The sequence below is a fragment of the Mangrovibacterium diazotrophicum genome (assembly GCF_003610535.1).
Classification (GTDB): Bacteria; Bacteroidota; Bacteroidia; order Bacteroidales; family Prolixibacteraceae; genus Mangrovibacterium; species Mangrovibacterium diazotrophicum.
In genome coordinates, this window is record NZ_RAPN01000001.1 from 3,575,627 (window position 1) to 3,633,297 (window position 57,671).

The window sequence follows — 57,671 nt, forward strand, 5'->3', positions numbered from 1 at the left end:
ACCTGAACCTTTCCGTCGGGTTTTACCCGAAGACGAATGCGGCTGGAGCGTGGGTTTTTCCGGATATGTATCGCACCGATCGGTTCTAAGTGAAAGTAATTGTCAGTTGCCATCATTGGATATCTGTGACGAAGATAAGCAATCCCGTAAAAATTGAGATATGGAACCAAAAAATGCAATTGAAGTTTTCGGCACGATTCGCAAGCAGGAAACTGTGATGACGATCGACGATAAAGTTCAGACCGGGACACTGGTTTTCGAGGCCTTGGAACCATTCCCCGGTTATTATCATGAAACCCCTTTTGGTGCAAATCCGATTTACATGTATTTGGCTTTACAGGAACAGTATCCGTTGATGGATATTATTCGTGCGACACAGAAAGTCGAAAAAGTGTTTAACGAAAAATTCGATGCCGGAAAAGGGTTTGTTCAGTTGGTCGATACAACCTACAACGTGTTGCGTGTTCGCCACCTGAACCGCTACGATCTGATTGGCGATTTGCAAAAAGCATACAACGACCAGGGAATTTATTTTATGGTGAAAAGCAAACGCGGACTGGAAGCAGTGGCGCAAATCAAGGTGGTGAAGTTTTTCAACCTGACGCAGATTGACGATGGTATTTATCTGGATAACAAGGAAGAGTATCATGCGTACATTGAGCTTCCGAAAGAACAGTCATGGGAAGACTTTAATGCTTTGACCAACAGAGTGAAATACAACTGGGAGGAAAGTAAGTTTGATGCTGCAGTTGGTGCATTTTGGCACGAAGGCAAAATACACGAGTTTGTGCGTATCTATTCCCAAAAGCTGAGTTTGGAGTATTTGCAGGGGCTGCGAAAACTCTACATCGAAAAAATGAAGTAGTTTTTATTTGACATAGTGGAAAAAAAGATGTCAGTCCCTTTTGCAAGGAGCTGGCATCTTTTATTTTGTAGCACTGCCTGAAGGCAGTTTATTTTATTGTAGCAACAGCCTTTTCAATTCGGCTGATGGTTTCTTCTTTTCCAATGATTTCAAAAATATCGAACAGGTCGGCTCCCTGGCTGCTGCCCACCAAAGCCAAACGGATCGGTACCATGATCACGCCAAATCCCCAGCCTTTGGCATTCATGAAATTCGAGAATTCCTCTTTTACTGCCGTCGCGTTCCAGTCGTTCAAACCTTTAAAAAGCTCCACGATTTCGTTCAGCATGGCAGGAGTTTCTTCTTTCCATTTCTTCTTCACGGTCTTGTCGTCGTAACTCTCAGGCGCCTGGAAGAAATAATTTCCTTGTTCCCATAAGTCGGTAACAAACTCGCAACGTTCCTTGATGATGGCGATGATTCGGGTAACCATTTCATCGGCGATGGAAACACCTTTTGCAGCTAAAACGGGTTTGAAAAGCTTGGTCAGCTCTTCGTTCGATTTTTCCTGCAGGTAGTGGCGGTTGAACCATTTTGCTTTTTCGGGGTCGAAACGGGCTCCTGATTTCACCACGCGGTCGAGGCTAAAGTTTTCGATCAGCTCTTCCATGCTGAAGAATTCCTGCTCGGTACCGGCATTCCAGCCCAACAGTGCCAGCAGGTTAATAAATGCTTCCGGGAAATAACCATCTTCGCGGTATCCACGCGAGATTTCGCCACTGGTTGGGTCAGTCCACAACAACGGGAAAACGGGGAAGCCCATTTTATCGCCGTCGCGCTTGCTGAGCTTGCCTTTTCCGGTTGGCTTCAAAATCAATGGTAAGTGTGCGAACTGAGGACGTTCCTCCCAGCCCAAGGCTTTGTATAACAACACGTGCAGCGGCATAGATGGTAACCATTCTTCACCTCGGATCACATGGGTGATTTTCATCAGGTGGTCGTCAACCACGTTAGCCAGGTGGTAAGTTGGCATACCGTCGGCTTTGAAAAGCACTTTATCATCCAATTGGTTGGTATTGAATTTTACCTCGCCGCGGATCAAATCCTTCTCGATAACGTCGGTATTTTCGGGCATCTTGAAGCGGATAACCCAAGGGTCACCGGCTGCGATTTTCTTTTCAACTTCTTCAGCAGAAAGTGTCAGTGAGTTTTGCAGTTTGTTGCGCGTGTGCAAATCGTAAGAGAAAACGGTTTTGTTTTCTTCAGCTTCTTTACGAAGGGCGTCAAGGTCTTCCGGCGTATCGAAAGCGTAGTAAGCATTGCCGCCTTCAACCAGTTGGTCGGCATACTGGCGGTACATAGCTTTGCGCTCGCTTTGACGATAGGGACCGTATTCCCCTCCAAAGCCAACACCTTCGTCCGGCACCAAACCACACCATTTCAACGATTCGATAATGTAGTCTTCGGCTCCCGGCACATATCTTGTTTGATCGGTATCTTCAATCCTTAGCAAAAAATCGCCGCCTAACTTTTTGGCGAAAAGGTAATTGAACAGAGCAGTGCGAACACCACCCATGTGTAATGGTCCGGTTGGACTCGGCGCAAAACGTACCCTCACTTTAGCTTCCATGTCTGTAATATTCTATTTTGCCCGCAAAGATAGATATTTTTAAAACGGGCTAAAACTGAATTTTTTATATCGGCTTATAAAGAGCGATAATTCGGGCAAATACCGGTATTTAAGATAAAAGCTGCCGGGATGGAATAAAATTTTGAGCTGCCGTGTAATGATTTCGTAATTCGCATACTAAATAAGGTGATGATTTAAAAGCATTCTATGTTTTTAAACTCGGCGAAAAAGGTTAATCCAATTAACTTTGCAATTTTTTGAAAGCTAAATAAATAACATAAGTACAAAGGATGAAGAAATTATTTCTTGTTGTAGTCACTCTCGGATTGTTGTGGCAGGGAACTGCCCGTGCGGATGAAGGAATGTGGCTGCCTGCGCTGATTCAAAAGCTGAATATCGGCGATATGCAAAAGATGGGATTAGAATTGAGTGCAGACGATATCTACAATATCAATCAGTCCAGTTTGAAAGATGCGGTTGTGGCGTTGGATCACGGCTCATGTACGGCGGAGCTGGTTTCGCCAAAAGGTTTGTTATTGACCAACCACCACTGTGGTTTTGGAGAAATTCAGGCACACAGCTCGGTTGAGCATGACTATTTGCGCGATGGTTTTTGGGCAAAATCAATGGAAGAAGAATTGCCGAATCCGGGCAAAACGGTTTCTTTCCTGGTTCGCGTTGAGGATGTAACCGACCGCGTGTTGGATGGCGTTGAGTTTAACGCTCCTGAAGACGAACGAAAAGAAAAAATTCAGAAAGCGTCATTCGAAATTCAGAAAGAGGCAACTGCGGACAACGATTACGAAGCACGTGTGCAAACCATGTTCGAAGGCAACAAATATTACCTGTTTGTTTACGAAACATACCGCGATGTACGCTTGGTAGGTGCGCCTCCGGCATCAATCGGGAAATTTGGTGGTGACACCGACAACTGGATGTGGCCTCGTCACACCGGTGACTTCTCGATCTTCCGTGTTTATTGCAGCCCGGATGGAAAACCGGCTGACTACTCACCGGACAACGTTCCGTTGGAACCGAAACATTTCCTGCCAATTTCGTTGGATGGTTATGAAGATGGCGATTTTGCCATGGTGATGGGATATCCTGGTCGCACCAACCGTTACAAAACATCGTTTGGCGTTGAATACACCATGGACGTAACCAACACGGTTCGTATCAATGCCCGTGGTGTTAAGTTGGCGATCCTGAAAGATTACATGAACTCGAGCCAAAAAGCGAACATTCAGTATGCATCAAAATATGCCCGCAGTTCAAACTACTACAAATACAGCATTGGCCAAAACAAAGGCTTGGAAGCTTTGGATGTGGTAGAAAAGAAAAAGGCGCTCGAAGCTAAATTTACCGAATGGGTGGATGCAGACGCTGAACGTACGGAGAAATATGGCAAAGCATTGGAAATGATCGAAGATTCGTACCGCGAACAGCGCGATGATGTTGCATCGGAATACCTGATGGAAACCATGTTCCGTGGGCCTGAGCTTTTTGCATTCTGCATGAACATGAAAGGATTGCATGAAGCCTTGAAATCAGCCAACAACGAAGATCGTGTTCAGGCAAATGTTGAACGTATCCGTTCGCGTGTTGATGAGTTCTTCAAAGATTACGATGCTGCAACCGACGAAAAAGTTGCTGCTGCTTTGGTCGATGTTTACAAAAAGAATGTTGATCCGGCGTTCTACCCAACCTTCTTTGCCGATATCAATAAAAAATACAAAGGAAACGCAGCTGATTTTATGGCTTATGTTTTCGGTAAAACCGTTTTTGCTGATCAAGAGAAACTGGAAGCGTTCCTGAGCGATCCGAGTTTGAAAGTGATGGACAAAGATCCTGCCTTTCAGGTAGCAGAAAGCATTTTCCGTCAAGCTACTATTTTGGGTGAAATCGTCAACAGAACGTCTGGTGGATTACAGGAAGGTCGTCGTTTGTTTGTGGCTGGCCTGATGGAGATGGAAAAAGATCGCAAGTTCTACCCGGATGCCAACAGCACCATGCGTTTGACATACGGAACAGTGGGTGACTATGTGCCGCGCGATGGCGTGAAGTACGATTACTACACGACTCTGAAAGGTTATATCGAGAAAGAAATTCCGGGTGACGACGAGTTTGATGTACCTGCCCGTTTGAAGGATCTGTTCTACGCCAAAGATTTCGGTGATTATGCAGACGAAAACGGTGAATTGCGCACTTGTTTCACTACCAACAACGATATTACCGGTGGTAACTCGGGTAGTCCGGTTATCAATGGCAAAGGCCAGTTGACGGGTATTGCTTTCGATGGTAACTGGGAAGCCATGAGCGGCGATATCGCTTTCGAACCGGAACTTCAAAAGTGTATTTGTGTTGACATTCGTTTTGTGCTGTGGACAATCGACAAGTTTGCCGGAGCAAAGAACCTGATCGACGAAATGACGCTTGTGAAGTCGGATAAAAAAGTTGAAAAGGATGTAGCTTCTTCTGAAAAGTAAGCAAGAAGTTTAAATGATATTGATGAAGGCTGTTCCTGTTTGAGGGGACAGCCTTCTTTTTTTGCCTGCCGATTCTTCTCAATTTGCCGGATACCTTTATATTTATTCGCGAAATAGTCGGTCTGACGTTAGACCCCTTTCAACTTCAAAACGGATTCAAATGAAAAAAAGAATAGTACTGATTGTACTGCTTGCTGTTTTGGGCGGCGGAGCATTTTATCTCAACCTGTTGATGCCGGTGATAACCGGTTATGCCGCAAAAAATCTGGCTTCCGGTGTCTTCCTTGCCGGTCGCTCGCAGCAGTCACTTGAAGCGGAGGATCTGAACTTTTCGGTGATTAAATTCACAAGTAATAAGGTTGACACCGTTAAAAAAGAAGTGGTGTCGCGGTTTCTGTGGGGAAAGTCGAAAGCAGTTTATCTGGATGGTTACGGCTGCACCCTGGTAAAAGAATACAGCGACGAGGAAATCCGTAGCCGAGCCTACCCAGGAACAATCATTTTGCCCGAAAATCCGGATACAATTCCCTGGCCCATGGGCGACATGATGCCTGATAGTCTTCCGGAAGGAATTGACATGGCCAAGCTCGACCGCGCTGTGAAGTTGGTGATGTCGGACACCATTCCCTTTAAAGGCACTTTCGCCTTGACGGTCGTTTACAAAGGCCAGCCGGTTGTCGAAGCGTACCGCGCCGACATGAATGCCCGCACCCGTTTTTTGAGCTGGTCGATGGCTAAAAGTTTTACAAACGCGCTGGTCGGTATCCGGGTAAAACAGGGCCTGATGGACATCAATAAACCGTTGGATTTTTCGAATTGGACGATGGGGAAACCCAAGCAGATTACCATGAACAACTTGATGCATATGAACTCGGGCCTGGAGTGGAACGAGGAATACGGAAATCTATCCGATGTGACAATAATGCTGCATAAAGTAGGTGATATGGGCTCCTATGCGCTGGAGAAAGAGGCAGTTTACCGGCCCGATTCGGCTTGGTACTATTCGTCTGGCACAACCAACATTGCCTGCCTGGCTTTGCGCGAAACCTTCGCTTCGGATCCCGATTACTGGCGTTTTCCGCGCGAGGAACTGTTCAATAAAATTGGGATGCGCAGTGCTGTCTTCGAGCTGGATGCCTCAGGGACTTTTGTTGGCTCGTCCTATTTGTATGCGACCATGCGCGACTATGCCCGTTTCGGTTTGCTCTACCTGCACAATGGAAACTGGTTGGGAGAGCAAATTTTACCGACCGATTGGGTTGATTATACAACGACACCGGCCAACGGCTCAAACGGTAAATACGGGGCTTTTTTCTGGCTTAACGAATCGGGTGATCAACCTGATGCGCCTGCCGATACCTTTATGTGTAAAGGGCACGACGGGCAGTTCATTTTTATCATCCCGTCGAAAGATTTGGTGGTTGTTCGCACTGGTTATTCTAAAAAGGGTGAATTCAGCACCAACGAAATGATGAAAGAGATTCTGAAAGCCATCGAATAGTGAGCTGGATTTCAGCCTGATCTTTATGAGCCGATTGTTGGATAGTTGGATGACCGGATATTCAGACTAAAGACAGTTTTTTCAGATAAATACGGAGTCTAACTATCAGAAAATCTGAGCATCCAGTAATCTATTTTACACAAACTTATTGCCTTTTTCCAGGCGAATGTCGTTTACAATTAGGCGAATTTGCTGTTCGTCATCTTTTTTACAGACAAGCAGAATGTCGTCTGATTCAACTACAATGTAACCATCGAGACCTTGCAAAACTGCAATTTTGCCGTCGGGAACGTGAATGATACTGTTCTCGGAGGCATAGGTAAATACACTGTCGCCACTGATAACATTGTTTTTTTCGTCTTTGGGTTGCTGTGCATACAGCGCGCCCCAGGTTCCAACATCGCTCCAGCCAAAATCGGCACAAAGCACAAAAACGTTATCGGCATTTTCCATCACGGCATAATCGATGGATGTATTCTGACACTCGGAGTAAGCTTTATTAATGAAGTAAATTTCGTCGGGTGTGCCGTACATCTTTTCACCCTTTGTGAAGAAACGTTCGTACATATCGGGCAAATGCTTTTCAAAAGCTTTGCTGATCGAATTGACTGACCAAATAAAAATGCCCGAATTCCAGTAGAACTCACCGCTGTCCACGAAGATTTTCGCCATATCCAGATTTGGCTTCTCGGTGAACGTTTTTACTTCATACAGGTGTACCGACTCTTCGTTTTCAATTTTGTTGGCAATTTGAATATAACCAAAGCCTGTTTCCGGTCGGTTGGGAGGAATACCCAAGGTCAACAGCGCATTGTGCTCAGCGGCAAAGGAAATGCCTGTTTTCAGCTGAAATACAAATTCCTCTTCATTTAAAATTAAATGGTCCGACGGTGCCACGACAATTGTTGCATTCGGATTCATCGACTTCACCCGGTTACTGGCGTAGGCAATACAGGGTGCCGTATTACGACGCAGGGGCTCGAGCAAAATCTGCTTTTCCGAAATTTCAGGTAATTGTTGAATAACGAGGTCTTTATAATCGAAATTAGTGACAACAATGAAATTTTCGACCGGGCAAATACGCTTGAAGCGGTCGAAAGTCATCTGAATAAATGTGCGACCCGTACCGAGGATGTCCAGAAACTGTTTTGGCATAGAACTTTTACTTAAAGGCCAGAAACGGCTACCAACTCCACCTGCCATAATCACACAATACGTATTTTTCATTCGCAAATCATTTGAGCGTTACGGGTGCAAAGATACCTATTTTAAAAAAGGATTCTTTGATCAAACAGAGGTATTAAAGAACATGCCGGGAGGCGATTGGTAGTTGAATTTTAAGGAAAGGCGCTATCTTTTAGGATAATTTGTACCTTAGCAAGCACGACCAACAGCATAATGCGCGGCCTGAAAATGGTTTTTGAGAAAGATGTGACTGCGGTTATCGATTGGAAATTGAAATAAATTGAATACTGTAACATGAAGTTCTTTTATCACGCCGGAAGATACTTTTCACTGCTTGCGAAGGTTTTTTCGAAGCCCGAAAGACATCGCATCTATCTGAAGCGCTTGTTTACAGAAATTGAAGCGTTAGGCCTCGACTCTGTCGGCATTGTTGTGGTTATCTCCGTTTTCATGGGGGGGATCATTACGCTTCAGCTGGCGTACAATATGGTGAGTCCGCTTTTGCCAACCTATCTTGTTGGCCTGGGCAACCGCGATACGCAGATACTGGAGTTCTCCTCAACCATTATGGCGCTTATTATGGCCGGTAAAATCGGGTCGAATATTACTTCCGAGATCGGGAGTATGCGCGTTACCGAGCAGATTGATTCGCTGGAGATCATGGGGGTCAACCCCGCTAGCTATCTGATTTTACCGAAGATCATCGCGGTGGTTTTCATTTTCCCGTTCCTTTACGTGTTAAGCGTATTCTTTGGGCTAATCGGTGGTTTTATTGTGGGCCCGTTGGTGGGTGCGATCACTGCTGCTGAATACCTGAACGGTGTTCAATATGCGTTCGTTCCCTATTACGTCACTTTTTCGATCATCAAATCACTGATATTTGGTTTTTTGGTTGCATCGGTACCGGCCTATTTTGGCTACTATGTTGAGGGTGGCGCATTCGAAGTTGGAGCAGCCAGCACCCGTGCTGTGGTGAGTACCAATATCCTGATTTTGGTGTGGGACTTAATATTAACTCAATTGTTGTTGTAATGATCCGTGTTGACAGTATCTATAAATCATTTGAAGGGAAGTCAGTTCTGCGAAATATTTCCACTGAATTTTTGAAAGGACAAACCAACCTGATTATCGGTCGAAGCGGGTCGGGAAAGACGGTTTTGCTGAAATCGATCGTTGGCTTGCACGAAATTGATAAAGGAAATATTTTCTACGATGATCGGAACTTTACGCGCATGAAGCACAAAGAGCGTAAAAAACTTCGCCAGGAAATGGGGATGGTTTTCCAGGGGGGAGCGCTTTTCGATTCATTGACGGTGGAAGAAAATGTTCGTTTCCCGCTCGACATGTTTACCACTCAGAGTTTCGCTGAAAAGAACAAGCGGGTCGCTTATTGCCTGGAGCGGGTAAACATTAAACCCGAGGCATTTCGTTTGTCGCCGGCCGAAATTTCCGGTGGGATGCAGAAGCGGGTTGCCATTGCCCGGGCGATTTCGCTCAACCCCAAATACCTGTTTTGCGACGAACCGAACTCGGGTCTGGACCCCGAAACTTCGATTGTGATTGACAGCCTGATTCACGATATCACTACTGATTTGAATATCACCACCATCATCAACACGCACGATATGAACTCGGTGATGGAGATCGGTGATAAAATTCTTTTCATCAGCGAGGGCGAAACCTGCTGGGAAGGAAACAAGACCGAGATTCTGCATGCCGAAAATCAAAAACTGCAGGAGTTTGTTTTTGCCAATCGCCAGTACCGCGAAATTCGTGATGCACGAATCGGAAACGGTGCTTAACCCTTCGGCGAAAGCGTAATAATCGGAACGATCATTTCTTCCATCGAAACACCGCCATGCTGGAAAGTGTCGCGGTAATACTGCACGTAATAATTGAAGTTATTCGGGTATGCCAGGAAGTCGTCGTTACAGGCGAAAATGAAACGTGAGCTTACATTTCGTCCCGGCAGAAAAGCCTTTTCCGGTTGTGTAATTTCAAATACTTCTTTCGGATTGTAGTTGAGGTTTCGGCCCAGTTTGTAGCGCAGGTTGGTCACTGTTTCCCGGTCGCCAATTACCTTCAAGGCATTGTTTACCCGAACAGTGCCATGGTCGGTTGTCACCACTACTTTGATGTTATTTTCTGCCAGGTTTTTGATGAGTTCAAGCAGGAAGGAATGGTTGAACCAGCTGAGCGTTAGCGAGCGGTATGCTTTTTCGTCGCTGGCAAGTTCTTTCATTACTTCCATTTCGGTACGGGCATGCGAAATCATATCAACAAAATTGAAAACCATGACCGAGAGATCGTTCTGCAAAATATTTGTCAGCGTTTCCTGCGATTTTTTCACCGATTTCAGGCTGCTCACTTTCTCAAAGTACAATTTTTCTGTGCGTCCCAAACGGCTCATTTGGGTTTGCAACAGCTCTTTTTCATGGACGTTCTTGTGCCCCTCGTTATCATCGTCTTCCCAATAATTGGGGTAGATTCGTGCAATTTCGGAAGGCATAAGGCCGGCAAAAATTGCGTTGCGGGCGTACATGGTTGCCGTTGGCAAAATGCTGTAGTAAAGCTCTTCTTCTTCAGTAACAAAATATTGGTTAACCACTTTGCTTAATACGCGATACTGGTCGTAGCGAAGGTTGTCGACAACCAGTACAAATACCTTTTCGTTCTTGTCGAGCAACGGGAAGACTTTTTTACGGAAAAGGTCGGGCGACAAAAGCGGCCTGTCTTCCTGATCCTTGCGAAACCAGTCGAGGTAGTTGACTTTGATGTACCTGGCGAAGTTGTTGTTGGCTTCCGATTTTTGCATTTTCAGCACTTCGTCCATGGTCGAATCCTTCGATTCGCTCAGTTCCAGCTCCCAGAAAACCAGTTTCCGGTAAACTTCTTTCCATTCTTCGTGGCCGAGCCGCTCATTTAGAAGCATCCCGATTTTGCCAAATTCGCTTTGGTAAGCCGAGGTGGTTTTGCGGGTAACCAGTTCGTGCTGGTCCACATTCTTTTTAATCGACAGCAAGATCTGTTTCGGGTTGACAGGCTTGATAAGGTAGTCAGCAATCTTCGACCCGATAGCCTGATCCATGATGTCTTCTTCTTCACTTTTCGTAATCATAACAACCGGCACATTTGGCTCCAGCGTTTTAATTTCCGTCAGTGTTTGCAGACCGGTTAATCCCGGCATATTTTCATCCAGAAAAATAATGTCGAAGTGGTTGGCGCGAACCAGGTCAATGGCGTCAGATCCGTTTGTAGATGTGGCTACCTCGTACCCTTTTTGTTCGAGAAATATGATGTGTGGACGTAGTAAATCGATTTCGTCGTCGGTCCATAAAATCCGGATTGTCTTCATACGTTTTCCAATAATTGGGGCTGTTCCGATTGCCCGGAAAGCTCCGATTTAAATTAATTAACAAAAATAGTATCCCTCTAACACATTCCGAATAGTTGACAAACGTTACCCGTTCCGCACAAGAACTACCACAATTTTTAAACGGGAATCAGTCTCTATTATAGCAAAATTATGTGAGCGCGCAGGTTTCTTAACAAAGATTAACGCCTTAGTTTTTCAGGTAAGCAGCCTTGTAAAGCTTTAGATAATCCTGCAAGTCGCTGTCAGTGTTAAGTAACTCGAAATTGTTTTTCGATATAATAAAATTGCGGTATTCCAATTCTCCTAGTGGTCCGTAAACTTGTTGGTCGCGGACCAAACCTTTCAGATAATCCATCGCGGTATTCTTGCCGCCAAAGTCGGAAACACGAATTAATAGCTGTGAATCTCCAAAATTGCGGGATTCGATTTTCAGCTTGCCGCCTGGATCAGCCAGGGTGTTGTGATTCTCGATGGCATCGAGTAGTTTTTCTTGGTCGACTCCTTTCTTCGGTAGCAGTAATACAAAGCTGTGGTTGCCTTTGGTGTCCGAGCTGAATTTGCCATTGTAAACGGGTTCTTCCGATGTTTCAACAACGGTTTCCACTCGTGAAGAAGGCGGTTGTGCAGTGCTTTCAGCCTGAGCCGTCGCATATTGACCACTGATATAGTATTCGCGATAGAAATCCATGTAGTCGTTCACCGACTGGCCCTTCATCACTTTGTCCAGGTTTTCATCGGTAATAATGAAATTGCGGTAACTGCGTTCGCCAAGATCGTCGAACAGGCTGCGGTTTACGATCACCCTGCGGAAATAGCTCATGGCCAGGGCGGCCGAACTAAGCGGGCTCACTACAATTAGTTGGTATTCGCCAAACGCTTTTGCCTGGACTTTCAGCTTTTGATCTGCAAATTCGTCGCGGTTGAACGCTGAGAACTGACCGATCATATTACGGGAATTGAACTTCGCATCCTTCACCGCAATTACAAAGTTGTGCGGTGCGTCCGGTTTTCGGCTGAACAGTTCTTCCCGAGCATCCGGTTTAACCAGTACGAAACTTCCGCGTTCCTCCAGGTTCAGATCCTCTTCCATAGCTTTGCTCATCAGTTCTTCCGGTTCTGGCAGTTCGTCTTCGGGGAAGTCTCCACCAATAAAACGGCTGTAATTTTTCAGGAAGAATTTGAGGTAATCAGCTGTGTTGTGGTCAGCCTTCAATTCCCGGTAGTTGTATGTTGAAGTCACAAAGTTGACATACTCCACGCCTTTCAGTTGCTCGTAAACATCGCGTCGTCGAATGATGGAACGGAAGTAAATCAGGGCTTGTTCTTTGTTTTGAAGCGAACGAACCGTCAGTAAGGTCGTATTAGCGTTCAGGAATTCCGTTTCAATATCGAAATCGGTCTTCATGTAGTGGTCGATGTTGTAGTTGGCGATGTCGAATTTCAGGCGGTTAATATCGACGTCTGCTGACCTGTCGAAAGCGATTACGAAGTAGTGAATCAGCTCCTCGTCATACGAGAACTTGCCATTAAACTCATCCTGCACGGATTTGTCTTCGGCCAGCAATTCGTCATTGACAATTTCATTATTCAAATAGCCCGAAGCCACCAGTTTCTGATAGTCAACCAGCGTACTGTCCTGAATTAACTTGCGAATCCGTTCGGCAACAGGCTTAACCGGCGATTTCGGGTAACTTGTCAGATATTGATCCAGCAGTTGACCGAATCGGTTGAAATCGGAACTCTCTCCTTGTCCAATGGTTTCAATGAACGCTATCTTTGGAACAAGCATGCTATCAGGAGCCATGGTTTTTACCTGGCTGGCTACTTGCCCCGCTTGCGTATATTGCCCCGCTTGGTAAAGGTTGAAGGCTTGCTGATACAGTCGGTTAATGCTGTCGTTGTGAGCCTCCAGCTCAATGAAGTAATTCGGGTTAACCAAGTATTGCGCGTATTTGCTACTTGGATAGCCGGCGATGATCAGGTTTTTATAATAGTCGGCTTTGCTTCGGTTGCCCATTTTTCCGTACAAATCCCAAAGTTCAAAATAGGTCGTTAATTGGTAAATGTTGTCGTCGTAGCGATTGAGCAGCTCTTCGTATTCGTCAATCGCCATCGGGTAGTTTTGGTAGTCTTGTTTGAAAATTCGCCCGGCATTAAATAGTGCGTCTCTAATGCGAATATTTGACGCACGCATCGCTTCTTCGGTCAGCGGTAGATCCTGGAGGTAATAGTCTCGGTTCATTTTGTCGCTGACACGCGGTGCAGCCGCTACCATCTGAGTACTGTCCGGTGCTTCTTCTGCCAGCTCATCAGCAGGAAGATCCGATACAATGCTTTTGTTCTTGCGTCGCCAGTTATCCTCCAGTTTACGTTTTCCCCACTCGCGTTCAAACTCGGCTTTCCCCAGGGTAACAGTCGACGGATTGTAGAAATACCATCCGGAACTTTGGCTTTGGCTAAGTCCCAGACGGGACTGGTTCATCCGGTTGAAACTCTGGTCCATTTTTTCCTGGTTCTCCAGCTGTTTGCGTCTCAGCTCGGCATCGCGCTCTTCTTTAATCCATTCCGCAATTTTTGCGTTCCGGTCGCCTTCGCTCATCAGCGCGAGGGTTTGCAAGCTATCTTCCCGTTCAACCATCAAGAGGTTGTCGGTTAGCATGGTCAAACTTTTGTGTCGTTCTGCTATGAGCTTGTAATCCGGATAGGTTTCGTCGATCACAAACATGGCGCTATCGTAATATGCGCGGCTGTCGCGGTAGTTCTGCTCGTTGAAGTAAATGTCAGCCAGTGTCAGGCACGAAAGCGCCCGCTGGTAATCGTTGGAAACGCTTGTGGCAGCTGATTTCCGATAATTGCCGACCGCTGCATCCATATCGCCGTTTCTGCTGTCAATTTTAGCCAAGGCAAAATAGATTTGGTCGCGGAACTCGACGTTTTTTTCGTCGCGCAACATTTTATGCAGAAGCTTGCTTACTTTTTCTAAATCTTCATCCTCTGTAAATACACCCGCAGCATTGATCCGGGCATTGAAAGCCATGATGTACGAAGGGTTTAACTTGGCAACTTTCATAAACTTTTCAATAGCCATGGCATTGTTGCCTGTTTCTTTGTAAAGTTGCGCAAGTATGTAATTATAACGGGCTTTTTCGCGTTTTTTCAGGGGTTCATTCAGTGCACTTGTTAACGCAGGGATGGCTTCTTCGTATTCTTTTTGCTTCAAATGAAAATCAGCTACTGCCAACGAGAAATCCTGATCCAGTTTCTGAGGAAAGTCCATGCTTCCGTCAATCTCCTTGATGACTTCCATTGCTTCCGAGTAGCGTTCCTGTTCGGAATAACAACGGATCAACCAAATCAGCGCTTCGTAGTGTGAAGGTTGATCGCCGTACTTGCGGATCACATAATTGAAGTTTTCCATGGCCTGCGGGAACTTCTTTTGGTAGAAGTAAGCCTTCCCCATCAGGATATAGCTGTCGTCGACCCACACATTGTACTCGTCTTTGCTTGCCAGGTTTTTATAGGCGGCAGTTCGGTTTTTACGACGTTTGGGCTTCTTGGTAATGGAATGAATTTTAATCAGTTTTGAAGCTTTTAGAATGGCATTGTCCATCTCGGCCGAAGCAATACGCTCGGTTCCTCCCATGCTCGATTTGTAAACCGGCAGTATTTGGGTGAAATCGTCGTCAACCGACTGGTCAATGCGTTCCAATCCGGCAAATAAACTTTCTTTTCCGTTGAAGTAAATGTTGTAGCGGGAAGTGACATTGTGATAAGCACGCGTAACTGCCGTATTCTTCTCGGTAGAACAGCCCCCTGCAAGCAGGAAAAGCGTAAAAAGCAAAAGAAGTTTATTTGAGAAATTGTTCTTCAATCCGGATTGTTTTAGCACTTTAGGATAAACTGAATATTGCTGATATTATTGCTTTTGGCTAGCTAAAAACCGGATGAATTCTCCCGTTGTTTTCCCTTTTTTCACCCGCAGTTTTGTACGCCGCAACAATTATACAAAAATAGGAGGAAAGAGAAGAGGGTGGAAGCCTTTGATTATTGAGATTGCCTTACAGGATTCGAACTTCCTGTTGCTGTTGTTCTCCTTCTTGAATCCGTTTTAGGTGGCAAAACAGCAGCTCGCCCGTTTGTTCATCGCGAAGGTGCATCCCGTTTCCCTGGCAGTCGGCAAAGAATTCGCAGTCGGCGCAAATGCCTGTTTTAGCCCAGCTGCGGTCGCGGTAAAGTTGGTAGCGGTTTAACCAAACTTCCTTGAAACTATCCTGATAAATATTTCCCTGAATGAAGTTCGCCCGAAGGTTTGGGCAGGCAGAGATGGAGCCATCAACAAGGACTGAAGCAATATTTACGCCGGCACGGCAAAAGAAAAAATTGTCGCGAACCTTGGTTTCGTAATCGCCCAGGAATCCTTCGCAGCCATAGTTGAGTTTGATGAGACCTTCTTTTCGAACCCGTTCAATAAAGTCGAATAACGCTTTGAATTGAGTGGGTTCTAACTGGAGCTCTTCGTGCTGTTTGGCGCGACCAATCGGGAAGATGGTGAAGATCCGCCATTCCGTAATGCCCAGTTCGACCAGGAATTCGTAGAACTGTTTTAATTCGCCGAAATTCTTCTGATTCACACAGGTCACCACATCGTAGCGCAGATCCTTCTGTTGCCGGATTTGTTTCAGAGCTTCAACGGCATTTCTGAAACTTCTTGGGTTGCCGCGCAGCCAGTTGTGAGATTCTTCCAGACCATCGAGGCTGATCGTGACAGACCGGAGCCCAGATTGCATCAGCGTGCTCATCATCGTTGCATTCATTCCCAGACCATTCGAGACCACGCCCCAGGGAAAACCACGCCGGTAAAGTGCCAGTCCAATTTCTGAAATGTCCTTTCGGAGGATGGCTTCACCGCCTGTTAACACGATCATGGTATCGTTTGGCGAAAGTAAAGGTGTAATGTCGTCAAGCGCAGCCAGAAAATCCGCTCTCGGCATGTCCGGAATAGCTACATCTTTTTGACAATCACTTCCGCAATGCAGGCAGTTTAAATTGCAGCGTAAAGTGCACTCCCAAAAAATGTAGTTGAGCTTGTGGAGCTGCTGTTCGTTTGCCCGGTGTTTGCGGTGTAACTTCAGCGCTAACCTTTTGCGAAAGGTGATTTTCGAAACACTCATTCTTTGTCTTTCAGATCAACATTCAGTGTTTTACTTGTCTCGCCTTCATACCATTCTCCTGAGCCGTTTTTGAATTCAGGGTCTACAAATTCCACTGTTGTTTCTTCGGTTTGGTATTCGCCGTTGACTGTTCCGTCAATGTCTTCAAATTTAATCAGGAAATCCTGGTCTGTCGGGAAAGTTGTGACGTTAACCTCGTAATTTCCGTTTTCATCGGTTAGCACGGTATCGCCTTGCATCGTTACCTGTATGTTGGGGATAGCAGTTTCATCTTGTTCCGATTTTACCTGCCCATTCACAATAAATTTCGCGCTTGGAGAGCCATATTCAACTTGCCCTCCGCCTCCGTCACAGCTGCTTAATCCGGCTGCGGTGCTGAATCCCAGAATAGACATCATAATTCTCAGTAAGCGGTTCCAGTTGATGAGAAATCCTGTTTTTAGTTTTTTCATGAGTTTGGTTTTTTAGAGAGATGGTGTCAGGTCGAAAAAGTTGCGTATTTTTTTGAATATTTTGAAGAAGAATTCGAATAGCAAGTTACGGAAGAGTGCTATGCGAATCAATCTGAAACGATAATTTAGTTAAATTCTAAACAAGCTTATTTTTTAGACGCAGAAAGGGGTGCTAGTTTCGAACTGTTTAAACGAAAAACTCCCGTAACGACCTGAACGGCAGTTATGGGAGTTTCGATATCTTCGGATAGTTAGCTTTACTTCCGGCTAACCTTTACTTTTTTCGTTGGGTCTTGTTCTGCGTTGCGACGTTCGGTTTCGCGAATAGTATTGGCGGCCAATTCCAGGAAAGCGCGTCCCATCGGCGACGTTTCGTCACTAGCCACGGGAGTGCCTTCGTCACCACCTTCGCGGATTCCCTGAACGATCGGGATTTGTCCCAGCAACGGAATATTCAGAGCTTCGGCCAGGTCTTTACCACCGTCCTTGCCAAAGATGTAATATTTGTTGTCCGGCAACTCTTCCGGGGTAAACCAGGCCATGTTTTCAACCAAGCCCAAAACAGGCACGTCAACCGATTTGCTGCGGAACATGTTCACGCCTTTAATAACGTCGGCCAGTGCTACGTCCTGTGGCGTGGTAACGATGATCGCTCCCGTTACAGGAACGGTCTGTACCAACGTCAGGTGAATGTCCGAAGTTCCCGGAGGAAGGTCGATCAGCAGGTAATCGAGTTCATCCCAAAAACCGTCTTTGATGAGTTGCTTCAAGGCGTTGGAAGCCATTGGACCACGCCAAACCAGCGCATCGTCCTGCGAAACGAAAAAGCCGATCGACAGCATTTTTACGCCAAAAGCTTCAACGGGGTGAATCATTTCTTTGCCGTCAACAACCAAGCCGGATGGACGCTCCTGTTCAACCCCAAACATTTTCGGGATCGATGGGCCGTAGATGTCGGCATCAATCAGACCGACACTGGCTCCGGTTTTGGCCAGTGCAACCGCGAGGTTCACCGAAACCGTTGATTTACCAACACCACCTTTACCAGACGAAACGGCAATAATGTTTTTCACTTTAGGCAGAATCGGGCGTTCCATTTGATGGATAGCCTTAGCAGTGATGTTGCCCTTCACTTCGATGTCGCTTCCCAATTCCTGCGTCAGAATAGCCTCGCAAGCTTTGATAACAACGGGGATATTTTGGTCGTCGGAACGCTGGAAGACCAGCGAGAACGTAATTTTTTTACCGGCGATACGGATTTCCTGAACCATATCCATGCTCACGATATCTTCTTTTGAGCCCGGATAGAACACCTTGCGCAAGGTGTCGGTTACATTTTTCGGAACAATTATTTTGCGTGCTTCACTCATGACAGTTTGCAGTATAAAAAGTTTACAGTTTCATTTATTCAGGGTTTCACTTGGAGTGAAGCCCTGAATACGTAGTGGGCTATTCAATCTCCAGCTCTTTTACCGGATCCCAGAACACCGTTTCGAAGTTAAGAATTTGGTTGTCTTGAACCTGAATTCCCTCGTTTGCCAGCAATTCTTCCATAGCAGACGGACCATCGAAATGGTGCTTCCCAGTCAGTAATCCTTTTGAATTGACAACCCGGTGTGCCGGTACATAAACTGACTGTGAACCGGCTTTGTTCATGGCCCAGCCAACCATTCGCGCCGACTGACCAGTGCCGAGGTAACGGGCAATGGCGCCGTAGCTTGTTACCCGCCCCGGAGGAATCAATCGGGCAACCTGGTAAACCATGTCGAAAAAGTCGCTCATGCGAAGTGCTGGTTTGTTTTTTGCCATTGAGGGCTTCACTTCGAGTGAAACCCTCAATAAATATCTATTCCCGTGCCGACCGGCCGAAGCTGCGGTACGGATCTTTTTCAATTTCAACGTCTGGCTCGCGCAACTGTTCGTTGTGGTTCAGTTTAAAAGCCAGGTATTTGATGTCGATTCCGCGTTCGCGCCATTGTTTTTCGTAAAAGGTTTGAATGGAAAGAACATCATCGAGCAGCTCGGACTGGTAAAGATTATCGGTGTTCGCTACGATTTCGAAACCGTTTTCTTTGACCATTTCCAGCGTATATTGGTATTGAAAATTACTATCTGTTTTCAGGTGGATGATTCCGCCCGGAGCCAAAATCCGGCGATAGATTTCCATAAAATTGGTGGCCGTCAGCCGGCGGCGGGTGCTTTTCATTTGCGGATCGGGGAAAGTGATCCAGATTTCCTGCACTTCGCCTTCCGCAAAAAACTTATCAATGATTTCGATGCTGGTGCGCAGGAACCCGACATTGGTAATACCCTGTTCAACGGCCAACTTGGCGCCCTTCCACATCCGGGCTCCTTTAATGTCGACACCAATAAAGTTTTTTAGCGGATTAAATTTGGCCTGCGACACGGAATACTCGCCTTTGCCACAGCCCAACTCGAGCGTTAACGGCTGGTTGCTTTTGAAAAATTCAGTATTCCACTTTCCTTTCAGCTCGTGATCGGCCTGACCGGGGTGCTGCATGGGCGACTGCACCACATTGGTGAACGTCTCCATTTCAGCGAATTTTTTCAATTTATTTTTTCCCACTTCTGCAATTTTCTGATTGTCGGATTTTTTGATCTTCGGCCTGTAGCCGATAAAGCCAACTGATCTTTTAATTTCGTTTTTCGATGCGGATGCCCACATCTTTTATTCCTTTCAGTAGTTGAGATCTCATGCCTTGCTGGATCGAAAACTCGTAGGTGCCCGAAACCGGGAAGAAAACATTTTCCTTGTATTCAAACTGGTTGTCGAACAAATCGCCAATGCCGTTGCCGGTCCATTTCCCGGAAGGATCGGCCAACTGGAACTCAACGGTATCGGTCAGCAAACTTCCGTCGGGCGACTTGATGTTGACAAAAAGCCAAACGTTGCTGTACTCGTAATCGCCGCTGTTGCGGAGGTTGATGTACAAGTTGTGGTTGCCCGAAGCATTCTCAAGATCGACCGAAAATGTAACCAGCGAGTCTTTGTTCCAGCCCGAAGCCTGGATTGAATGATAGGCCTCGAACTCCTTTTGCGGGTCGCACGAGAAAAGGACGACAAGAGATATGCAGGCGATGAACCAGAATTTTAACTTCATGAAATAATCCGTAAAATTTTAGTTTGACGATTGTGGTGCTTGGTTGCCTTTGGGGCGTCGGTTAGACGGTCGTCGGCTACCCTGTTGCTTGTTGCCGGGGCGTTTCTTTTTCCGGTTCTTTTTCGGCTGGTCGAAACGCGTCAGGCTATCCTGGGCAAGTACATCCTCGAATTCCTTCGGTTTTGTGTTGGCACGCGTTCCTTCAGAGTCCTTCAATAATTTCTCCGGTTTGCGTCCTTTCTTGTTCATTAAAATGATTTCCTTCACGCGATCCACCGGAACGGCTTGCGGGCCGGTCATGTTTTGTCCATCACCAATGTAATACATGATCCGGTTGAAGATATCCGTTTTGAAGAAATTATATTGCCCGGCCTGAGTATCCAGCGAAATGTTGTTCGGCGGGAAATCTTTTTGCGCGTCAATGTACGAATCCACCTCATAGTTAAGGCAGCATTTCAGCTTACCGCACTGGCCTGCCAGCTTTTGCGGGTTCAGCGAAATTTCCTGGAAACGCGCCGAGTTGGTTGTTACCGAAACGAAATTGCTCATCCAGGTGGCGCAGCACAATTCGCGTCCACAAGGACCAATACCGCCAATGCGGCCAGCTTCCTGTCTAGCGCCAATCTGCTTCATCTCGATACGGATGCGGAAGTTTTCAGCCAAAACCTTAATCAGCTGGCGAAAATCGACACGGCCTTCAGCGATGTAATAGAAAATCGCTTTGGTCTTGTCGCCCTGGTATTCCACGTCTCCGATTTTCATGTCCAGCTTCAGGTCAGCGGCAAGTTGTCGCGAGCGGATCATGGTTTGGTGTTCCATCGAAATAGCTTCTTTCCACTTATCGATGTCGGCCTGTTTGGCTTTGCGGTAAACCTTGCGGAAATCGCCGTTCACAAGCTTCACCTTGTGTTTGCGAACCTGGTGTTTTACTAACTCTCCAGTCAGACTGACTACGCCAATGTCGTGGCCGGGATTGCCTTCAACGGCAACTAAGTCGCCAATTTTCAGTTTCAGGTTATTGCTGTTTCTGAAATATTCTTTGCGGGTATTTTTAAATCGAACCTCGACAATATTGTCAGCGGTAGCCATGTGTACCACGTCGCTCAGCCAGTCGTGTACTTCCAGCTTCGAACAGGTACCGGCAGATCCCTTGCAACATCCGCGGTTGATTGTATAATTATCTTCCATAGTTGATTTATTAGCTCTGAACACCTTAGCCGGAAAGACGGCTTTTGGGAACAGGCTTCAAAAATAATCATAATTGCCGACAAAAAAAGGTGCAATTGATTGGGTTTGCGTTTTATTCAGCATGATACTTGTCAAGCTGACGCGGGGGCGGAACTATTTACGGATCAACTTCACAATTCGCAATGCCATGTCGGTAAAAATGATGCGCGGATTACCGTTCATGGTGATGTGCAGGATTGTTTTCTCCAGCTCTTCGGTGATGGGCATGATGTTGCGTTCGTTGATGAACGGTGAGAACCGTGCAGAAAATGCCTGTTCTTCTTCATCCATGTACACCAGTTTGGGATTCTTCAGGTTGTAGACGAAGTTTTCGCGAATCTGGGCGAGTGCATATTGAAGGAAGCTCTTTTGGCGTTCGCGACCAATTTCGGCTAGCTCGGCCACCCAGGCAAAAAGGTCGATGAACTTGCGTCCGTAAGTGAGCCGCATCAGCTCCTTGAACTTTTCGAGGTTGTAGCGATCTTGGTTTTCGGGGTTGAGCAGTTGCAAAGCTCGTCGGTAGTTACCGCGGCTGAGGTGGGCTATCTGCTCAGTATTTTTGCCCGATGATTCCGGAAGCTCATTCAACGCAGCTACCAATTCAGTTTCGTCGATCGCCGGAACTTTGGTGAGCTGGCAGCGCGAGCGGATGGTGGTAATCAGCTGTTCTTCGCTCTCCGAAACCAGCAGGAAAAGGGTCTTGGATGGTGGTTCTTCGATCATCTTCAGCAGCTTGTTCGAGCAGGCCTGGTTCATCTTTTCAGGCATCCAGATGATCATCACTTTGTACTCCGATTCATAAGATTTCAGGCTCAGCTTACGGATAATTTCATCACTTTCCTGCGAGTAAATCATCCCCTGTGCATTGTCGGTGCCGATGAAATTGAACCAGTCCTCAAGGCTGAAGTAAGTTCCGTTCAGTACCATTTTTCGCCACTCTTCAATGTAGTCGGTACTTACCGGATCTTTGAATTTTGGCGACTTCACAACCGGGTAAACGAAGTGCAAATCGGGGTGCGCCAGGCGCGCAAATTTTTTGCACGAAGGACAAGTGCCGCACGAATCGTCAGCCAGTTTGTTGGTACACGACACGTATTGGGCGTACGCTAAAGCCAATGCCAGATTACCGGAACCTTCGGGGCCGGCAAATAGCTGCGCATGGCTGATCCGGGATTCGTTGATTGTCTGAATGAAACGATCCTTGATGGCTTTCTGTCCAATAATGTCGCGAAAAAACATAGGCTGATTTTAGAGTGCAAGCAAAAATAAGAAAATAAAATAAGGCAAAAAGAGGAAGTCAAAAGGTAAAAAGAAGAAGTCAATGGATTAAAGTGAAAAGGCTGGCATTTTATTCTTTGTTGTTTAAGCCGTCAGCCCTGTCGGTGTTTAGCGAATAAGGGTGTCAGGTTCTTCCAGCCAATTGATGAATTCCTGGAAAACTTCATCCCAGTGGAATTTGCTCGGATCTGGATTTCCCAAAGAATCCAGTTCCATGAAGTTATGCTCGAGTCCGGAATAGGGGACAACCTTGAAATTATTTTTATGGTTTTGGATAAAATCAATAGGTAGTAAGTCGCAGTATTCTGCTGCAACATCTTCAGTGCCGTAGGCGACGTAAATCGGAATCTTTATTTCGAGTAAGTCACTAATCAGGGGTTCTGAGAAACTTGTGATAGAGCTTGTTTTGGCCAGTTCGGGATCAGTGTTCAGTTGCTTCCATTTTATATAGATCTCATTAATCTTTGCTTGAGCATCAGAAGGCGTTAACTGTCCTTGCCGTTGCATCAGGCGGATTCGCCGGATATTTTGGGTGACTCGTCCAAGTGGATCTCCGGAGAAAAGTCCAAGCGCTGCGATATGCTTGTTTGTTTTTGCAATTTTTGTTGCAACACGTGCCCCTTGCGAATGCCCAATAACGATAATCGAATCCTTTTCAACCCATTTTTGATTGATTAGAAAGTTGACGACTTCGTTGCCTCGATCAACATATTTTGTCAGATAATCATCTTCCAAATAAGTCTTCGGAAAGGAATGCTGGTCTGCCGGGTTTGTAATAAAGGCGAACTGGTTGTTTAGATTGGCTTGCTTTGCAATAACCGGTATGTGTGGCATGCTGATAACAATGAGATTGTATCGATTGGCTAGCCTGGAATAGTCGAAGTTAATTGCTGGAAGGAAAAAGCTATTGTCAGCTGATTCGATAACCAAAGGAATTGGCAGAGAGCCTTGGCAAAAGACAATCGTAGGTTTTGGTGTTTTTACGTCTTTATTGATTTTGATAAAGTAGACTGTGTCATTGTCGTCCGGAACGCTGAAGGTCAAAGCGTCTAGATTTGCTAACTTTTCTTGGCATTTAACCCCCAATGTTAGAAAAATGATGGCGACGGTAATTGTAATACGACGAGAAAATATTCGTTTCATCTTGGTTGTTGGTTTGGATTTGGATATGTAAAGCTAAGAAATTCCGGTTTACAGATTCGGCTTCTAGTTGTGACTTCTTTTGCCCTTTGCCTTTTCACTTTTGCCTTCTCCTCCTTCATTACCTCAATCTTAAAAAATACCGATTTAAAACTGGCGTTACAAAGGGCAAACTTTTCTTTTTTGTATCTTTGGGGTCTTATCAAAAAGAACCTAAAAATAATCTATTATGCAGACTATTGAATCGTATGATTTCTCAGGAAAGAAGGCGCTGATCCGCGTAGACTTTAACGTTCCTTTGAATGACCAATTCGAGATTACTGATGATACCCGTATGGTGGCTGCCCTTCCTACTATTAAGAAAATTATAGCTGAAGGTGGTTCTCCAATTATCATGTCGCACTTTGGACGTCCGAAAAACGGACCGGAAGATAAATTTTCAATGAAACACCTGGTTGGTCACTTGGCTGACTTGTTAGGTGTTGAGGTGACTTTGGCTCCGGACTGTATCGGTGACGAAGTAAAAGCTTTGGCTGCTGCATTGAAACCGGGTGAAGTTTTGTTGTTGGAAAACCTGCGTTTCCACAAAGAAGAAGAAAAAGGTGACGAAGCTTTTGCCGGTAAATTGGCTGAGCTGGGTGACTGCTGGGTAAACGATGCTTTCGGTACAGCTCACCGTGCACACGCTTCTACTGCAGTAATTGCTAAATTCTTCCCGAACGACAAAATGTTCGGTTACCTGGTTGAAGATGAAGTTTCAAACCTGGATAAAGTTGTAGCTGCTCCGGTACGTCCGATGACTGCAATCATGGGTGGTGCGAAAGTTTCAACTAAAATCACAATCATCGAAAACATGTTGGGTACTGTTGATAACCTGATTATCGGTGGTGGTATGATTTTCACTTTCGTGAAAGCAATGGGTGGTAACATCGGTTCTTCATTGTGTGAAGACGAATACCTTGATTTGGCTAAAAAATTGATCACAACAGCAAAAGAAAAAGGCGTAAACCTGGTGATCGCTTCTGACTGTGTTGCTGCTGATAAATTCGCCGGCGACGCTAACACTGAAATCTGTCCTGCAGGCGGTATCAAAGACGGCTGGATGGGATTGGACGTAGGTCCTGATACAATCGCTACTTTCAAAGAAGTGATTGGCAAGTCAAAAACGATTCTTTGGAACGGTCCTGCCGGAGTATTCGAAATGGAAGCTTTCGCAGCTGGTACTAAAGCAATTGGTGACGCTGTTGTTGAAGCAACTAAAAACGGTGCATTCTCACTTGTTGGTGGTGGTGACTCAGTTGCTGCTGTTAACAAATTCGGTATTGCTGAAGGTGTTTCTTACATCTCAACTGCCGGTGGTGCCATGTTGGAAACTTTGGAAGGTAAAGTTCTTCCGGGTATCGCAGCTGTTCGCGGATAATTCGAACACACAATCCAAACCATATCGAAAGGCTCGGGCTATGGCTCGAGCCTTTTTCTGTTTCAGCAGTTGTGTTTTGTTTACTGATTTATTGTCAGTAACTTGTGAAGGATTAAGCCTGAATGCATTACCCAGTATTAACCTCAAATTTCTTCACAATGAAAAAACTTCCTTTCATTTTTTGTCTGTTTTTGATGTGGTCGTGTGCCACGAAGCAGGTTCCGGCACCTCAGTCGTACTCTATCGAACAGTTTTATCAGAATGTCCGCTTTGGAGGTGGAGCTTTTTCGAACGATGAAACTAAACTGTTGGTGAGTTGCGATGAAACCGGCATCTTCAATGTTTACGAAATTGATATTGCGTCTACCGAAAAAACGGCCGTGACACATTCCGGTGAGGAATCATTCTTTGCTGTTGATTACGTTCCCGGTTCGGGAGATATTCTTTACTCGGCCGATAAAGGAGGCAACGAAATTGACCACATTTACTTGCTAAGTTCTGATAGTATCACGACTGATCTGACGCCCGGCGAAAACGAAAAAGCGTCCTTCGGGGGTTGGAGTGATGATAAGAAATCGATGTATTACATCTCAAACAAACGCGATCCGAAGTTTTTCGATCTTTATAAAATGCCGATCGCTACTTGGGAAGCTGAGATGATTTATCAGAACGACGCCGGACTGGACGTTTCAGGAATCTCGAAGGATGAAAAAACATTAGTCCTCACCAAAGCAATTACGACCAGCGAAGACAAGATGTTTTTGTACGACCTGGCAACGAAGGAGATGAAGGAGATTACCGACGGAAATGGGAACTACGGTTCGTCGGGCTTTAGCGAGGATGGCCAGTACTTTTACTACATTACGAATGCGGCGAAAGAATTTGCTTATTTAGTGGAATACGAGATTAGTACCGGCGAAAAAAAGGTGCTATACGAAACCAACTGGGATGTCATGTACAGTTATTTGAGTGAAAACGGTAAATACCGCGTCATTGCAATTAACGAGGATGGTAAAAACAGCCTGAAAGTTATCGATAATGAAACCGATCAGGAAGTTGCTTTGCCGCAAATCCCGGACGGAGATGTGGTTGCCGTGAGCATTTCGGACAGTGAGAAACTGGCTCGCCTGACCATTGGTACGTCCAAAGCTCCCAACAATATTTACGTGTACAACTTCGAAAGCGGTGAACTGAAAAAGTTGACCAACAGTTTGAATTCGGAGATCAATTCTGACGATTTGGTGTCGGCGGAAGTTGTTCGTTTTAGTTCGTTCGATGGACTTGAAATCCCGGCGATCTACTACAAACCAATCGTGGCGAGTCCAGACAATAAAGTCCCGGCTTTGGTGTGGGTTCATGGAGGCCCGGGCGGACAAACGCGCGTTGGGTATTTTGCGTTGATCCAGTACCTGGTGAACCAGGGGTACGCAATTCTGGCGGTGAATAACCGCGGAAGCAGCGGCTATGGCAAGAGCTTTTACAAAATGGACGACCGGAACCATGGCGACAAGGACCTGAAAGATTGCATTGCCGGTAAAGATTGGCTGGCAGCGCAGGATTATATCGATGCCGACAAAATCGGAATTATTGGTGGAAGCTACGGTGGCTACATGACCATGGCTGCGATGACTTTTACCCCCGATGAGTTCAAGGTTGGGGTCGATATTTTTGGCGTGACCAACTGGCTGAGAACTTTAAAGTCAATCCCCCCTTATTGGGAAGCATTTCGCGAGGCACTCTACGAAGAATTGGGTGATCCATTCTCGGACGACTCGGTTCGTCTGTACAATATCTCACCGTTGTTCCACGCCGGTCAGGTGAAACATCCGGTGATGGTTTTGCAGGGCGCCAACGATCCACGCGTGTTGCAGGTCGAATCGGATGAGATTGTTGCTGCCATTCGGGGTAATAATGTACCGGTTGAGTATGTGATTTTCCCCGACGAAGGCCACGGCTTTGTGAAAAAGGAAAACGAGATCAAGGGCTACGGACAGATTAAGGATTTTCTGGATCACTATTTAAAAGGCATTCCGCCTGCAGCAGAATAGCAAAGTGAAGATTATACAGGAGGCTCGGGCATTGGCTCGGGCCTTTTTCAGTTTCAATAATTAGAATTTGACAGTTATTCTGAATCCCGGTTGGGGTTTTAAAGCGAGTCCTGTCAACTCTGAGTTGATAAATGGTTGCGGACTAAGATCGAAGCTAAGTTGATATGCTCGTCGCTTGTTTGCCCCCGCACTGATAAAGAAAGGGATACTGCTAAAAGTCGAAATCACTCCTCCAAGCATCAAAAAGCCGAAAATATCAGTGCTACTGTTTGACGGGCTATCCCACGATTCATTAAATGCTGCTGCACCTACAACAGTGGTAGTCAATCCGACCCCTAATAGAATCCATCCGGTTTTCTGTTGTCGGTGACTTATTTCACGATAAGTTTCTTGTTTCGCTTTATTTGCCGGACTAATCTGTTGTCCGAAGATGGGATAAAGCGTAAGCAAAACCAAAAGACAAGAGATTATTGACTTTTTCATAACTGGATGATTAATGGTTTTTTACGCTGGGTTCTACGAAAAGCGTTTTTCTAAGTTTATCATGAAAGCATGTGGTATAAAAGAAAATCAGCACACCGGAATCGGAGTGCTGATCATTATATTTCAACATTAAGTGTTTGTCTTCGTTAGTTCTTCTTCCCCAAAGGTGACGAATCTTGCACGGTAATAACTGCAGCTCGGTAACGCGCCAAGCGCTCTCGCCTTTTCTTCGTTAAGTAATTGCGTACTGGCTTGTCGTAGAATGTCATGACCAGCCATGCAAAAACTACCATGGCGATGGTTCCAATTCCGATGATCCAGGGAAGTTGTTCCTGGGGCGGATTTTGCGTGATATAATAGTTCCCGAACCACCAGATCCCAACATAGTGAGTCATATACAGCGGATAAGAAATATTGCCCATGAAGATGCAGGCTTTTTGAAGTGAACCAGACAAAACTGATCCGGCACCAAGAGATACCAATAGGGGGAAATAGAACAGGATGATGACGGACTCGACAATCCAGTTTTTTGAAATCCCGGATGTCATAAAGGCTGCAGCCAGCAAGATCGACAATAAAACAAATCCCAGTTTGTTTTTGATGATCCAACCTGAGCGGAAAATGAATAAGCCTGCCAGGAACGAATAACTCATACGGATTCCGCCATGCACAAAGGTGCTGCCATCCCAACCTCCCAAAAGAGCGCCGGCATGATAGCCCACCCACAGGATGCCCGCGGCTGCGGGAATCAGCAAGAACGCGATTACACGTTTGGAGAGGCGGACGAGGACCAGGGCGTAGATCATGTTTGCAACGTATTCCCAAAACAATGACCAGGCAGGTGCATTTAAACTGAAATTGTTGAATGCTCGCTCCTGCATAATTGGGAGTGGAATCAACAACAGTGAGCAAACAAAAATTAATGCCAGCATTGATCCGGAGTATGCTGCTGCGTGGTTGGCAAAAGGGTCAACAAAAAGTCCAATCAGCCCAAGCACGGCGCCTGCAATTACCAGCGGATGCAGCCGGATTAACCGTGACGTAAAAAATGAACGAAGCCCCATTTGTGTTAGTCGGGAGTCGTAAGCATAGGCAATCACGAAGCCGGAAAGGCAAAAGAAAAAATCCACGGCCAGAAATCCGTGTCCAATGAAGTTTTTCGAGAAATCCGGATAAACCCATTCCATATAATGGAAAACGACCACAGCCAAAGCGGCAATTCCTCTTAAACCATCCAGAACGTGAAAATGCTTTTTGCTTTGCAGTAAGGCTGCATCTGTGGAATAAGTCATAAATGTTTAAATTAACAGGGCTTTTATGAAGCGCGTAAAACTATACCAAAAAGTCTTTATATCCTAGGGACAAGCTTGTTCTTCCTTTTTGTTCGTTGACTTTAAAATGAAGTTGAGGAACCATTTTCAGGCTGGTGCAGATGGCAGAAATGTTTTCTGTTCAAATTTGACTAACTTGGAAACAAAAACCATGAACAGAACGGACAAAGCTTTGGCCTGCTTTGAGAATTTTAATTGTTGTCAGGCCGTGTTGACCGCTTTTAACAAAGAAATTGGTTTGACTGAAGCATACTGCCTGAAATTAGGAGCTGGCTTTGGTGGCGGAATGAATTGCGGAGAAACTTGCGGTGCAGTGACTGGTGCCTATATGGTGCTCGGATTAAGCAAAGCGTACGCGACTCCAACTCCCGAGTCGAAAATCAAAATGAAGGAAGATACCTTACACTTTAATCGCTTGTTTCGCGAGAAGCAGGGCAGCTTGCTTTGCAAAGAGTTGTTGGGTGTCAATGTGTCGCTGCCTGAAGGAAGAGCTTTTGCGCAGGAGAATTACTTATTCGAAACGCGCTGTCCTCACTTCATTGCAAGTGCCTGCCGAATTCTGGATCAGCTGCTGGATGCGCAAAAAAAAGGTGCTTAACGAATTTGTTCCATCAAGCACCTTCGAAGTTATTTACTGTTTGCGTTGAACTGAAATATTTCTTCAGCCGTTTGATTTTACGTGTTCCGTGGCCAGAAGTTGTGTTCGTCCCGAAAATAAAATTTTGCATGCTGCTTTCGGCGCTCAAAACTCTCATTAGTTGTACCAGATGAAATCGGTGTTACGATAGCGGCGCAGCGGTATCCGGTATTCAATCAGAAATTCGTGAGAAGGGTTGGATTTTAATTCAGAACCCAGGTTGAAGTCGTAAGTATAACCGATTCGAATGTTGCGGCTGATGTTTATACCGCAAAGCAAAGTAAGTTCATTGCTGGTTCGATAAGTTGCTCCCAGGTCAAACAGTTCGGTCGGACCTTTCACCAATCCGGTTGGTCGCTTAAAGCGTATTATTCCTGTTCCTTCCACAACGGTCAGGTTGCTTCGGTTTGAAAGCTGAATGCCGGCCGTCAGATTATAGGCTTCCTTTTCAGTATTCTTGTAATAGGCGTAGAAGTAGCGGTGGTTGCTAATCAGTAGTTCATCGTCGGATTTCCAAAGCGCAAAAAGGTGTGTTGTAGATGCTCCAACGATGAAATACTCCGCTTGTAGTTCGAATCCCAGGCTTGCATCGGGCGAGCTGTAACGTTCGGAAGTGTAGTCCAGCGCCGGATCGTCGATGATCACAGCTTCGTAAGCCGATGTATTGACACTTCGGGTGTAGACTCCCACTGCGAGCCCCAGGGAAAGAAAAAGATCGCGATCCAGTTTCAGTTGGTAAGCGTATTGCAGCGTGGGGTTGAGCGCAGTTGTCAATCCAATGTCGTCGCGAAGCATGCTTATTCCAAAAGCCGAATGGTATTCCTCGTAAAAGCCTGAGGCGTTGAGGTTGTAAATTTCCGGTGCGCCGTCAATGCCTGTCCATTGGTTCCGGTAGTTCGAGAAAAAGTAGATGAAACCGGCGCGTGCGATAGACGCCGGGTTGTAGTTGGCGCGATTGTACCAATGACTGGTCATTCCCAACTCGGTTTGTGCAAAAACCGATTGAATGGTCAAAAAGAGAAGTCCGACGGATAGGAGTAGAATTTTTTTCATAGTTGCCGGTTTTATTTGACCAAGGTTATAAAGCCCTTCTTGACGTGTTCTTCTTCGTTGGTATCGGTGTATCTGACGACGTAGAAGTAGGTGTCGGGATCGACCAGTTTTCCTTTGTAGTAGCCGTCCCAGCCAACATCACCGGAGTAGAGAACCAAGCCGTGCCTGTCGAATATTTCCTGCTCGAAGCCCGGCATGAAAGAGTCGTTTATTCCATCATTGTTCGGGGTGAAAACGTTGGGAATAAAGGGTGTTACTGCAACGCTGGAAGATCCGACAGTTGTGCAACCGTAGTCGTTCTCGACTGTAATTGTCACGTCAAACGTCGTCAATTCATTGGGAATGGAGTAGGTATACGTGTGGCTTGCTTGATCCACAAGATTGCCGTCGCCCATATCCCATTCAAATGAAATGGCATCCGATGAAACTGCATTGCAATCAACCGTGTTGTGGCGCACATCGATGGAATTTGTCGAAAGCGAAAAATCGAGATCCGGGTTTGGCACTCTGGAAATGGTGATACTTAATTCCTGTTTGCATCCGAAGTCGGAATAACCGGTGACAGTATAGGTTCCGCCCGATTGGGTTTGGATGGAACTTGTTGTTTCTCCGGTGTTCCACAAATACGAGCTTGCTGCATTGGCAACCAATGTAGACGAAGTTCCGGCACAAAACAAACTGTCGCCCGACAGCTTCAAGGTCCAGGTAGCGTCTGCGGAAGCAGTAAATTTGATCGTATCCGAAACGCATCCTTCGGAAGAATATCCCAACATCCAGTACGTTCCGCCGGGATCGCCAAGTTGGATCGACTCGGCCGTGCTTCCGGTACTCCATTCGTACCGGTAGGCGCCATACGCTTGCAAAGTTGTTGTTTCGCCGGGGCAATAAGTGGTGTCGCCCGTGAATCCAACCAAAGGAGGCGAAAATGATTCTACCGTTTGGGAAATGGTATCCGAGCACCCGGAAGGGGGATTGTAAATAATCAGCTGCACATCATGCAAGCCCGACGTTTCAAATTGATGTGTAAAGCTTTTCTCCGTTGAGGTATTACCTTCCCCTAAATCCCATAAATAGCTCAGGGAACCTGTGTTTGTTGTACTTGTGCTGGTAAAAGCAACTTCGTTTGTTGTGCAATCTTTCATCTCCCAATCGAAATCGGCATTCGGTTCGTACTTCGCCACAACCGACGAAAGCGTGATCTGGCAGCCGGTTTCCGATTTCATGACACAAAAATATTTGGCGCCTTCCTGCGGGTCGTCCAGTAGCAAATCCTGTTCGTTGCCAATTACAGTGGAGCTGTCGGTATCAAGCCATTGGTATGTTTCGAAACCTTCCGGGCCTTCCAGAATTGCGACGTTGTCGTTTGTGCAGTAATCAACCGTAATGTACAGCGGCAGGCAATCGGCTACAAAATAAGCGTATCCATAGTGGTAGCGCCCTTTGCAGTCGGCCGACATAAATTCAACGGCAATTTCCTGGCCGATATATTTCGTGAGATCTGCGCCAACAGTGGTCCAGTCACGCCACATCACCGGATCACTTGAACCGGAGGGCGTATACGATTGAAATCCATCGATACTGGCCGATGAATAAACATCGTAATTTGAGCAGTCCGGAATCTCATCATCGTTCGAGTCGTAAAGCGTCAGTTTGAAACGTGGCTCCTGCAGGGCGGTATGGTCGCTGGCATACTGCAAAACACAGGCAAATTTGAGCAGTAAAAAAGCATTGGTCGAGTCGACCGTCATGGTGTATCGCAAGCTTTGTTCCCAACACCGGGGGTTCGTGTCGGAACTCGTGATCTCGCAGCCCAGGCGTGCAGAATAGGTGTAACCGTCGGGAATCATCTTCAAGGCGTTGCCGGTGTTGGAATCGTAAGCCGACTGATTGGAAATAATCACATGCCGGCGTGAGGTTGGTAAACTAACCAGGGTTGGGGATGAGTTGACAGAGGTGACCTCAAGGCTTTCGCGCCAGGTGTAACCAACCCAGCCGTTGAAGTTGCCGCTTTCGAATCCCAGGTTCTGTTTGTTTTGAGACAGAGCGGTGAACGGTGTTCCAAAGAAAATAATAACAGAGCCTAAAAATGCGACGATCCTAGTGCTACACTGACTCATGGTTGGGTGTTTAGCAGGTGAATAATTTCAGCTGTTTGAATGCGCGCAGGTAGCGGAACCAAGCTAACCACGATCGGTCAGGTTGTCCAATGGCAAATCCCCTTTTTTAATGAAAGTCCCCGTTAATGCTCCTATTTTAGCAGGTTTGACTGTGTCTTCCTGCGGTTTTGAACAAAGCGAATCCGGTTTTCTCACAACACGTTGTGCAACATTCTTTTAAATTATTCCACAGCAGACTTTGTTTACCCTACTTTTTCTTTTTCAATGCTCCAATTTTAGCCCTGAGTTTAATCAGTCTCCAACAAAAAAACAGGCGCTGTATCTGCCGAAGCAAACGAGCGCCTGTTTAAAAACTTTATTGATTAGAACTATTCTTCGATCTCGTTTTTGCTACGCATGGAATCCTGAGGCAACATGCCCAGCAGTTTTTTTACCTGATAGTTGATACGAATCGTCAGCATGTACATCACCGGCGAAATGATCAGCGTCAGGAAGGTTGCAAAGGTCAACCCAAAGATAACCGTCCACGACATCGGTCCCCAGAAAGCGACTGTTTCACCACCAATCGAGAAATCGGGGTTGAAGTCGGTGTAAAGAGTGAAGAAGTCGAAATTGAGACCCACAGCCAGGGGAACCAATCCAAGTACCGTCGTAATTGCCGTCAGCAATACCGGGCGCAGACGCGTTTTGCCGGCTTGCACAATGCAATGGATCTCGTCGTGGATGCTCAGGAAAGCCTTTTCCGACAAGCCCAATTCTTCGCGGCGACGCTGGCGCAGCAAGTCGATGTAGTCGACCAGTACAATACCGTTGTTTACCACGATACCCGCCAGCGAGATGATACCGATACCGGTCATAATCACCACAAAGTCCATATGGAAAACTCCCAGCCCGAGGAATACTCCGATGGTGCTGAAGAGTACGGTCGTCATGATAATCAACGGGCGGATGAACGAGTTGAACTGGGTCACCAGGATCAGTGTGATGGACGCCAAAGCGATCAGCAGTGCCATCATCAGGAAGTTGCTGCTTTCTTCCTGCTCCTGTTGCTCACCGGTATAACTTATAGAATATCCCCGAGGTATTTCATAGTTTGAAAGTACCTGCCGGATGCGAGCGTTAATCTCGTTGGCATTAAAACCTTGCAACACGTTCGACGAAATCGTAATTGTCCGCTTGTTGTCGATTCGGTTAATTTTATCATAGGTCGAAGAGTATTCGAAAGAAGCTACTGCTGAGATCGGAATTTTGTTGCCGTCGTTTTGAATCACCTGGTTCATCAGGGTCGAAACATTATTCCGGTATTTTTCATCAAAGCGGATGAAAATATCGTATTCATCTTCGCCGTCCTTATAGTCGCCCACATCGTATCCGTAAAGCGCATAACGCAAGGCCAACGCAATTTCAGTCGTCGAAAGTTTGTACAAACGAGCTTTCTCACGGTCAATGCGAACTAACATTTCGGGTTGGTTGGTATTGATGTTGAGTTTCAACCCCTCGATACCGGGAATACGGTCAGCATCAATCCGGTTAATAACGTCGTCGGTAATGTGCAGAAGCTGGTCGAATTTATCGCCCGAAACTTCGATGCTAATCGGAGCTCCAACCGGTGGTCCGTCGTCTTCTTTTTCGACATAAATTTTTGCTCCGACAAAGCCTTTCAGGTCTTTTGCCAGCTGAGCCATGACATCGGTTGTACTAATGCCATCACGTAGTTTGAATTCCTCAAACGAAATGGAAATGAGCGATTTATTCGGAGCAGTCGAGTTTTCAAACATGTCTCCCTTCCCGTTACCCACGTTCGTTGTCACCGACTTCACAACGTGCATGTATGGTTTCAGGGTTTTATTCACGATCGTTTCCACGCGACGAGTCACTTCGTCGGTTTTGTCGATCGAACTTCCCAGTGGCAACTCGGAGGTCACATAAACCGTTTGCGGTTCAGTTGAAGGGAAGAAAACAACATGAGGGTTCGACGCAAAATAAAAACCGATTGACAGGAACATCAACAGGATAGTTCCGAAGAAATAGATCAAGGGTTTCTTGCCGGTCAAAGCAAATTTGAGTTGGTTCTCATAGAAGTTTTCCAGCCAAACCAGAAATTTATTCTGGAACCAGCGGGCGGTGCCTCGCAGTACAAAAATGTTGAGTAGAATAAGTAGCGCAACTGTTACAATGATGTTGCCCATCCAGAATATCTTCAACAGGTAGAATGGTAGCGACAGAGCAACAAGAATAGCTGCATTGCGCAGGCCTTTTTTCACATTGGCCTTGCGGTTGATGTCTTCGATTTTCATGAACCCGGCAATAAACGGCGGAGTCAGTACCAGCGCCACAAACAATGATGAGGCGAGTACGATGATCAGCGTTTGCGGCAAGATTTTCATGAACTCACCCATAATCCCTTTCCAGAAGATCAGCGGGAAGAAGGCCGCGAGTGTTGTCAGGGTTGACGAAATAATCGGGAAGGCAATTTCGCTGACCCCGCGTTTGGTTGCCGTAAGGGCAGAATAGCCGTGCGAGTGGAGCCGGTAAACGTTTTCGACCACCACAATGGAGTTATCCACCAACATCCCCAGCGCAAGTATCAAGCTGAAAAGCACCATGTTGTTCAGTGAAATTCCCATTTGCTGCAAAATGACAAACGACAGGAACATGGACATGGGGATGGACAAGCCCGAGAACAAGGCGTTGCGGAAACCAAGGAACAGGAACAGCACGAAAATTACGAGCAGCATTCCTAAGATGATACTGTTTTCGAGGTTCGCTATTTGGTTTCGGATGTAGTATGAATTATCGTCGGTAATACGGACATCGAGGTTTGAGGGGAGGTATCCGCTTTTTTGATGTTCCTCGATGAGGTTGCGTACTTTCTCGGTTGCCGATAAAATGTTCTGTCCGCTCTTCTTGGTAATCGACAGGGTGACTACCGGCTTTTCGTCAAGGCGCGAAATGGTTGATCTTTCCTTGTAGCCATCTACAACCGTAGCAATATCGCGAATGTAAACCGGTTTGCCACCATTCACTTTGATGATGGTATTGGCAATCTGATCCATGTTGGTGTAGTCGGCTTGCGTACGTATCACGCGGCGGGTCTCGTCGGATGTGAACTCGCCGGCACCCATTGTCACGTTTTCAACCTGTATGGCGGTTGCCACGTCCTGAAAGCTCATGCCGCTGGCTTCCAGTTTGTACGGGTCAACGTTGATTTGAATTTCACGTTCATCAACCCCCTTCAGAGTAGCTTCCGAGACTTCGTTCAGTCCTTCAAACTCATCCTGTAGCGTTTCTGCAAATTTACGCAGTTCGCGCAGGCTGAAGTCACCACTCAGGTTGACGTTCATAATCGGGAACTCCGAAAAGTCGAGGTCCTGCACCAGTGGATCTGCATCGAGGTCATCCGGAAGTTCCGAGTTGGCTTTGTCAACCCGGTCTTTTGTGTCCTGCAGAGCCTGTTTCACGTCGACATCGGTATTGAATTCGACGATGATAATACTGACATCCTGGTACGAGGCCGACGAAACTTTTTTAATCCCCTGCATGCCTTTCAGCTCTTTCTCAATGGGGCGCGTAATAAAGTTTTCAATATCCACCGGAGAGTTCCCGGGGTAGATGGTTTGCACAAAAATGTAGGGTACCACAATTTCGGGGAAAAGCTCGCGGGGCATTTGGTTGTACGAGAAAATCCCGAAAAACACCAACAGTGCAGTCAGAATATAAACAGTCGTTTTATTCTTAATCGCCAGGTATGTCGGTCTGAACTTCCTGGTTATGTGTTCACTGTTGTCAGCTTTATTTTCTTTATCCTTGGACATAAGTTGTTTCTTTAAATCGGTGAGCGTTGGAGCTGTTAGTAGGCAACGGGTGTACCATCGATTACCTGGTCGAAACCTTCAGAAATAATGGTCATGCCGGGCTCAATGCCTTCGGTTACTTCAGTCATATTGTTGTTCGAAACGCCTGATTTTATGTAGACTTTCTTCGCTTTTTTTACGTCGCCGGAAGCATCAACAATGAACGTGTATTCGCCCTTGAAATCATGCTTGATCAACAGCGAAGGAATAACAATGGCAGAATCAGCCACATAGTCGCGTATTTTCAGGATTGAAATCATATTTGGCTTGATCAGGTTATCCGGGTTGCTCAGGTCAACGCGAACACGGAAAGTCCGGTTATTCGGATCGATGTAATTTCCGATCTGCTCAATTCTCGATTTTGCCTGGCGACCGATGGCCGGAAAGTCGATAAACACTTCTTCGTTTTTATCTACTTTGGTCAGGTATGATTCGGCAACATCACCATAAATTTTGATCTTTTTAATGTTGACTACTTTGGCAAACGGAATTTGAGGACCTGCGATCTCGCCACGCTTCTGGAAGATCACATCCACAGTTCCGTCAACCGGAGCTTTCACTTCGGCCATTTCCTTTTGGGCTAACAGGCTTTCCAGACGGCTTTCCTGTGATTCCTTGCTGGTTTTCGCCTGCAGGTATTGCATTTCCGAACCAATCTTCTGGTCCCACAAGTTTTGCTGACGTTCGAACGTGGTATTTGCCAGGTCGAGGCTGATGCGGGCTTCAGCAATACTTTTGTCGAGCATGTCGGTGTTGAGGGTGGCCAAAGTGGTTCCTTTAGTCACGTACTGACCTTCGCTAACCAGAATGTCGGTAATAATTCCCGATCCTTCCGGGCTCACGTTCACTTCCTGGTCGGCTTCAACTTTACCGGTTACTTCAATAAAGTGTTCGAACAGCTGAGGCTGGGCTTCGGTCGTTTTAATGTTGACGTACTCAATATCGCTCATCTCATCAAGCTCGTCCTCCAATGCGGTAATTTTTTCTTCCAGCGCCTGAACTTCGCTTTTATATTGAGCCAGTTGTTTGCGTTTGGCTTCGGGGCTGTTATCGGGCGTTCCCGAGCAGGAAGCCATGAGCAGGCCGATGCCGGCAATAAACAGCAGGTTAATTTTTTTCATGATGTAAGGTGTATTTGTTTTCATGTGTTACTTTCCAATTGCTTTGTCGTAGTTAATTTTTGCCGTGAATAGTTGCATGGCAGAGTTTACCCAGTTCGACTGGGCTGTAATGAATTGGGCTTCGGTTACGGCCAGGTCAGAGCTGGTAGTGATCCCGTTGTTGTATTTGATCTGCGACTTGTCGAAGATCCGTTTTGCCAGCTCTTTGTTGTCCGCTGTGTTGTTGAACTGGTCAACAGCGCTCTCCAGGTCGGCAATTGCGGTTAGATAGTCTTTCTGCAGTGTTTGAGCTGCCAATCGTTGATCATTCTCCGATTTCTCCAGTTCAATTCGTGCTTGTTTTACTTTTGCCGCTTTATTGCCTGCAGAAAAAATAGGAACAGAAAGGTTTAAACCCCACATGGAAGACGGGTACCAGGCGACGTTGCTTTTAAACAGGTTCCAGCTGTTCCCGTAGGATGTTTTGTTCCAACTGTAAAAGGCGCTCAGTCTTGGCAGATAAGCAGACTGCTCCAGTTTCAGTAATTTGATTTGACTCAGTCGTTGCGAATCTACAATCCGGTAGTCGATGTGTGTGGTTAGGTCGAAAACAGTGGTGTCTTCTTCTTCCAGCAATAGCGGGCTAATGAAATCAGTCAGGTTGTCGCTTAAAGCGATGGGGGTTGTAACATCGACGCCCATGGTGTATTTCAGAACCATTTCGGCCACCCGGATTTCCCGTTCCGCTTTGATGATTGCATTTTCCGAGTTCTGAACGATCAACTTGAGTTGGTCGAGATCCTGTTCTTCTACGAATCCGTTTTCGTACAATGCTTTGGTGTCGGTAAATTGCTTTTCGTTGTTTAACAGGTTTTCCTGCAAAACCTGAAGATTTTCGCGTGCGATCAAAGCGCCGTAGTAGGCTTGCTCAACCGCATGCCGAATTTCAATTTCGCTCTTTTCTTTGGCTTGATCAGAAAGTTGCAGGTACAACTTTGCAGAACTCACCCCAACGATGTACGAACCATCGAACAAGAGTTGGTCTACAGTGAAGCCGAAGTCGGAATTGAATTTCTGGCCGAAAGTTACTTCGAAATACTCGCCCGGGTTTCCACCGACAAATTCGGCAGGGATCAACGAAACCGGTAGGTTCAGATAGTTCGTGTAGCTTGCTGAACCGGATACCTGCGGCAGACCGGTAGCAATGGTTTCCCACACCTTTTTACGGGCTGCATCCACGTCGAGCGAGCTGTTGCGGATGACGTACGAGTTTTGCATGGCATAATCCTTAGCCTCGGGCAGCGAAAACCGCAGGGTATCCTGCGCTGAAGCGCTTCCCACGGTAATGAGCATGAACAAAATCAGGATTGTTTGTCGTACTCTAGTTTTCATTTTGAACATTGTTTAATTGTTGTTTGTAGTATTCAATCCCTTTCGGGGTGCAAATGGCATGTAGATGGTAATCAATTGTTTTGTCGAATAATTCGAGACTCATCGCTTCCTTTTCGTCGAACAAACCGTTGTCGGGGTTTAAAATGAATAAACTTCTACCAACTGTCATTTTTGCGATAAAATCCTGATCTAGCTCCGCCCGGAACAGTCCTTCCTTTTTCCCTTTTTCCAGTAGTAAGCACTCGTTGTTGTAGACGGTAACACGTTTGAAGTTCTTGAGCTTCTCATAAATTCGGGGATAAGTGCGTCGCAAATCGTAATCAATGTTGCTTTGCAAAAGGCTCAGGATCTGGATCACTTTGTCGCGGATTTTAATGATTTGATCGATGGCGTTTAAATCGTCGCCTTCTTCCAGTCGAAAGTGGTCGCTACAAAGAAAATACTTGTTAGTCAGTTGATCGACTAGGTCTTCCTTGTCTTTGAAAAAATTGTAAATGGTCTTTTTCGAAATGCTAGCTTGTCCCGCGATCTCATCCAAAGTAACGCTCTTGATTCCGTGTTTGAAAAAGAGTTCCGCTGCCTTTTCGATGATGTAGGTTTTCTTATCGTCGTTCATAGAGTGCAAAGCTATAGGAAAAATACCAATTGGAAACTATGGACACGTTAATAGTTTCCGTAGTTTTTGTGAAATTAATGTTTCGAAAAAAAAATCACGTGCAAAAGTAAGCCTACCAGGCGTGCTGATCGGATAGCGAATCGGTTAGTGACGAAATAAGTCGAGGAAAGGCGAAAAAGGCAGGATTAGCTATTTTATTTGCCGCAAATTGAGGGAAGTAAAAATTCAGCGATCTTCAGGTCAAAAGGACGGGTAATCTTAATGTTCTCGGGGTTTCCTTCTACGAGCTTGATGGTTTCGCCCATGGATTCGCAAACAGAAGCATCGTCCGTAAACAGTGGGGATTCTTCTTGCTTGAATGCCTTTTTGATCAGGTCCAGTTTGAAAGTTTGAGGTGTTTGAACCAACCTGAAACGGCTTCGGTCGGTGTGCTTGCTTGCTTCCGGTGTCAGTTCTCGCAAACTTTCTACGACTGGCATCACCGGAAGCGCGTTACCTTTTGCAAGGGTTGTTTCTTCACAGTTCGCAATTGTTTGTTGCGAAACCAAAGGTCTAACGCCGTCGTGGATAAAAACAATTCCGTTTTCGGGTAGCGTGTCGAGGCCATTTTTGACCGATTGGAAACGAGTGTTTCCACCAGCCACCAGTTGATGAGTAAGTTGAAAGTTGTTTTCCCGGCAAAGTTTCTCCCAAACGGCAAACTGGTTGGAGGGAAGCACCAGGACAAGCTGCATGCTCGAATCGTAGTTGTAGAATTGTTCCAGCGTGTGCATCAGAATTGGCTTTCCACACACCGGAATAAATTGTTTGGGGATTTCGGCACCCATTCGGGTTCCGCTTCCGCCGGCTACGATTAATGCAAACTTTTCCATCGATTTAAATGTTGCATGCAAAAATAGCAATACATTTAGATTTCACTTTACAATTGCTGATTCAAAATCAATACAGACAAAGCCATGCAAACACTCCTTCAATTTTTGAACGAACTCAAAGAGAATAACAACAAAGAATGGTTCAATGAAAACCGGAAAGCTTATGATGCGAGTAAAGAGCAGATGTTGTTTTTTACCGAGATCATGATTCAGGAACTGCGAAAGATGGATTCTGAAATTCCTGCCTTGAGCGCGAAGGACTGCCTTTTCCGTATTTTTCGCGATGTACGTTTCTCGAATGACAAAAGCCCGTACAAAACCAACATGGGTAGTTTCATTGCTCCCGGAGGACGAAAAAGCGACCTAGCCGGTTATTATGTGCACTTTGAGCCAGGAGCTTCGTTTATCGGAGGCGGGGTTTGGTGTCCGGCAGCCGATGTTTTAAGAGCGATTCGCATGGAGATTTATGAGCATCCCGATGGTTTCAAGGAAGTGCTGTATGACGGTGACTTTAAAGAATACTTCACAGAGATCATGGGTGAAAAATTGAAGACTGCACCAAAAGGCTTCGATAAGGAATTTGAAGATATCGATTTGCTGCGCTACAAATCGTACGCTTTTGGTTATTCACTCACCGATGAGCAGGTTTTGTCGGCTGATTTGGTCGAGCTCGCCGTATCTGTTTTCCGACAACTGAGCCACATGAACCGTTTTCTGAATGATGCCATCGAAAAACGGCGGTAAAAGTGTCGAATTAACAATAATATTTTGGTCGTTCATGGTGTAAATCGTACAGAAAGTTGTACGAAAAGCATTCGTTCATGATATAATAGTGTGAAAAGGGTTACAAAATCCGGGAACCACGTATTAATAGATAGATTAGTTTCTTCCCAATCAACCCATTTTCATAGAAAAAGCCGGCGAATTTACTTCCCGGCTTTTTTTCTTTTATCGTGATTGGTCTTGATTATTTCAGATTTCCTGTCTTGATCAGCCACTCGGCAATTTGAACGGCATTCAGTGCAGCACCCTTTTTAATTTGGTCGCCAACACACCAAAAAGTCAACCCTTTTGGATTCGTGATGTCTTTGCGCAAACGACCAACATATACATCATCTTTACCAGCCACAAACAAAGGCATTGGGTATTCTTTGTTTTGCGGTTTGTCGATAACGGTCAAGCCTTCAAATTTTTCGAATGCATCGCGTACTTGCTCAACGCTCAACGCTTCTTCCGTTTCCAGCCAAATAGCTTCAGAGTGTGAACGGGCAACCGGAACACGCACACAAGTGGCGCTTACTTCAGCATCGGTGTGCATAATCTTTTTGGTTTCCCAGTTCATCTTCATTTCCTCTTTAGTATAGTCGTTATCCAGGAAAACGTCGATGTGAGGAATGATATTCATTGCCAACTGGTAAGCAAATTTGTCAACTTTCGGTTCTTCACCTGTTGCAATCTGACGGGTTTGTTCTTCCAGTTCGGCAATACCTTGCGCACCTGCACCACTTGCAGCCTGGTATGTAGCAACCTGCACTTTGGTAATTTTCGACAAATCGTTGATTGGTTTCAACGCAACAACCATTTGAATTGTCGAGCAGTTTGGGTTGGCAATAATGTTGCGTGGGCGCACCAAAGCATCTTCCGGGTTTACTTCAGGAACAACCAATGGAACGTCGTCGTCATAACGGAAAGCGCTGGAGTTGTCGATCATGACTGCTCCGTATTTGGTAATCGTTGACGCAAAGTCTTTCGAGATTGAAGCTCCGGCAGAGGTCAATGCAATATCAATATCTTTGAAATCGTCGTTGTGCTTCAATTCCTTGACAGTTAGTTTCTTGCCTTTAAATTCGTATTCTGTTCCGGCACTTCTGGCCGATCCAAATAAAACTAACTCATCGAGCGGGAAATTCCGTTCAGCCAGTACGTTCAAAAACTCCTGTCCAACCGCTCCACTTGCACCAACAATTGCAACTTTCATAGTTTGGAAAATTTTGTTAATTTAAATCGTTAAAAATCAGTTTCTACTGTAGAAACTTAGAGCGCCCAAAATTAGTTGTTTACTTTTAATTTTTAACCCAATGAAAGCGAAATCTTGGTATTTTCTTTTGCTGGGAATCATCTTGTTTACAATTGATACTTACGGAAGGCCAATTTGGTTTGAAAATTTTGAAATCGCAGAGAAAGGATATTGGGGAGACGATGATGGTTTGACGATTCATGCTGACTTATCCGGAATTACAAAATGGTTCCTCAATGTGGACAATTGCAGCTTCACAGCTTCCAACGATTATGTGAAAACAGTTTCGACTTCCGGTGGCCGGTTCGAAGCACTAGACTGCGATGGCGAGGCAGTCTGGACTTCCGAGTGGATCCGGATTTCTGGTGAAAGCAGTGTGAGCTGCAAATTGACGACCCGGGAAACCGGCAGTGGAAAGACTGAAACCAGTAAATACATTCATGTTTTTTATCGCCTGGACGACGGGCCCGAACAACTTTTCGAAATCAATGGAATCAGTGCCGGAAATTGGGGCGAGGCCGTGGTGGAGCAAACCGGTTTGCAGGGAGACTCGCTGCAAATCGTGATTCGCTTGAACACAAGTTATGCTTCCGATAAAATAATAGTCGACGATATTTTGGTCGAGTCGCAGGAACCGCCGCTTTTACCCGAGAATTTGGCAGCTGCAGGAGATTTGTTGATCAATGAAATTCTGTTTAATCCTTACCCTGATTGTGATGATTTTGTGGAGGTGGTGAATGTTTCGAATAAGGAGCTGCGTACCGATCACCTGTTTATCGCCTCACGAGATAGCGATGGAAACTTGAAACAAGTTAATTCGTTTTCGGCTTTTGCGGATTATTTGGCACCTGGTGCCTATTTATTGCTGTGCGAAAAACCGGACAGCCTGCCTTTTATTTACCCGCAAAACTGTGCAGAGAATTTTATGTCGAGTGAACTGCCATCGATGCCGAATGATGGTGGGGTAGTCGCGCTGGTGGATGACTCGCTGAATGTGATTGACGAGTTAATCTACGATGCAAAAATGCATCATCCTTCGATTGCCGATGAAGAAGGGATTTCGTTGGAACGGAGGTCTGTTAAGTTGCCAACGAGTGAATGGGAGAATTGGACATCCGCTGCGTCGGTTGTGGGTTTCGCGACGCCCGGCTGCCCGAATTCGATGCTCGAGCTCGATTTTCAGACAAACTCGGTGACCTTTGAGCCCGATGTTATTTCGCCGAATAATGATGGCTATAACGATTTCACGAATCTTCATTTCGAACTGTCAGAGCCGGAATGGTTGCTGAATGTGCTGATTTTTGATGTATCAGGACGATTGATCGATCAACCGCAAAAAAATGTAACAATCGGGCAAACTGCCGATCTAAATTGGCAAGGACAACGATCGGATGGCGAGCTGTTGGCTGCCGGGATTTACGTTTTCTATATCGAATTGACCAATTTGAGGGGAGAGCGCAAAGTATTCCGGAAAAGCTGCACGATCGTAAACAAGATTATGTAATTTAGACGGTCACTACCAAAAAACAACCATGAAACAACACCTTTTTTCTTTTTCGCTGAAAGAGATCACCCGTTCACCCTCTTTCGGACGAAGCATTGCGACTACGGTCATGCTCGTTTTTCTGGCGCTATACTTTACTGCGGTTTTCTTGGCTTTTGGACTTTTGATTATTCCGAGAGCGTTGACTGAGAAATTCCCTGGTCAGGAACTAACCAGCATGCTGAACAGTTATCTGTTAATCTATTTTGCGATCGATTTAGTGATGCGACAACTATTACAAAGTTTGCCCACCATCAGCTTCAAACCGTTTATTATTTTGAATATTAAACGGCGGCGAATTGCCACCTATTTGCTCAACCGGTCGGTTTTGCATTTTTTCAATCTCCTGCCTTTTTTCATGATCATCCCACTGTTCTTTCGTCTCGTGGTGCCTGATCATGCTGGAGCCGGAGCGGTTTACTGGTTAATTGCCATTGTGCTATTAATCATGACCAACCATTTCCTCACGACATACTTGAAATGGTGGATCAACGAGAGCAGTTACGGGTTTTATGTGTTTGCTGCGGTTTTCGTGGCGCTTTATGCTGCAAATTATTTCGGCTTGGTGGATTTGACCGGTGCATTTGGACGATTGCTGGACACGACGATTCAACAGCCTTTGATTCTGCTTGGATTGGCGATTCCTCCCGTTCTGTTTTATTGGCTCAATCTGCGTTACCTGATGTCAAATTTGTACCTGAACCTGGTTGAGAAGAAGCAAAAGGACTCAACGGTGCGAGACTTCAGTTGGATGAGTGAACTGGGTGAGTATGGCAAATTCATTTCCTTGAACGTTCGGATGATTTGGCGAAATAAGCGTCCCCGAACCCAGTTTGTGATGACTCTGCTATTTCTGCTCTACGGATTTCTGATTTATAAAGATGTTGACAAAGGAATACCTGAAGGAATCTTGATTTTAGGAGGGTTGATCATGACCGGTATGTTTTCAATCTCCATCGGTCAGTTTTTCCCAGCTTGGCACAGTCGCTACTACGCGATGCTGATGACCCAGAATTTCAAAATGAAGCAGTTCCTTCAAGCCTTTTATTACATGAACCTGATTGTGTCGTTCATCTATTTCCTGGTCACTTTGCTGTACGGATTTATGGATATTCGGATCGTTTATTTCAATACCGCCCTGTTTTTCTACCACATTGGTGTGAATCTGAACCTGATCTTGCTGTTCGGTTCTTTTAGTAAAAAGGCGGTCGATCTGGGAGGTTCGGCGATGTTCAATTACCAGGGAATGGGGGCCACGCAATGGCTGATCGCATTCCCGCTGCTCATCGGGCCGATCCTGTTTTTCTACCTGTTTAAATGGGCAACAAATTCCAACCCGGCATTGATTATTTTGGGTCTCCTGGGAGTTGTTGGGATTCTGCTTCAGCCTCACTTATTTAATTATTTCGAAAAGTCATACAACAAACAAAAACATCGCCTCATCCGCGATTATAAAAACTCCTGATCATGATTGAAATTGTAAACCTCATAAAAGCCTATCAAAAAGAAATCGTTCTGAATATTGAGGAACTGAAGATTGAAAAAGGCCAGCTTTTCGGCTTGGTTGGAAACAATGGTGCCGGTAAAACAACCTTGTTTAACCTGGTGCTAGACCTGATTGTGCCGTCAAAAGGGCAGGTAATCAGCCAGGGAATTGTCGTTCAGAAATCGGATGACTGGAAAGCATTTACCGGTGCGTTTATCGACGAGAGCTTTACCATTGGATACCTGACACCCGATGAATATTTCACTTTTGTGGGTGAGCTTCGAGAAATGAATCAATCGGACCGGGAGATTTATTTGAAAGAGTTTGACGAATTTTTCAATGGTGAGATTCGTGGAAAGAAAAAGTTTATCCGCGACTTGTCGAAAGGGAATCAGAAGAAAGTTGGCATTGCAGCCGCGATGATGGGAAAACCGGAAGTAGTTGTTTTGGACGAGCCTTTTGCCAACCTCGATCCTAGTTCTCAGTACAAACTGCGTACACTCATTAAAAAGCAGGCGGCGGAACAGGGTACAACTTTCCTGATCTCGGGGCACACCCTCGACAACATCACCGAAGTTTGCAGCCGGATTGTCATCCTTGAAAAAGGAAAAATAGTGAAGGATGTACCAAAAACGGAAACAACGCTAAAGGAATTGGAAGCCTTCTTTGCCGGTGTGTTGGAACCCGAAAGCTTCACCATAGATTAAACATACTATTTTTTTCAGGTAGAGCTGCTTGCTTGGACTCCGTTTTACGGCTGGTAGTCCATGCGTGCAGCTTTACTTATTTTTAGCACCAGGATGATGCTGTTGAATAACAGCGTCATTAACATACTTCTTGTTAAGTAATTCGGAAACAGCGCGCCAAATGTTTGCGTATAACCATATGTAAATCCCTCCGAAGCGCATGAACTGTGTTCATAGTTTCCGCAACGGAAACGTTACTCCGTCGTTCAACTGTTCTGCATTGGAACCTCCTTTGAACAAATACTGATTCATTTTTTATGTTTTACGATAAAAACCAAAAGTCATGGAAGTCAAAAAGTATCCACGTGTCGATTTGGATCGCTATCACAACTTTTTTGTTGAGATTGGACTTGTTTTGGCTTTGGGAATTTGCTTCATAGCATTTGAATGGAAAACTCCTGTAAAGGAAGTTGAGACTTTAGGTGGTGTAAGCGTACAGGAAATAGAGACAGAGATAATTCCCATAACCAGACAAGAACAGGTTCGGCCTCCGGAACCCCCGCCACCACCCAAGGTTGTTGAGGTTCTGAACATTGTCGCCAACGATGTTGAGGTTGAGAATGAACTTGAAATTGAAAGTACCGAGGCCGATGAGGCAACGGTTATTGAAGTTACTCCGATAGCGACAACAATGGCGCACGAAGTAGAAAAGGAAGAAAAGGAAGATCCGATTTTCTACATTGTCGAGGAAATGCCCCAGTTTCCGGGTGGTGACATCGCGTTACGCAAATTTATTGCCGATGCCATTAAGTACCCGGTGATTGCTCAGGAAAATGGGGTGCAAGGAAAAGTGTACGTAAATTTTGTGGTCGGAAAAGATGGGAAGGTCACGGATGCCAGGGTTATTCGGAGTGTTGACCCATCGCTGGATAAGGAAGCTTTGCGGGTAGTCAACAGTCTTCCGCGCTGGAAACCGGGTTTGCAAAGGGGTGAGCCGGTTCGGGTGTCATTCAGTGTGCCGATTAGTTTTGTGTTACAATAATAGTGGAAATGGGTTGATTAATGAAGGCTGTCCGTCGGACAGCCTTTGTTATTTCTTAAGTTTTGCGTTTGAACAAGCGGATGGGAACCGTTTTTAGGCGTTCGACCTATCTTTGTAGCCATGAAAACTACAAGCAGTATTGTTGCACGTTCGCTCGTGTTGCGCAGTGGCATGACCACCATTCTAAACGACATTTCATTTACATTGAATCCGGGGGAATCGATGGCGATCACCGGCAGTTCGGGGAGTGGGAAAACCTCCCTGGGGCGATTGTTGGCCGGGCAGATTTTGCCAAGTTCGGGGGAGTTGAAGATTGAAGGAGAGATCAGTCGCGTGATGGTGGATCAGCAGGATCATTTCCTGTCACTTTCGGGGCAACGCAGTACCTACTACGGGCAGCGTTACGAGAATCAGGGCATGGAAAACAGTCCATCTATTCAGACTTATCTGGAGAAAGTGGCCGCGAAAGCCGAAGTTGCTGATGCGCCTGCGGTAATCGACGAAGTGATGGAAACGATGCATATCGATCATTTAAAAGATCGGAAGCTGCTTCAGCTGAGCAATGGCGAACGTAAGCGAACGCAATTGGCGGCGGCACTGCTTCAGAAACCAGATCTGATGGTGCTCGATCAGCCTTTTGTTGGCCTGGATGTGGATTCGCGGGCGAAGCTGACTGCCTTGATTCAAAAACAGATGCAAACGGGTATCTCATTCGCTTTGATTTGTTCGCCGAAGATGATCCCGGAAGGGGTGTCCCAGGTTATTGAATTGCATGAAGGACGCCAGCTGCAATGTTGTACGCCTGGTGAGTTCCAGTCGAAGATTGCACCGTCGGCTAGCGTTAATGAGCCGATTGCTCCTGAATTGTTTAAAGGTTTGGTGAAGCACAACGAGCAGTTTGAGCAGGTTGTTGGCATGAAAAAGGTGCAGGTAACCATTGGAGGAAAACAGATTTTAAAAGATATTGACTGGCAGGTGAAACCCGGCGAGCAGTGGGCTTTGCTGGGACACAACGGCGCAGGAAAGTCAACTTTATTGAGCCTGGTAACGGCTGACAACCCGCAAGGCTATGTGAACGACCTGGTGTTGTTTGATCGCAAGCGCGGCTCGGGTGAAAGTATTTGGGACATTAAAAACCGGATTGGATTTGTGTCGCCGGAGTTGCACCAGTACTTCCTGCGTGGCGAAGGGATTTTCAATACCATTCCCGGTTTGCAGTCGAAGTCGCACGGGCATTACGATGCGTTGAGTTGCATGGATGTGATTGTCTCCGGCTTTAAAAACGAGATTGGTTTTGCCAGTCAGCCAACCGATCTGGAACGGGATTTGGCTGAGCGCTGGTTCCCGGTTTTGGGCCTGTCGCATTTGCAGGATCGCTTGTTTGTTCAGGCGTCGTTGGGCGAACAGCGGGCATTGCTGTTGGCTCGCGCGTTGGTAAAATCGCCTTCACTTTTAATACTGGATGAGCCTTGCCAGGGGTTGGACGAGGTGCAGACCAGTCGTTTTGTGAATTTGCTGGAGCAGGTGTGTCAACATTTGAATACAACGATGGTTTATGTGACGCACCACCGCAACGAAATTCCGACTTGTGTGTCGAAACTGCTGGAGCTTGAAGGTGGTCAGGTGAAGTTAAACGGTACATTTAACTGATTAAATTCAGCTTTCGCGGTCGTGCAGAAGCGACAAAATCGGTTATTTTTGTTCAAAACATTTCAATCTGATCCAATGAATAACAACTTCTTTGTAAAATCACATGGTCTGGGTAACGACTACATTGTGATGGACAGCCACAAGACGGATTTCGAATTTTCGGTAAAAAACATTCAACTCATTTGCGATGTCCACTACGGAATTGGCTCCGACGGCATCCTGGTGCTGGTTGATTCAACAAAAGCCGATTTCGGTTTGCGCATTCTGAATCCCGATGGATCGGAAGCTGAAAAGAGCGGTAACGGTTTACGTATTTTTGCCAAATTTCTGTTCGACTACGGCTATACGACAAATACGTCATTCTCGATTGATACCCTCGGAGGAGTTGTTCGGGCGGAAGTGATTCAGCAGGAAAAAGGAAAAGCCCGCATGATTAAAGTTGACATGGGCGCCGCCATTTTCGAGGCTGGGAAGGTTCCGGTTAAAAGTGAGCAGGCGGAATGTCTGGATGAATTGCTGGAACTGGACGGAACAAGTTACAGGATCAACTGTGTTTCGGTGGGCAATCCGCACTGTGTTGTTATCAAGGACGAGTTAGAGGTGGACGAGATCATGAAATACGGAACGCAGATTGAAAATCATACGAAGTTTCCGAACCGCATCAACGTACAGTTTGCCAAAGTGATTTCGCCTGATTTGGTCGAAATCCTGATTTGGGAACGTGGTGCTGGCTGGACCCTGGCTTCGGGCAGTTCGTCGAGTGCCGTTGCCGCTGTTATGGTGAAGAAAGGACTGACGAACCGCAAGCTGACGATGAAAATGCCGGGAGGTGAGCTGAAGCTGGAGATCGACGAAGACTGGCAAATTCACATGACCGGTGAAGTGCGCGAGATCGCATCAGGCGTTTTGAGCGCAGAGCTGCTAGACGAGCTAATTGGATAGAACAGAATAAGTACTATTATAGCAGTGAGGGTTTCGCTTTAAGTGGAGCCCTCACTATTTTTATCAGATTTGTTTGAAAGATTCAGGCAAGGGTTGAACAAAAATGCTAAATATTTGTCAATTCAAGCGGTAAAACAAACAAGCTGTATTTGATTCAAAACGATACGACCAATTTATGGTTATCTTTGTCACTCCAAAGTGAGAGAAAAGTCAGAAACGATGGAATTAGTAGAAGCATTTAACAAACAGAAAAAGAATATGATCGGTAAAAAATTACCCTTTACAAAAGAACAAATAGAGAAAGTAATTGAGACGCATCCGACGCCTTTTCACATTTACGATGAGAAAGCGATGATGGAATACGCGCGTTACTTCAACGAATCGTTTTCATGGAACGAGGGCTTCAAAGAGTACTACGCGATTAAAGCTGCTCCGAACCCGTATTTGATGAAGTTACTCCGGAAAGAGAGTTTCGGGATTGACTGTAGCTCGATGGCCGAGTTGATTTTGGCTGAGCGTTTGGGAATGCGTGGCGAGGAAATCATGTTCACTTCGAACGATACGCCTGCTTACGAGTACCAAAAAGCGATGGAGTTGGGTGCGATCATCAACCTCGACGATATTAAGCACATTGATTATCTGGAAAAACATGCCGGAATTCCGGAGCTGGTTTGCTTCCGTTACAATCCGGGTGCCTTGAAAGAAGGAAACATCATTATTGGTAATCCTGAAGATTCAAAATACGGTTTCACCCGCGAACAACTGTTCGAAGGTTACAAACGTTTGGCGGCGAAAGGTGTAAAACGTTTCGGTATTCACACTATGGTGGCATCAAACGAGTTGGATGCACATTACTTTGTTGAAACTGCTGACATTATTTTCGATACCATTGTTGACCTGTCGAAAGAACTGGGAATCCGTTTCGAGTTTGCCAACCTGGGTGGTGGTATCGGTATTCCTTATAAAAACGAACACAAGCCGGTTGACCTGAAAATTGTGAGCGAGGGCATTAAAGAACGCTACGAAAAATACATTGTGGCAAATGGTCTTGATCCGTTGAAGATCTTCTTTGAATCGGGCCGCGCCATTACCGGTCCTTACGGATACCTGGTTTCAGAAGTGCTGCACATTAAAGAAACTTACAAGAAATACGCCGGGTTGGACAGCTGTATGGCTAACCTCATGCGTCCAGCATTGTACGGTGCTTATCATCACATTACTGTTTTGGGTAAGGAGAAAAGTGCGTGCAACACCATTTATGATGTAACCGGTTCGTTGTGCGAAAACAACGATAAGTTTGCGATCAACCGTCTGTTGCCTGAAGTAGAACCGGGCGACCTGGTTGTGATTCACGATACCGGTGCTCACGGTCACTCCATGGGATTCAACTACAACGGTAAGTTACGTTCGGCCGAATTGCTGCTTCGCGAAAATGGCGAGGTGGTTCAAATTCGTCGTGCAGAGACCTTGGAAGACTACTTCGCAACGCTTGATTTCGAAGGCGTCAAAGATTTTGAATAGATCTTGAGATTAAAATAGACAGCCGGGATACGAAAGTTTCCCGGTTTTTTATTGCCATTTGTTCTGTAATTAAAGCCTTTTCGTACATTTGAAACCATGACGATGCCGCTAAAAATTGGTTTTGATGCGAAGCGCGCCTTCCTGAATTCGACTGGTCTTGGAAGCTACAGCCGAAATACGATCGACGCATTAAATACCTCTTTCCCCGAAAATGCCTACTACCTTTATAGTCCGTCGGTAAATCCGCTTATTTATTCGCCTCAAAAGCCCTTGGTAACTGTTGCTCCAAGCGGGCAATGGTGGAAAAGTGTGAAGCCGGTTTGGCGAACTTACAAGGTGACGGAACTGGCACAAAAAGTTGGGTTGGACGTTTTTCACGGTCTGAGCCAGGAGTTGCCGGTTGGTTTGGGAAAAGCAGGAATTCGGTCGGTGGTTACCTTTCACGATCTGATTATGATGCGCTATCCGCGGTTTTACAGGGCTGCCGATCGTCGGATTTATTACCGGAAATACAAATATGCACTGAAGGTGGCCGACCGGATTATCGCCATAAGCGAGCAAACCAAGAGCGACTTAATTCATTATATGAATGTGGACGAGAGCCGGATTGACATGCTCTACCAGTGTATCAACCCGCTGTATTTTGCGAAAAGTGCGGAGGAAGACATTGAATTAACTCGGCTGAAGTACCGGCTTCCGCATCAATTTATATTGGTGCCGGGAACGATTGAAAAGCGGAAAAATCAGGAGCAGGTGCTTCGTGCTATCGTTGAGGGCGGAATTGATTTCCCGATTGTCGTGGTTGGGGCGCAGACGGCTTACTTTAAAACATTGAAACCGCTCATCCGACACTTGGAAGGGCGAATTCTATTTTTAACACAGGTGATGAATGATGAGTTGAGCCACATCTACCAAATGGCGTATTTGACTATTTTTGCGTCGTTGTTTGAAGGCTTTGGATTGCCGGTTGCCGAAGCACAGGCGTGCGGGTGCCCGGTGCTGACTTCAAATGTGAGTTCGATGCCGGAAGCGGGCGGTGACGCTGCTTTGTATGCCGATCCGGAGAAGGCGGAAGAGATTGCGAACGGTATTTGGCTTTTGCTGTCGGATACGGCGTTGCGGGACGAAAAAGTACAACTCGGTTACCAAAATGCGGAACGGTTCAGGCCCGAGCAATATGCCCGTGGGTTAATGGAAATATATCAAAAACGATAACATGCAAGATGATGTTAAAAAAGCACTGGAAGTGCTTCAAAGCGGGGGAGTAATTCTTTATCCTACCGATACAATTTGGGGAATTGGCTGCGACGCGACCAATGAAGCTGCGGTGAAGCGTGTTTACGAAATAAAAAAACGTGCCGACTCGAAAAGTATGTTGGTGCTGATGGAGAACGTGAACCTGCTGGAACGCTACATGCAGGAAGTACCCGAGATTGCCTACGATTTGATTGAGGTGACGGATAAACCGATGACAATTATTTACCCGGGTGCCAAAAATTTGGCGGCGAATTTGCTGGCTGAAGATGGCTCGGTGGGTATCCGAATTACCACGGAACGCTTTACGCAGCAGCTGATTCAGCGGTTCCGGAAACCGATTGTCTCAACATCGGCCAATATCAGTGGGGAACCCTCTCCGGCTTTTTTCGGCGAGGTGAGCGAAGAAGTGAAAAATGCGGTGGATTACGTTGTGAGCTACCGTCAGGATGATCTGAATCCGGCAAAACCGTCCAGTATTATCAAACTGGGAGTTGGTGGCGAGATCAAAATTATTCGCGAATAAAAACAAAAAAAGCTATTCAAAGAGCCAGACACTCTTTGAATAGCTTTCCTTTTTTAACAGGGCCGCTTCTTACAGCTCCTTAACCTGTCCCGATCCGCCGATCGACTGATCGATGCGCGGGTTACCGTTGTAAAAGACACTTCCCGATCCAACGATTTTTGCTACGAGGCTGTTGTTACAGTGGATGTAAGCATTTCCCGATCCCGAGATGCGAACCGTAACGTCTTCGGTCTCGAAATCTTCTCCTTTAAAACCACCCGATCCTGAAATGTTAACACTGACATCTTGCGCATCACCGTCACCATCGACCAGGATGTTGCCACTTCCGGAGATATTGGAGGTCAGGCGTTCAGTTTTTAGATCATCGAGTTTAATGCTTCCGCTCCCGCTGAGTGTCAGGCTAAGAATACGAGAATTAATTGGCCCGTCGTTAAGGATGTCACCCGATCCGGATACAGTTAACGCAGAGATATCTGGTACGGTAATGTAAATCTCAATTTTGCCGGTTTCGAAATCTTTCCAGAGCATGTTCTTCGTTTTAAAACGGATTACAAGCTCTCTGTTTTTTACTTCTGTCACCAACTCATCCAGTGTTGATGATTTGGCTACAATTTCTACCGATTGCTTATCGCCTTGAGCCAGGTAAAGTTTGGCGTCAACCCGCAGGCTGATTTCAGAAAAGGCATCCAGTTCTCTTGTTTGGTTTTCTGCTTGTACATTGCTAAGGCCAACTACCAGCAAAAGCATTGTCACCAATGTCATCACTCTTGTTTTCATGTGTCTCATAATTTATCTTGTTTTCTGATATTGTCGAACCACGTTCGTTACTGGTAAAAGACAGGAGATATTGGAAAAGGTTGCAGGGTTTGCTGCAAAATTTGTTACAAATCGAAGATTCCTTCCGGACACTGCAATTCCATTTCGCGGGCGTCTTCGTCGAAACGAGTCAGAAAATCTTCGTTAAAAGGAACCAAAATTTCCTGTTGGTTGTAAGTCACGGTTAAAATGAGGTTGCCGGCGTAGTCGTCGACTTGTGTGATGGGGCCAATTTTCCCTTTTTCGGTATCAAAAAGCGTGTAGCCAACCAGCATGTGCAGCGAAAGTTCTTCCGATTCGTTAATCCAATCATCTTCTAAAATATAAACCGAACTGCCGCAGATTTTACGGGCCTGTTCCTCATCGTCGATCCAGTCGAAATGAACAAGCGCCGTTTCCGACGAACGGAAGCGCAGGCCTTCTTCCTGCATGAAAAAGGGAACCAGCAAACCATCGATCTCGAGGAAAAGCATGGGCATCTCGTCGAGACTGGCTTCGTACTCCGGTTCAAACTGAAGCACTACTTCTCCTTTAATACCGTGAGGTTTCTGCAGGTAGCCAATTTTCAGGCATTTCGCTTTGGGTATTGTTTCCATGTTAGCAAAAATAGAAAATCTGAAAGATTATTTAGTCGATTTCCGTGATCAGGTGTACAGGAAGCGTTTGATATTGCGCTTTGGTGTCTTCTCGAATTCGGTTTCAACCAATTCAATCTTCGAAATCTGGCTGTATTTCGCGAGTTCTCTGTTCACTTTCACCCGGTATTCTTCCATCACGTGCGACACATATTCCGGGGTATTGTGGTTATGCACCTGAAGGCTGTCGTAGTCGGGATAAACCAGTGCGACTAATTTGCCCTCGCGGTCGACAACAACACACTCGAGAATGAAGTGCTGGCTGCTGAGTTTGGCCTCAATCTCCTCGGGGTAGATGTTTTGCCCCGACGGGCCAAGCAGCATGTTCTTGCTCCGGCCGCGGATGTAGATGAAATTGTTCGCATCAGTAATTCCTAAATCACCGGTTCGCAACCAGCCATCGTCGTCAATCGATTGAGCTGTCGCTTCCGGGTTTTTATAATAGCCCGCCATCACGTTGGGGCCTTTCACCATAATCTCGCCCACTTCGAGATACGGATCGGCCGAATCGATTTTCAGCTGCATGCGATCAACCAAAGCACCGGCTGAGTAAGGCTGTGTTTTGTTCCATGCCTGGTACGAAATCAGCGGACCGCACTCGGTCATGCCGTAACCAATGGTGAACGGGAATTTTATCTTGCGGAAGAAATCTTCGACTTCGCGGTTGAGGGCAGCGCCACCAATCACGATTTCGTAGAATCGGCCACCGAAAGTTTCAACCAACTTTTGTCGAACCTTTTTATACAGGAGGTTTCTGATCCCCGGAACCTTTAGCAGGAAGCTTGTCAGCGGCTTTTCAAGTGCCGGCTGTATTTGTTTGTTGTAAATCTTTTCGATCACCAATGGCACCGAAAGAATCAGGTGCGGCTGTATTTCCTTGAAGGCTTTCACGATGACCTGCGGTGTCGGCGCTTTCGTCAGGAAGGTGATGTGGCAGCCCAGGGTTGCCGGGAACAAAAACTCGAACAGCAAACCAAATACATGCGCCATTGGCAAAAACGAGACAATTTTCTCGCCTTGCTTCAGTGGCATGTGCTCGCGGGCAAAACGGATGTTCGACATCAGGCTTCGGGCCGGCAAAAGCACACCTTTGGTAAAGCCGGAAGTTCCTGAAGTGTAAGAAATAACACAGGTGTCCTCGTCTTCCAGCTCGGCAGGCATTATATTCTTCAAATTGAAAGCCGCCCGATTGTAGTCGGGTTGGCGCCAGAAGTTCAGAATTTCTGCCGACTTGGCCCATACCGGATCCATGCGTTGAAGGCTCAAAACCGCTTCCAGTTGAGGCATCTCATTCAGGTCGAGCTTTTCGAGCAGCTGGTCGCCTGCAAACAGGATCATCGACTCGCTGTGGCCTACAATGTGGTGAACATCTGCTGGATTGAAGTCGGGCAAAATCGGCACGGCCACTGCTCCATAGCTGATCGTCGCCAGGAAGGTAATCCCCCAGTGCGATGAGTTGCGACCCAGCAGAGCGACCTTGTCTCCTTTGGCGAGCCCACACTTTTCAAAGAACCCGTGAATCTGGTAGATCAGCTTTGCAGCGTCTTCGTAGGTATAGTTTATTCCTTCGTAGTCTGAAAATAGCAGCAAATCCTTGTTCTGCTGAAACGATTGCCTGTAGTAAGCGATTAATCCCTTTTCATTCATAATATCGTCCTCTTCGAGCATTGTCCGATTTCTTTCGACAACCGGCAAATGTAAGATTTTCTTTTAGTTATGCCAATCATGCTGCCGGTCGTTGTGCTCCCGACTCTAAAACAATCAATGGCGAGAAGAGTTGACAAATATCAAGCCACATTCTTTGGCTGAACTTTTTGATTTTGTATGTAATTGTTTTGTAACAAAAGCATCGAAAATTATTCAATTTCTTCTCATTTGTCTTTTTGAAACTAATTTTAATCTGCTTAACTTACTTCTTTCTTTGCGGTAAGCCTCTGGCTAGCAGGATTCAAAATCTTGCTTTGCGATTTATTCTTACACTTTTTTATATTTTTGCCGCTTAACATCACTTTAATCAACAATTGAAAATTACTATGAAAAAACTTTTATTCATCCTGTTTGCTGTCGCGTTCTCGGGAGCTGTTATGGCTCAAAACATCCAGCTTCATTATGACTTTGGAAAAGAACGGAAATTAGTGACAACTACTGTTGAGATGTTTCGTCCTGACAAGTACGGTTCTACTTTCTTCTTTATTGATATGGACTATGGCAGTGACGAGCGGAATGTAGATAACGGTATTTCTTTAGCTTATTGGGAAATTGCCCGTGCATTTAAATGGAAAGAAACGCAAACGATTATGCCACGCGTGGAATACAACGGTGGAACAATGAAATTGTATATTCCGAATGTATTGGATGCATTCGTTCCTATCGAAAACTGCTGGTTAGCGGGTGTTGAACACACTTGGGCATCGAGTGACTTTTCTAAAATTTTGACGCTGCAAGGTAACTACAAGTACATTAAAGACAAGGAAGATGCATCTTTCCAGTTAACAGCAGTGTGGACGATTAAAATGCTGGAAGGTAAATTAGTATTCGATGGTTTTGCGGATTTCTGGAAAGAAGGCATGGATTGGGGAACTAGTACAACTGATTTCCGTTTCCTGACTGAGCCGCAAATCTGGTATAACTTCTGCCCGAACTTTGCTGCCGGTTCTGAGATTGAGATCAGCAGTAACTTTGCTGAAGATGGTTGGCAGGTGAACCCAACTTTGGCTGTGAAATACACGTTCTAAACCTAAAATTCCGAAACAATGCTGGATAAATATTTTAGTATAACCGAGCGTGGCTCGTCCATCAAAAAAGAAATTATTGGTGGTGCCACAACTTTCCTGACCATGGCTTACATCATTTTTGTAAACCCGAACATTTTGGGTGATGCAGGAATGGATAAAAGCGCGCTGATTACCGTTACTATTTTGGCTTCAGTTATTGGTACAATTCTGGCGGGTGTTTGGGCTCGCGTGCCTTATGCTATGGCACCGGGTATGGGCTTGAACGCTTTCTTTACTTATACGCTCGTTTTGGGTGCCGGAGTTCCCTGGCAAACTGCCCTTGGGGTCGTGTTCATCTCGGGTGTCGTGTTCCTTTTGCTGACCGTTACAAAGGTTCGTACCAAGATTATCCATACCATTCCGCTGTCGTTGCGTTTGGCAACCGGCGCCGGTATTGGTCTTTTCATTGCTTTCATCGGTTTTAAAAGCATGGGTTTGGTTGTT

General features: G+C 45.8%; 47 protein-coding genes (2 of these 47 running past the window's edge). 20 read left to right on the plus strand and 27 right to left on the minus strand.

All coding sequences use genetic code 11. The features are described from left to right. Positions 1-116: the beginning of a M48 family metallopeptidase gene (locus BC643_RS14015; RefSeq protein WP_170154558.1), read on the minus strand. It extends 601 nt beyond the left edge of the window; the window shows 116 of its 717 coding nt (coding positions 1-116); its start codon is at positions 114-116; the stop codon falls past the left edge of the window. A 44-nt stretch (positions 117-160) separates the two neighbouring features. On the opposite strand from BC643_RS14015, the gene BC643_RS14020 reads away from it, so the two are divergent. Next, entirely contained in the window at positions 161-865 is a 705-nt protein-coding gene (locus tag BC643_RS14020) for a hypothetical protein (RefSeq protein WP_170154559.1), read from the plus strand. Between the two features lie 88 nt (positions 866-953). Here BC643_RS14020 and gltX read toward each other — a convergent pair whose 3' ends face one another. Then, the gene (gene gltX, locus BC643_RS14025; RefSeq protein WP_120273677.1) at positions 954-2,474 is read right to left on the minus strand and encodes a glutamate--tRNA ligase; all 1,521 of its coding nucleotides are present in this window, start codon (positions 2,472-2,474) and stop codon (positions 954-956) included. A 290-nt stretch (positions 2,475-2,764) separates the two neighbouring features. Between gltX and BC643_RS14030 the strand changes: the two genes are divergently transcribed. Both BC643_RS14030 and BC643_RS14035 read left to right on the plus strand, forming a co-directional pair. Continuing rightward, positions 2,765-4,960: a S46 family peptidase gene (locus tag BC643_RS14030; RefSeq protein ID WP_120273678.1), complete on the plus strand. Its 2,196-nt coding sequence runs from the start codon at positions 2,765-2,767 to the stop codon at positions 4,958-4,960. 160 nt (positions 4,961-5,120) lie between these two features. After that, complete coding sequence (locus tag BC643_RS14035; protein WP_120273679.1) at positions 5,121-6,461, plus strand: serine hydrolase domain-containing protein; 1,341 nt, start codon at positions 5,121-5,123, stop codon at positions 6,459-6,461. 135 nt (positions 6,462-6,596) lie between these two features. Here BC643_RS14035 and BC643_RS14040 read toward each other — a convergent pair whose 3' ends face one another. Next, the gene (locus BC643_RS14040) at positions 6,597-7,688 is read right to left on the minus strand and encodes a mannose-1-phosphate guanylyltransferase (protein ID WP_170154560.1); all 1,092 of its coding nucleotides are present in this window, start codon (positions 7,686-7,688) and stop codon (positions 6,597-6,599) included. A gap of 252 nt (positions 7,689-7,940) precedes the next feature. Between BC643_RS14040 and BC643_RS14045 the strand changes: the two genes are divergently transcribed. Continuing rightward, positions 7,941-8,678 (plus strand): MlaE family ABC transporter permease, encoded by a 738-nt coding sequence (locus tag BC643_RS14045; protein ID WP_120273681.1) that lies wholly within the window; start codon positions 7,941-7,943, stop codon positions 8,676-8,678. Then, complete coding sequence (locus tag BC643_RS14050; RefSeq protein ID WP_120273682.1) at positions 8,678-9,448, plus strand: ABC transporter ATP-binding protein; 771 nt, start codon at positions 8,678-8,680, stop codon at positions 9,446-9,448. Before BC643_RS14045 ends, BC643_RS14050 begins: the two co-directional genes overlap by 1 nt. Here the strand turns inward: BC643_RS14050 and porX are convergent. The 11 genes from porX to BC643_RS14105 all read right to left on the minus strand — a co-directional run bounded on the left by porX (position 9,445) and on the right by BC643_RS14105 (position 23,415). Next, positions 9,445-11,001, minus strand: a complete 1,557-nt coding sequence (gene porX / locus BC643_RS14055; RefSeq protein ID WP_120273683.1) for a T9SS response regulator signal transducer PorX — start codon at positions 10,999-11,001, stop codon at positions 9,445-9,447. The genes BC643_RS14050 and porX overlap by 4 nt on opposite strands. Positions 11,002-11,209: 208 nt before the next feature. Continuing rightward, entirely contained in the window at positions 11,210-14,893 is a 3,684-nt protein-coding gene (gene porW / locus BC643_RS14060; RefSeq protein WP_120273684.1) for a type IX secretion system periplasmic lipoprotein PorW/SprE, read from the minus strand. A 187-nt stretch (positions 14,894-15,080) separates the two neighbouring features. Further along, positions 15,081-16,193, minus strand: a complete 1,113-nt coding sequence (locus tag BC643_RS14065; RefSeq protein WP_120273685.1) for a TIGR04133 family radical SAM/SPASM protein — start codon at positions 16,191-16,193, stop codon at positions 15,081-15,083. Next, positions 16,190-16,645, minus strand: coding sequence for a radical SAM-associated putative lipoprotein (locus BC643_RS14070; protein ID WP_120273686.1), 456 nt, complete (start codon positions 16,643-16,645; stop codon positions 16,190-16,192). Before BC643_RS14070 ends, BC643_RS14065 begins: the two co-directional genes overlap by 4 nt. A gap of 257 nt (positions 16,646-16,902) precedes the next feature. Then, positions 16,903-18,015, minus strand: a complete 1,113-nt coding sequence (locus BC643_RS14075) for an Mrp/NBP35 family ATP-binding protein (protein WP_120273687.1) — start codon at positions 18,013-18,015, stop codon at positions 16,903-16,905. A gap of 79 nt (positions 18,016-18,094) precedes the next feature. Further along, a complete protein-coding gene (locus tag BC643_RS14080) occupies positions 18,095-18,454 on the minus strand; it encodes an MGMT family protein (RefSeq protein WP_245994973.1) in 360 nt (119 codons plus the stop codon). Between the two features lie 37 nt (positions 18,455-18,491). Continuing rightward, a complete protein-coding gene (trmB, locus tag BC643_RS14085) occupies positions 18,492-19,232 on the minus strand; it encodes a tRNA (guanosine(46)-N7)-methyltransferase TrmB (protein WP_120274297.1) in 741 nt (246 codons plus the stop codon). 67 nt (positions 19,233-19,299) lie between these two features. After that, complete coding sequence (locus tag BC643_RS14090; RefSeq protein WP_120273688.1) at positions 19,300-19,767, minus strand: gliding motility lipoprotein GldH; 468 nt, start codon at positions 19,765-19,767, stop codon at positions 19,300-19,302. Positions 19,768-19,785: 18 nt separating this feature from the next. Next, the gene (locus BC643_RS14095) at positions 19,786-20,955 is read right to left on the minus strand and encodes a PSP1 domain-containing protein (RefSeq protein ID WP_120273689.1); all 1,170 of its coding nucleotides are present in this window, start codon (positions 20,953-20,955) and stop codon (positions 19,786-19,788) included. A gap of 153 nt (positions 20,956-21,108) precedes the next feature. Continuing rightward, entirely contained in the window at positions 21,109-22,233 is a 1,125-nt protein-coding gene (gene holB / locus BC643_RS14100; RefSeq protein WP_120273690.1) for a DNA polymerase III subunit delta', read from the minus strand. A gap of 147 nt (positions 22,234-22,380) precedes the next feature. Then, positions 22,381-23,415, minus strand: a complete 1,035-nt coding sequence (locus BC643_RS14105; protein WP_120273691.1) for an alpha/beta fold hydrolase — start codon at positions 23,413-23,415, stop codon at positions 22,381-22,383. A gap of 226 nt (positions 23,416-23,641) precedes the next feature. Here BC643_RS14105 and BC643_RS14115 point away from each other — a divergent pair, with 226 nt between their 5' ends. Beyond that, complete coding sequence (locus BC643_RS14115; RefSeq protein ID WP_120273693.1) at positions 23,642-24,832, plus strand: phosphoglycerate kinase; 1,191 nt, start codon at positions 23,642-23,644, stop codon at positions 24,830-24,832. A gap of 158 nt (positions 24,833-24,990) precedes the next feature. Beyond that, complete coding sequence (locus BC643_RS14120) at positions 24,991-26,880, plus strand: S9 family peptidase (RefSeq protein WP_120273694.1); 1,890 nt, start codon at positions 24,991-24,993, stop codon at positions 26,878-26,880. Between the two features lie 60 nt (positions 26,881-26,940). Here the strand turns inward: BC643_RS14120 and BC643_RS14125 are convergent, their stop codons facing one another. Both BC643_RS14125 and BC643_RS14130 read right to left on the minus strand, forming a co-directional pair. After that, on the minus strand, positions 26,941-27,363 hold the full coding sequence (locus BC643_RS14125) for a hypothetical protein (RefSeq protein ID WP_147377233.1): 423 nt from the start codon (positions 27,361-27,363) through the stop codon (positions 26,941-26,943). 146 nt (positions 27,364-27,509) lie between these two features. Next, the gene (locus BC643_RS14130) at positions 27,510-28,655 is read right to left on the minus strand and encodes an acyltransferase family protein (RefSeq protein ID WP_120273696.1); all 1,146 of its coding nucleotides are present in this window, start codon (positions 28,653-28,655) and stop codon (positions 27,510-27,512) included. Positions 28,656-28,845: 190 nt separating this feature from the next. On the opposite strand from BC643_RS14130, the gene BC643_RS14135 reads away from it, so the two are divergent. Further along, positions 28,846-29,292: a C-GCAxxG-C-C family protein gene (locus tag BC643_RS14135; RefSeq protein WP_170154561.1), complete on the plus strand. Its 447-nt coding sequence runs from the start codon at positions 28,846-28,848 to the stop codon at positions 29,290-29,292. Between the two features lie 156 nt (positions 29,293-29,448). Here the strand turns inward: BC643_RS14135 and BC643_RS14140 are convergent, their stop codons facing one another. The 7 genes from BC643_RS14140 to BC643_RS14170 form a co-directional block, all read right to left on the minus strand. Then, entirely contained in the window at positions 29,449-30,384 is a 936-nt protein-coding gene (locus BC643_RS14140; protein ID WP_120273698.1) for a PorP/SprF family type IX secretion system membrane protein, read from the minus strand. An 11-nt stretch (positions 30,385-30,395) separates the two neighbouring features. After that, positions 30,396-32,501, minus strand: a complete 2,106-nt coding sequence (locus BC643_RS14145) for a PKD domain-containing protein (protein WP_120273699.1) — start codon at positions 32,499-32,501, stop codon at positions 30,396-30,398. A 368-nt stretch (positions 32,502-32,869) separates the two neighbouring features. Next, positions 32,870-36,316 (minus strand): efflux RND transporter permease subunit, encoded by a 3,447-nt coding sequence (locus BC643_RS14150; RefSeq protein ID WP_120273700.1) that lies wholly within the window; start codon positions 36,314-36,316, stop codon positions 32,870-32,872. 35 nt (positions 36,317-36,351) lie between these two features. After that, complete coding sequence (locus tag BC643_RS14155) at positions 36,352-37,500, minus strand: efflux RND transporter periplasmic adaptor subunit (protein ID WP_120273701.1); 1,149 nt, start codon at positions 37,498-37,500, stop codon at positions 36,352-36,354. A gap of 3 nt (positions 37,501-37,503) precedes the next feature. Then, positions 37,504-38,847 (minus strand): TolC family protein, encoded by a 1,344-nt coding sequence (locus BC643_RS14160; RefSeq protein ID WP_170154562.1) that lies wholly within the window; start codon positions 38,845-38,847, stop codon positions 37,504-37,506. Next, positions 38,837-39,463, minus strand: a complete 627-nt coding sequence (locus BC643_RS14165; RefSeq protein ID WP_120273703.1) for a TetR/AcrR family transcriptional regulator — start codon at positions 39,461-39,463, stop codon at positions 38,837-38,839. Before BC643_RS14165 ends, BC643_RS14160 begins: the two co-directional genes overlap by 11 nt. 194 nt (positions 39,464-39,657) lie before the next feature. Next, entirely contained in the window at positions 39,658-40,335 is a 678-nt protein-coding gene (locus BC643_RS14170) for a 2-C-methyl-D-erythritol 4-phosphate cytidylyltransferase (protein WP_120273704.1), read from the minus strand. Between the two features lie 84 nt (positions 40,336-40,419). Here BC643_RS14170 and BC643_RS14175 point away from each other — a divergent pair, with 84 nt between their 5' ends. Beyond that, complete coding sequence (locus BC643_RS14175) at positions 40,420-41,079, plus strand: DUF2461 domain-containing protein (RefSeq protein WP_120273705.1); 660 nt, start codon at positions 40,420-40,422, stop codon at positions 41,077-41,079. Between the two features lie 223 nt (positions 41,080-41,302). Here the strand turns inward: BC643_RS14175 and BC643_RS14180 are convergent, their stop codons facing one another. Then, positions 41,303-42,313 carry an aspartate-semialdehyde dehydrogenase gene (locus BC643_RS14180; protein ID WP_120273706.1) on the minus strand — a complete coding sequence of 337 codons (1,011 nt, stop codon included), beginning with the start codon at positions 42,311-42,313 and terminating at the stop codon, positions 41,303-41,305. A 100-nt stretch (positions 42,314-42,413) separates the two neighbouring features. On the opposite strand from BC643_RS14180, the gene BC643_RS14185 reads away from it, so the two are divergent. The 9 genes from BC643_RS14185 (at position 42,414) to BC643_RS14225 (ending at position 53,002) form a co-directional block, all read left to right on the plus strand. Further along, on the plus strand, positions 42,414-43,856 hold the full coding sequence (locus tag BC643_RS14185; protein ID WP_120273707.1) for a T9SS type B sorting domain-containing protein: 1,443 nt from the start codon (positions 42,414-42,416) through the stop codon (positions 43,854-43,856). Positions 43,857-43,884: 28 nt separating this feature from the next. Then, positions 43,885-45,360 carry a DUF5687 family protein gene (locus tag BC643_RS14190; protein WP_120273708.1) on the plus strand — a complete coding sequence of 492 codons (1,476 nt, stop codon included), beginning with the start codon at positions 43,885-43,887 and terminating at the stop codon, positions 45,358-45,360. 2 nt (positions 45,361-45,362) lie between these two features. Further along, on the plus strand, positions 45,363-46,088 hold the full coding sequence (locus BC643_RS14195) for an ABC transporter ATP-binding protein (RefSeq protein WP_120273709.1): 726 nt from the start codon (positions 45,363-45,365) through the stop codon (positions 46,086-46,088). Between the two features lie 322 nt (positions 46,089-46,410). Further along, complete coding sequence (locus tag BC643_RS14200; RefSeq protein WP_120273710.1) at positions 46,411-47,109, plus strand: energy transducer TonB; 699 nt, start codon at positions 46,411-46,413, stop codon at positions 47,107-47,109. Positions 47,110-47,229: 120 nt separating this feature from the next. Continuing rightward, positions 47,230-48,759 carry an ATP-binding cassette domain-containing protein gene (locus tag BC643_RS14205; protein ID WP_120273711.1) on the plus strand — a complete coding sequence of 510 codons (1,530 nt, stop codon included), beginning with the start codon at positions 47,230-47,232 and terminating at the stop codon, positions 48,757-48,759. A 75-nt stretch (positions 48,760-48,834) separates the two neighbouring features. Then, the gene (gene dapF / locus BC643_RS14210) at positions 48,835-49,701 is read left to right on the plus strand and encodes a diaminopimelate epimerase (protein ID WP_120273712.1); all 867 of its coding nucleotides are present in this window, start codon (positions 48,835-48,837) and stop codon (positions 49,699-49,701) included. A 219-nt stretch (positions 49,702-49,920) separates the two neighbouring features. Further along, positions 49,921-51,222: a diaminopimelate decarboxylase family protein gene (locus BC643_RS14215; RefSeq protein ID WP_211338060.1), complete on the plus strand. Its 1,302-nt coding sequence runs from the start codon at positions 49,921-49,923 to the stop codon at positions 51,220-51,222. A 102-nt stretch (positions 51,223-51,324) separates the two neighbouring features. After that, on the plus strand, positions 51,325-52,437 hold the full coding sequence (locus BC643_RS14220; RefSeq protein ID WP_170154563.1) for a glycosyltransferase family 4 protein: 1,113 nt from the start codon (positions 51,325-51,327) through the stop codon (positions 52,435-52,437). Between the two features lies 1 nt (position 52,438). Beyond that, on the plus strand, positions 52,439-53,002 hold the full coding sequence (locus BC643_RS14225) for an L-threonylcarbamoyladenylate synthase (RefSeq protein WP_120273714.1): 564 nt from the start codon (positions 52,439-52,441) through the stop codon (positions 53,000-53,002). A gap of 69 nt (positions 53,003-53,071) precedes the next feature. Here BC643_RS14225 and BC643_RS14230 read toward each other — a convergent pair whose 3' ends face one another. The 3 genes from BC643_RS14230 to BC643_RS14240 form a co-directional block, all read right to left on the minus strand. Continuing rightward, positions 53,072-53,779 (minus strand): head GIN domain-containing protein, encoded by a 708-nt coding sequence (locus BC643_RS14230; protein ID WP_170154564.1) that lies wholly within the window; start codon positions 53,777-53,779, stop codon positions 53,072-53,074. A gap of 104 nt (positions 53,780-53,883) precedes the next feature. Continuing rightward, entirely contained in the window at positions 53,884-54,414 is a 531-nt protein-coding gene (gene rimM / locus BC643_RS14235) for a ribosome maturation factor RimM (RefSeq protein WP_120273716.1), read from the minus strand. A 48-nt stretch (positions 54,415-54,462) separates the two neighbouring features. Then, positions 54,463-56,121 carry an AMP-binding protein gene (locus BC643_RS14240; protein WP_245994977.1) on the minus strand — a complete coding sequence of 553 codons (1,659 nt, stop codon included), beginning with the start codon at positions 56,119-56,121 and terminating at the stop codon, positions 54,463-54,465. 365 nt (positions 56,122-56,486) lie between these two features. Here BC643_RS14240 and BC643_RS14245 point away from each other — a divergent pair, with 365 nt between their 5' ends. Together BC643_RS14245 and BC643_RS14250 are read left to right on the plus strand one after the other, a co-directional pair. Further along, complete coding sequence (locus BC643_RS14245) at positions 56,487-57,188, plus strand: DUF5020 family protein (protein WP_120273717.1); 702 nt, start codon at positions 56,487-56,489, stop codon at positions 57,186-57,188. Between the two features lie 18 nt (positions 57,189-57,206). Further along, positions 57,207-57,671, plus strand: the 5' portion of a protein-coding gene (locus BC643_RS14250; protein ID WP_120273718.1) for an NCS2 family permease. It continues 828 nt past the right edge of the window; 465 of the gene's 1,293 nt are visible here — the first part of the coding sequence; its start codon is at positions 57,207-57,209; its stop codon lies beyond the right edge, outside the window.

Bases quoted from the DNA above. Each gene is read 5' to 3' on its own strand.
- BC643_RS14080 (WP_245994973.1), bottom strand. From the start codon at position 18,454: ATGGCAAAAAACAAACCAGCACTTCGCATGAGCGACTTTTTCGACATG.
- BC643_RS14070 (WP_120273686.1), bottom strand. From the start codon at position 16,645: ATGAAAAAACTAAAAACAGGATTTCTCATCAACTGGAACCGCTTACTG.
- BC643_RS14245 (WP_120273717.1), top strand. From the start codon at position 56,487: ATGAAAAAACTTTTATTCATCCTGTTTGCTGTCGCGTTCTCGGGAGCT.
- BC643_RS14030 (WP_120273678.1), top strand. From the start codon at position 2,765: ATGAAGAAATTATTTCTTGTTGTAGTCACTCTCGGATTGTTGTGGCAG.
- BC643_RS14160 (WP_170154562.1), bottom strand. From the start codon at position 38,847: ATGAAAACTAGAGTACGACAAACAATCCTGATTTTGTTCATGCTCATT.
- BC643_RS14140 (WP_120273698.1), bottom strand. From the start codon at position 30,384: ATGAAAAAAATTCTACTCCTATCCGTCGGACTTCTCTTTTTGACCATT.
- BC643_RS14035 (WP_120273679.1), top strand. From the start codon at position 5,121: ATGAAAAAAAGAATAGTACTGATTGTACTGCTTGCTGTTTTGGGCGGC.
- BC643_RS14120 (WP_120273694.1), top strand. From the start codon at position 24,991: ATGAAAAAACTTCCTTTCATTTTTTGTCTGTTTTTGATGTGGTCGTGT.
- BC643_RS14155 (WP_120273701.1), bottom strand. From the start codon at position 37,500: ATGAAAACAAATACACCTTACATCATGAAAAAAATTAACCTGCTGTTT.
- BC643_RS14145 (WP_120273699.1), bottom strand. From the start codon at position 32,501: ATGAGTCAGTGTAGCACTAGGATCGTCGCATTTTTAGGCTCTGTTATT.
- BC643_RS14195 (WP_120273709.1), top strand. From the start codon at position 45,363: ATGATTGAAATTGTAAACCTCATAAAAGCCTATCAAAAAGAAATCGTT.
- BC643_RS14095 (WP_120273689.1), bottom strand. From the start codon at position 20,955: ATGGAAGATAATTATACAATCAACCGCGGATGTTGCAAGGGATCTGCC.
- gltX (WP_120273677.1), bottom strand. From the start codon at position 2,474: ATGGAAGCTAAAGTGAGGGTACGTTTTGCGCCGAGTCCAACCGGACCA.
- BC643_RS14065 (WP_120273685.1), bottom strand. From the start codon at position 16,193: ATGAGTGTTTCGAAAATCACCTTTCGCAAAAGGTTAGCGCTGAAGTTA.
- BC643_RS14165 (WP_120273703.1), bottom strand. From the start codon at position 39,463: ATGAACGACGATAAGAAAACCTACATCATCGAAAAGGCAGCGGAACTC.
- BC643_RS14170 (WP_120273704.1), bottom strand. From the start codon at position 40,335: ATGGAAAAGTTTGCATTAATCGTAGCCGGCGGAAGCGGAACCCGAATG.
- BC643_RS14200 (WP_120273710.1), top strand. From the start codon at position 46,411: ATGGAAGTCAAAAAGTATCCACGTGTCGATTTGGATCGCTATCACAAC.
- BC643_RS14150 (WP_120273700.1), bottom strand. From the start codon at position 36,316: ATGTCCAAGGATAAAGAAAATAAAGCTGACAACAGTGAACACATAACC.
- BC643_RS14180 (WP_120273706.1), bottom strand. From the start codon at position 42,313: ATGAAAGTTGCAATTGTTGGTGCAAGTGGAGCGGTTGGACAGGAGTTT.
- BC643_RS14135 (WP_170154561.1), top strand. From the start codon at position 28,846: ATGAACAGAACGGACAAAGCTTTGGCCTGCTTTGAGAATTTTAATTGT.
- BC643_RS14115 (WP_120273693.1), top strand. From the start codon at position 23,642: ATGCAGACTATTGAATCGTATGATTTCTCAGGAAAGAAGGCGCTGATC.
- BC643_RS14205 (WP_120273711.1), top strand. From the start codon at position 47,230: ATGAAAACTACAAGCAGTATTGTTGCACGTTCGCTCGTGTTGCGCAGT.
- BC643_RS14185 (WP_120273707.1), top strand. From the start codon at position 42,414: ATGAAAGCGAAATCTTGGTATTTTCTTTTGCTGGGAATCATCTTGTTT.
- BC643_RS14225 (WP_120273714.1), top strand. From the start codon at position 52,439: ATGCAAGATGATGTTAAAAAAGCACTGGAAGTGCTTCAAAGCGGGGGA.
- BC643_RS14175 (WP_120273705.1), top strand. From the start codon at position 40,420: ATGCAAACACTCCTTCAATTTTTGAACGAACTCAAAGAGAATAACAAC.
- porX (WP_120273683.1), bottom strand. From the start codon at position 11,001: ATGAAGACAATCCGGATTTTATGGACCGACGACGAAATCGATTTACTA.
- BC643_RS14105 (WP_120273691.1), bottom strand. From the start codon at position 23,415: ATGAAACGAATATTTTCTCGTCGTATTACAATTACCGTCGCCATCATT.
- rimM (WP_120273716.1), bottom strand. From the start codon at position 54,414: ATGGAAACAATACCCAAAGCGAAATGCCTGAAAATTGGCTACCTGCAG.
- BC643_RS14190 (WP_120273708.1), top strand. From the start codon at position 43,885: ATGAAACAACACCTTTTTTCTTTTTCGCTGAAAGAGATCACCCGTTCA.
- dapF (WP_120273712.1), top strand. From the start codon at position 48,835: ATGAATAACAACTTCTTTGTAAAATCACATGGTCTGGGTAACGACTAC.
- BC643_RS14050 (WP_120273682.1), top strand. From the start codon at position 8,678: ATGATCCGTGTTGACAGTATCTATAAATCATTTGAAGGGAAGTCAGTT.
- holB (WP_120273690.1), bottom strand. From the start codon at position 22,233: ATGTTTTTTCGCGACATTATTGGACAGAAAGCCATCAAGGATCGTTTC.
- BC643_RS14090 (WP_120273688.1), bottom strand. From the start codon at position 19,767: ATGAAGTTAAAATTCTGGTTCATCGCCTGCATATCTCTTGTCGTCCTT.
- BC643_RS14215 (WP_211338060.1), top strand. From the start codon at position 49,921: ATGGAATTAGTAGAAGCATTTAACAAACAGAAAAAGAATATGATCGGT.
- BC643_RS14130 (WP_120273696.1), bottom strand. From the start codon at position 28,655: ATGACTTATTCCACAGATGCAGCCTTACTGCAAAGCAAAAAGCATTTT.
- BC643_RS14075 (WP_120273687.1), bottom strand. From the start codon at position 18,015: ATGAGTGAAGCACGCAAAATAATTGTTCCGAAAAATGTAACCGACACC.
- BC643_RS14125 (WP_147377233.1), bottom strand. From the start codon at position 27,363: ATGAAAAAGTCAATAATCTCTTGTCTTTTGGTTTTGCTTACGCTTTAT.
- BC643_RS14230 (WP_170154564.1), bottom strand. From the start codon at position 53,779: ATGAAAACAAGAGTGATGACATTGGTGACAATGCTTTTGCTGGTAGTT.
- BC643_RS14020 (WP_170154559.1), top strand. From the start codon at position 161: ATGGAACCAAAAAATGCAATTGAAGTTTTCGGCACGATTCGCAAGCAG.
- BC643_RS14240 (WP_245994977.1), bottom strand. From the start codon at position 56,121: ATGCTCGAAGAGGACGATATTATGAATGAAAAGGGATTAATCGCTTAC.
- BC643_RS14220 (WP_170154563.1), top strand. From the start codon at position 51,325: ATGCCGCTAAAAATTGGTTTTGATGCGAAGCGCGCCTTCCTGAATTCG.
- BC643_RS14040 (WP_170154560.1), bottom strand. From the start codon at position 7,688: ATGAAAAATACGTATTGTGTGATTATGGCAGGTGGAGTTGGTAGCCGT.
- BC643_RS14045 (WP_120273681.1), top strand. From the start codon at position 7,941: ATGAAGTTCTTTTATCACGCCGGAAGATACTTTTCACTGCTTGCGAAG.